Annotated in this window: 52 protein-coding genes (1 of these 52 only partly in view); 26 read left to right on the forward strand and 26 right to left on the reverse strand. The window is 62.6% G+C overall.

What is annotated here, in order from left to right:
- The 3 genes from IV500_RS21255 to IV500_RS22065 form a co-directional block, all read left to right on the forward strand.
- Positions 1-2,074 (forward strand): PKD domain-containing protein (locus IV500_RS21255; protein ID WP_230854388.1); only part of this gene is annotated, 2,074 nt, incomplete at its 5' end.
- A gap of 58 nt (positions 2,075-2,132) precedes the next feature.
- A complete protein-coding gene (locus IV500_RS02660) occupies positions 2,133-3,113 on the forward strand; it encodes a hypothetical protein (RefSeq protein WP_196395280.1) in 981 nt (326 codons plus the stop codon).
- 119 nt (positions 3,114-3,232) lie between these two features.
- On the forward strand, positions 3,233-5,776 hold the full coding sequence (locus tag IV500_RS22065) for a PKD domain-containing protein (RefSeq protein ID WP_196395281.1): 2,544 nt from the start codon (positions 3,233-3,235) through the stop codon (positions 5,774-5,776).
- A 68-nt stretch (positions 5,777-5,844) separates the two neighbouring features.
- Here the strand turns inward: IV500_RS22065 and IV500_RS02670 are convergent, their stop codons facing one another.
- Both IV500_RS02670 and IV500_RS02675 read right to left on the reverse strand, forming a co-directional pair.
- A complete protein-coding gene (locus IV500_RS02670) occupies positions 5,845-6,777 on the reverse strand; it encodes a glycosyltransferase family 2 protein (RefSeq protein ID WP_312875799.1) in 933 nt (310 codons plus the stop codon).
- Between the two features lie 79 nt (positions 6,778-6,856).
- On the reverse strand, positions 6,857-8,341 hold the full coding sequence (locus tag IV500_RS02675; RefSeq protein WP_196395282.1) for a lipopolysaccharide biosynthesis protein: 1,485 nt from the start codon (positions 8,339-8,341) through the stop codon (positions 6,857-6,859).
- 240 nt (positions 8,342-8,581) lie between these two features.
- On the opposite strand from IV500_RS02675, the gene IV500_RS21265 reads away from it, so the two are divergent.
- From IV500_RS21265 to IV500_RS02740, 13 genes are all read left to right on the forward strand, one after another.
- On the forward strand, positions 8,582-10,021 hold the full coding sequence (locus IV500_RS21265; RefSeq protein ID WP_196395283.1) for a tyrosine-protein kinase domain-containing protein: 1,440 nt from the start codon (positions 8,582-8,584) through the stop codon (positions 10,019-10,021).
- A 39-nt stretch (positions 10,022-10,060) separates the two neighbouring features.
- Positions 10,061-11,416: a hypothetical protein gene (locus IV500_RS02685; protein WP_196395284.1), complete on the forward strand. Its 1,356-nt coding sequence runs from the start codon at positions 10,061-10,063 to the stop codon at positions 11,414-11,416.
- 84 nt (positions 11,417-11,500) lie between these two features.
- On the forward strand, positions 11,501-12,946 hold the full coding sequence (locus IV500_RS02690; protein WP_196395285.1) for a glycerophosphodiester phosphodiesterase family protein: 1,446 nt from the start codon (positions 11,501-11,503) through the stop codon (positions 12,944-12,946).
- 392 nt (positions 12,947-13,338) lie between these two features.
- The gene (locus IV500_RS02695; protein ID WP_196395391.1) at positions 13,339-14,637 is read left to right on the forward strand and encodes a cysteine desulfurase; all 1,299 of its coding nucleotides are present in this window, start codon (positions 13,339-13,341) and stop codon (positions 14,635-14,637) included.
- On the forward strand, positions 14,634-15,101 hold the full coding sequence (sufU, locus tag IV500_RS02700) for a Fe-S cluster assembly sulfur transfer protein SufU (protein ID WP_196395286.1): 468 nt from the start codon (positions 14,634-14,636) through the stop codon (positions 15,099-15,101). The genes IV500_RS02695 and sufU overlap by 4 nt, the downstream gene beginning before the upstream one ends.
- A gap of 480 nt (positions 15,102-15,581) precedes the next feature.
- Positions 15,582-16,139, forward strand: a complete 558-nt coding sequence (locus IV500_RS02705) for an alternate-type signal peptide domain-containing protein (protein ID WP_196395287.1) — start codon at positions 15,582-15,584, stop codon at positions 16,137-16,139.
- Positions 16,140-16,239: 100 nt separating this feature from the next.
- On the forward strand, positions 16,240-16,827 hold the full coding sequence (locus IV500_RS02710) for a SipW-dependent-type signal peptide-containing protein (RefSeq protein WP_196395288.1): 588 nt from the start codon (positions 16,240-16,242) through the stop codon (positions 16,825-16,827).
- Between the two features lie 11 nt (positions 16,828-16,838).
- Positions 16,839-17,525 (forward strand): signal peptidase I, encoded by a 687-nt coding sequence (locus IV500_RS02715; RefSeq protein ID WP_196395289.1) that lies wholly within the window; start codon positions 16,839-16,841, stop codon positions 17,523-17,525.
- On the forward strand, positions 17,522-18,379 hold the full coding sequence (locus IV500_RS02720) for a hypothetical protein (protein ID WP_196395290.1): 858 nt from the start codon (positions 17,522-17,524) through the stop codon (positions 18,377-18,379). Before IV500_RS02715 ends, IV500_RS02720 begins: the two co-directional genes overlap by 4 nt.
- Positions 18,376-19,407, forward strand: coding sequence for a hypothetical protein (locus IV500_RS02725; protein WP_196395291.1), 1,032 nt, complete (start codon positions 18,376-18,378; stop codon positions 19,405-19,407). Before IV500_RS02720 ends, IV500_RS02725 begins: the two co-directional genes overlap by 4 nt.
- 149 nt (positions 19,408-19,556) lie before the next feature.
- Positions 19,557-20,108, forward strand: a complete 552-nt coding sequence (locus tag IV500_RS02730) for an alternate-type signal peptide domain-containing protein (protein WP_196395292.1) — start codon at positions 19,557-19,559, stop codon at positions 20,106-20,108.
- 51 nt (positions 20,109-20,159) lie between these two features.
- Complete coding sequence (locus IV500_RS02735) at positions 20,160-20,705, forward strand: alternate-type signal peptide domain-containing protein (RefSeq protein ID WP_196395293.1); 546 nt, start codon at positions 20,160-20,162, stop codon at positions 20,703-20,705.
- Positions 20,706-20,861: 156 nt separating this feature from the next.
- A complete protein-coding gene (locus tag IV500_RS02740; protein ID WP_196395294.1) occupies positions 20,862-21,809 on the forward strand; it encodes a response regulator transcription factor in 948 nt (315 codons plus the stop codon).
- A gap of 15 nt (positions 21,810-21,824) precedes the next feature.
- On the opposite strand, the gene IV500_RS02745 is transcribed toward IV500_RS02740, so the two are convergent.
- The gene (locus IV500_RS02745; RefSeq protein WP_312875800.1) at positions 21,825-23,534 is read right to left on the reverse strand and encodes a sensor histidine kinase; all 1,710 of its coding nucleotides are present in this window, start codon (positions 23,532-23,534) and stop codon (positions 21,825-21,827) included.
- A gap of 373 nt (positions 23,535-23,907) precedes the next feature.
- Here IV500_RS02745 and IV500_RS02750 point away from each other — a divergent pair, with 373 nt between their 5' ends.
- Both IV500_RS02750 and IV500_RS02755 read left to right on the forward strand, forming a co-directional pair.
- Positions 23,908-24,303 carry an Hpt domain-containing protein gene (locus tag IV500_RS02750; protein WP_196395295.1) on the forward strand — a complete coding sequence of 132 codons (396 nt, stop codon included), beginning with the start codon at positions 23,908-23,910 and terminating at the stop codon, positions 24,301-24,303.
- Positions 24,304-24,340: 37 nt separating this feature from the next.
- Positions 24,341-24,712 (forward strand): response regulator transcription factor, encoded by a 372-nt coding sequence (locus tag IV500_RS02755; protein ID WP_312875801.1) that lies wholly within the window; start codon positions 24,341-24,343, stop codon positions 24,710-24,712.
- 50 nt (positions 24,713-24,762) lie between these two features.
- Here the strand turns inward: IV500_RS02755 and IV500_RS02760 are convergent, their stop codons facing one another.
- Both IV500_RS02760 and nhaA read right to left on the reverse strand, forming a co-directional pair.
- Complete coding sequence (locus IV500_RS02760) at positions 24,763-26,463, reverse strand: sensor histidine kinase (protein WP_196395297.1); 1,701 nt, start codon at positions 26,461-26,463, stop codon at positions 24,763-24,765.
- Positions 26,464-26,664: 201 nt separating this feature from the next.
- Positions 26,665-27,996, reverse strand: coding sequence for a Na+/H+ antiporter NhaA (gene nhaA / locus IV500_RS02765; RefSeq protein ID WP_196395298.1), 1,332 nt, complete (start codon positions 27,994-27,996; stop codon positions 26,665-26,667).
- A 174-nt stretch (positions 27,997-28,170) separates the two neighbouring features.
- On the opposite strand from nhaA, the gene IV500_RS02770 reads away from it, so the two are divergent.
- The gene (locus IV500_RS02770) at positions 28,171-29,892 is read left to right on the forward strand and encodes a sensor histidine kinase (RefSeq protein ID WP_196395299.1); all 1,722 of its coding nucleotides are present in this window, start codon (positions 28,171-28,173) and stop codon (positions 29,890-29,892) included.
- Positions 29,893-29,932: 40 nt separating this feature from the next.
- On the opposite strand, the gene IV500_RS02775 is transcribed toward IV500_RS02770, so the two are convergent.
- Together IV500_RS02775 and IV500_RS02780 are read right to left on the reverse strand one after the other, a co-directional pair.
- On the reverse strand, positions 29,933-30,163 hold the full coding sequence (locus tag IV500_RS02775) for an SCO4848 family membrane protein (RefSeq protein ID WP_196395300.1): 231 nt from the start codon (positions 30,161-30,163) through the stop codon (positions 29,933-29,935).
- A 46-nt stretch (positions 30,164-30,209) separates the two neighbouring features.
- Positions 30,210-30,725 (reverse strand): DUF2505 domain-containing protein, encoded by a 516-nt coding sequence (locus IV500_RS02780; protein WP_196395301.1) that lies wholly within the window; start codon positions 30,723-30,725, stop codon positions 30,210-30,212.
- A gap of 292 nt (positions 30,726-31,017) precedes the next feature.
- Here IV500_RS02780 and mfd point away from each other — a divergent pair, with 292 nt between their 5' ends.
- The gene (gene mfd, locus IV500_RS02785; RefSeq protein ID WP_196395302.1) at positions 31,018-34,626 is read left to right on the forward strand and encodes a transcription-repair coupling factor; all 3,609 of its coding nucleotides are present in this window, start codon (positions 31,018-31,020) and stop codon (positions 34,624-34,626) included.
- Between the two features lie 178 nt (positions 34,627-34,804).
- Here the strand turns inward: mfd and IV500_RS02790 are convergent, their stop codons facing one another.
- The 3 genes from IV500_RS02790 to IV500_RS02800 form a co-directional block, all read right to left on the reverse strand.
- Positions 34,805-35,017: a hypothetical protein gene (locus IV500_RS02790; protein ID WP_196395303.1), complete on the reverse strand. Its 213-nt coding sequence runs from the start codon at positions 35,015-35,017 to the stop codon at positions 34,805-34,807.
- Between the two features lie 71 nt (positions 35,018-35,088).
- Entirely contained in the window at positions 35,089-35,835 is a 747-nt protein-coding gene (gene deoC, locus IV500_RS02795) for a deoxyribose-phosphate aldolase (protein ID WP_230854389.1), read from the reverse strand.
- Positions 35,836-35,932: 97 nt separating this feature from the next.
- Complete coding sequence (locus IV500_RS02800) at positions 35,933-37,009, reverse strand: YeiH family protein (protein WP_312875802.1); 1,077 nt, start codon at positions 37,007-37,009, stop codon at positions 35,933-35,935.
- 71 nt (positions 37,010-37,080) lie between these two features.
- Between IV500_RS02800 and IV500_RS02805 the strand changes: the two genes are divergently transcribed.
- Entirely contained in the window at positions 37,081-38,007 is a 927-nt protein-coding gene (locus IV500_RS02805; RefSeq protein ID WP_196395304.1) for a LysR family transcriptional regulator, read from the forward strand.
- A gap of 80 nt (positions 38,008-38,087) precedes the next feature.
- On the opposite strand, the gene IV500_RS02810 is transcribed toward IV500_RS02805, so the two are convergent.
- Positions 38,088-40,103: a phospho-sugar mutase gene (locus IV500_RS02810; RefSeq protein WP_196395305.1), complete on the reverse strand. Its 2,016-nt coding sequence runs from the start codon at positions 40,101-40,103 to the stop codon at positions 38,088-38,090.
- 172 nt (positions 40,104-40,275) lie between these two features.
- Positions 40,276-41,133: a purine-nucleoside phosphorylase gene (locus IV500_RS02815; protein WP_196395306.1), complete on the reverse strand. Its 858-nt coding sequence runs from the start codon at positions 41,131-41,133 to the stop codon at positions 40,276-40,278.
- A gap of 50 nt (positions 41,134-41,183) precedes the next feature.
- Between IV500_RS02815 and IV500_RS02820 the strand changes: the two genes are divergently transcribed.
- The gene (locus IV500_RS02820) at positions 41,184-42,644 is read left to right on the forward strand and encodes an NAD(P)H-quinone dehydrogenase (RefSeq protein WP_196395307.1); all 1,461 of its coding nucleotides are present in this window, start codon (positions 41,184-41,186) and stop codon (positions 42,642-42,644) included.
- A 134-nt stretch (positions 42,645-42,778) separates the two neighbouring features.
- Here IV500_RS02820 and IV500_RS02825 read toward each other — a convergent pair whose 3' ends face one another.
- The 4 genes from IV500_RS02825 to IV500_RS02840 are packed head-to-tail and all read right to left on the reverse strand — an operon-like array spanning position 42,779 to position 44,652.
- Complete coding sequence (locus tag IV500_RS02825) at positions 42,779-43,294, reverse strand: YciE/YciF ferroxidase family protein (RefSeq protein WP_230854418.1); 516 nt, start codon at positions 43,292-43,294, stop codon at positions 42,779-42,781.
- 1 nt (position 43,295) lies between these two features.
- Complete coding sequence (locus IV500_RS02830) at positions 43,296-43,493, reverse strand: DUF2795 domain-containing protein (RefSeq protein ID WP_196395309.1); 198 nt, start codon at positions 43,491-43,493, stop codon at positions 43,296-43,298.
- An 11-nt stretch (positions 43,494-43,504) separates the two neighbouring features.
- Entirely contained in the window at positions 43,505-44,440 is a 936-nt protein-coding gene (locus IV500_RS02835; protein WP_196395310.1) for a glycosyltransferase family 2 protein, read from the reverse strand.
- A gap of 14 nt (positions 44,441-44,454) precedes the next feature.
- Entirely contained in the window at positions 44,455-44,652 is a 198-nt protein-coding gene (locus IV500_RS02840; protein WP_196395311.1) for a hypothetical protein, read from the reverse strand.
- 140 nt (positions 44,653-44,792) lie between these two features.
- On the opposite strand from IV500_RS02840, the gene IV500_RS02845 reads away from it, so the two are divergent.
- Positions 44,793-45,002, forward strand: coding sequence for a hypothetical protein (locus IV500_RS02845; protein WP_196395312.1), 210 nt, complete (start codon positions 44,793-44,795; stop codon positions 45,000-45,002).
- A 157-nt stretch (positions 45,003-45,159) separates the two neighbouring features.
- Positions 45,160-46,569: an MFS transporter gene (locus IV500_RS02850; protein WP_196395313.1), complete on the forward strand. Its 1,410-nt coding sequence runs from the start codon at positions 45,160-45,162 to the stop codon at positions 46,567-46,569.
- Positions 46,570-46,663: 94 nt separating this feature from the next.
- Here the strand turns inward: IV500_RS02850 and IV500_RS02855 are convergent, their stop codons facing one another.
- The gene (locus IV500_RS02855; protein ID WP_312875803.1) at positions 46,664-48,472 is read right to left on the reverse strand and encodes an acetyl/propionyl/methylcrotonyl-CoA carboxylase subunit alpha; all 1,809 of its coding nucleotides are present in this window, start codon (positions 48,470-48,472) and stop codon (positions 46,664-46,666) included.
- Between the two features lie 272 nt (positions 48,473-48,744).
- Here IV500_RS02855 and IV500_RS22070 point away from each other — a divergent pair, with 272 nt between their 5' ends.
- A complete protein-coding gene (locus IV500_RS22070; RefSeq protein ID WP_312875804.1) occupies positions 48,745-49,527 on the forward strand; it encodes an amidohydrolase in 783 nt (260 codons plus the stop codon).
- 23 nt (positions 49,528-49,550) lie between these two features.
- Positions 49,551-49,988, forward strand: coding sequence for a zinc-binding metallopeptidase family protein (locus IV500_RS22075; protein ID WP_312875805.1), 438 nt, complete (start codon positions 49,551-49,553; stop codon positions 49,986-49,988).
- Positions 49,989-50,100: 112 nt separating this feature from the next.
- Here IV500_RS22075 and IV500_RS21270 read toward each other — a convergent pair whose 3' ends face one another.
- The 9 genes from IV500_RS21270 to IV500_RS02900 all read right to left on the reverse strand — a co-directional run.
- Positions 50,101-50,400, reverse strand: coding sequence for a CYTH domain-containing protein (locus tag IV500_RS21270; protein ID WP_230854390.1), 300 nt, complete (start codon positions 50,398-50,400; stop codon positions 50,101-50,103).
- Between the two features lie 107 nt (positions 50,401-50,507).
- Positions 50,508-50,771 carry a VTC domain-containing protein gene (locus IV500_RS21275; RefSeq protein WP_230854391.1) on the reverse strand — a complete coding sequence of 88 codons (264 nt, stop codon included), beginning with the start codon at positions 50,769-50,771 and terminating at the stop codon, positions 50,508-50,510.
- Between the two features lie 208 nt (positions 50,772-50,979).
- Positions 50,980-51,600, reverse strand: coding sequence for a DUF4956 domain-containing protein (locus IV500_RS02870; RefSeq protein WP_196395314.1), 621 nt, complete (start codon positions 51,598-51,600; stop codon positions 50,980-50,982).
- Positions 51,601-51,765: 165 nt separating this feature from the next.
- Positions 51,766-52,422 carry a Maf family protein gene (locus IV500_RS02875; protein ID WP_196395315.1) on the reverse strand — a complete coding sequence of 219 codons (657 nt, stop codon included), beginning with the start codon at positions 52,420-52,422 and terminating at the stop codon, positions 51,766-51,768.
- Positions 52,423-52,527: 105 nt separating this feature from the next.
- A complete protein-coding gene (locus IV500_RS02880) occupies positions 52,528-52,932 on the reverse strand; it encodes a DUF779 domain-containing protein (protein ID WP_196395316.1) in 405 nt (134 codons plus the stop codon).
- Between the two features lie 58 nt (positions 52,933-52,990).
- Positions 52,991-54,514, reverse strand: coding sequence for an acetaldehyde dehydrogenase ExaC (exaC, locus tag IV500_RS02885; RefSeq protein WP_196395317.1), 1,524 nt, complete (start codon positions 54,512-54,514; stop codon positions 52,991-52,993).
- A 138-nt stretch (positions 54,515-54,652) separates the two neighbouring features.
- Positions 54,653-55,993, reverse strand: coding sequence for a sigma-54-dependent transcriptional regulator family protein (locus tag IV500_RS02890; RefSeq protein ID WP_196395318.1), 1,341 nt, complete (start codon positions 55,991-55,993; stop codon positions 54,653-54,655).
- A gap of 8 nt (positions 55,994-56,001) precedes the next feature.
- On the reverse strand, positions 56,002-56,445 hold the full coding sequence (locus tag IV500_RS02895) for a VOC family protein (protein WP_196395319.1): 444 nt from the start codon (positions 56,443-56,445) through the stop codon (positions 56,002-56,004).
- Positions 56,446-56,619: 174 nt separating this feature from the next.
- Positions 56,620-57,671, reverse strand: the end of a protein-coding gene (locus IV500_RS02900; RefSeq protein WP_196395320.1) for an MMPL family transporter. Its footprint extends 1,636 nt past the window's final position; only the last 1,052 of its 2,688 coding nucleotides appear in the window; its start codon lies beyond the right edge, outside the window — the gene reads right to left on this strand; its stop codon occupies positions 56,620-56,622.

The raw sequence follows: 57,671 nt of genomic DNA on the forward strand, positions 1-57,671 counted from the left end.
TCCGCCGGTGGCGGCGTTCACTGCTTCGGTGGCCGGGTTGGGTGTCTCGGTTGATGGGTCGGGGTCTTCGGATTCGGATGGGACGCTGGCGTCGTATGCGTGGGACTTTGGCGACGGTGGGACGGGGACCGGTGCTACGGCTACGCATACGTATGCTCAGGCCGGGACTTTCCCGGTGAAGCTGACGGTGACGGACAATGCCGGCGCCACGAACACGGTCAGCCACGATGTGACTGCCGTGCAGCCGGCTGGGGACGGGGTCTTGGCAGCCGATACCTTCGGCCGGACCGTTACCTCGGGGTTCGGCACGGCAGACAAGGGAGGTGCCTGGACGGTCAATGGTTCTGCCTCCTTGTTCTCCGTCGCCAATGGTGCAGGATCAATGCGGATGAACACCGCCGGAGCTGGCCCCTCGGCCTTCCTCGGCGCGGTTTCGTCGGCGTCGGCGGATACCACGGTAAAGGTGTCCCTGGACAAGATTGCAACCGGCGGCGGCACCTTTATAACGCTGGTGGGCAGGCATGTCGGTACCGTGGGTGAATATCGGGCCAAAGCGTGGATTTCTGCCACCGGCGCGGTGACTTCATACCTCACTAGGGACATTGGCGGGACGACGACTACTTTGCAGTCAAAGTCCGTAGCTGGGTTGCGGTATGCCGCTGGCGAGCAGCTGCAAATTCGCTTGCAGGTTATCGGTACATCCCCGACTGTTCTCAATGCCAAGGTCTGGAAGGTCGGGACCACCGAGCCCTCTGACTGGACCGTGACGGCCAACGATGCGACGGATCAGCTGCAGGCGCCCGGTTATATCGGTGTGACCACCTATGCCTCCGGTTCGGCGACCAACGCCCCCATCGTCGCATCCTTCGATGATCTCATTATCAAGACACCCGGCACACCGGAGCCGCCGGGGAATGTTCCGCCGGTGGCGGCGTTCACTGCTTCGGTGGCCGGGTTGGGTGTCTCGGTTGATGGGTCGGGGTCTTCGGATTCGGATGGGACGCTGGCGTCGTATGCGTGGGACTTTGGCGACGGTGGGACGGGGTCCGGTGCTACGGCTACGCATACGTATGCTCAGGCCGGGACTTTCCCGGTGAAGCTGACGGTGACGGACAATGCCGGCGCCACGAACACGGTCAGCCATAACGTCGTGACAGTGGCCTCGCCGGGGAATGTTCCGCCGGTGGCGGCGTTCACTGCTTCGGTGGCCGGGTTGGGTGTCTCGGTTGATGGGTCGGGGTCTTCGGATTCGGATGGGACGCTGGCGTCGTATGCGTGGGACTTTGGCGACGGTGGGACGGGGTCCGGTGCTACGGCTACGCATACGTATGCTCAGGCCGGGACTTTCCCGGTGAAGCTGACGGTGACGGACAATGCCGGCGCCACGAACACGGTCAGCCACGATGTGACTGCCGTACAGCCGGCTGGGGACGGGGTCTTGGCAGCCGATACCTTCGGCCGGACCGTTACCTCGGGCTTCGGTACGGCCGAGCAGGGAGGCCTGTGGAGGCTCAACGGTTCTGCATCGCTGTTCTCCGTCGCCAACGGTGCGGGTTCCATGCGGATGAACACGGCCGGAACAGGGCCGGCGGCTTATCTAAATTCCGTTGCCTCGAGCAGCGCCGAAACCGGCGTCAAGTTCCAATGGGACAAGGTCGCCAACGGTGGCGGCACCTATACCTACGTTATCGGACGTAGCGTCGGTACCGCGGGGGAATACCGGGCTAAAGCGTGGATCACTTCAAACGGGTCGGTGTCCCTCGCCGCCACGAAGTTGGTGGCGGGAACGCTGACGACACTGTCTACAAAAACAATTCCGGGACTGACATATCTGGCTGGTGACCAGCTGCAAATCCGCCTTCAGGTGACCGGAACTTCCCCAACCACGCTCAAAGCCAAGCTCTGGAAGGTGGGCACCGTCGAGCCTTCCGATTGGACAGTGACCGCCACCGACTCTGAGCCGGGGTTACAGGCTGCTGGCAGCGTGGGCTTGACGACCTACCTTTCCGGATCGGCTACAAATGCACCGCTCGTAGCATCATTCGATGACCTTGCCGTAAGGACCATTCCGTGAAGCCGGGAATTCAGCCGCACGGAAACCAACCTTTCGGCCCACTCCAGGGAGGACGATTATGAATCCGGGGAAACATTCGGCGGTCCCGGGAACGTCCCGGACGCGGGTGCTGGCGCGGTGGGCCCGGAAGCGGGCGAAACGGCTCCGGAGCTGCGTGTCTTGGATCGATCTGAGCATCCGCAATGTTACAGCAACCAGTTCAGTCCTTGGACAGACGCCGGCCGTAGTGTCATTGACGACGTATGGCGAGCGGATCAACGCCGCCGCCATTGCCGTAGAGTCAATCGCGCGGGGCAAGAGCAAGCCACGGCGGATGATTCTCTGGCTTGATAACGAGGCCGTGTACGATGCCAGACCAATGGCGCTGCGACGGCTCGAGCGCAGGGGACTGGAAGTACGTCTAACGGAGAACCTCGGTCCGCATACGAAATACTTTCCCTACGTCGAGTCGGTGGAACATCATGAACTACCTCTAGTGACGGCCGATGACGACATCATCTACCCCCGGTACTGGCTGCGAAACCTTTATGAGGCATTCCAAGCCCATCCCTTGAACGTGAACTGCCATTGGGCCAGCACGCTCAAGACCGAAGGGATCCAGCTGGCCACTTATCGCACATGGCCAAATTGCATGAAGTCCGCTGCCGAGTTCGGGCATTTCGGGCTTGGTGTTTCCGGTGTGATCTACCCACCCGGACTTCTCGAAGAGCTAAAAACCAGGGGAAAGCGATTTCAGGTGATGAGCCCGACTGCTGACGACGTTTGGCTGCACTGGGTGGCACTGCGGTCAGGTTTTCCCGTGCGCCAGATCTCTCCCGTTCCCCGACACTTTCCACTGATACCTGGCACGCAGCGAAAAACGCTGATGCAGACAAACAACGTGGAAGGATCCGGCAATGACGCGTGGATCCGCGGGCTTTATACCGTGGACGACGTCGTTAGAGTTGCTTCGCGCAGTGACAGCCGGGGCCTAGTTGCCGTGGATGAGACGTCAAACCGGCTTTCTGACGGCCCCTCCCGGGTAGAACAAGGCATCTGAATTTCTGGACCGAAAGTAGGCTCGCCATGAATAGTCAGGTAGCAACTACCGCTGCGCGGAGTCGATCCGTCAACGGTTGGCTCAACCGGTTTTCTGTTCGGGCAAGATTGTTAACGGCGGTGGCAGCTGCAGCGATGATGGCGATGACGGGGGCGGTCGGGCTTCCGGCCGCAGTGGCCGATACCGTTCCCGTGAACCCGGGCGATCCGGCAACTCCCGTCACGGTTTCGGCTGATGCGCTGCCGACCGCACAGATCAATGGCGTTGCCTGGCAACAGACAATTGTCGGCGATGTTGTTTACGTTGCAGGTAAGTTCACGACTGCGCGCCCGGCCGGGGCGGCGGCGAACAGTCAAACAGTGACCCGCAACAATATTTTGGCGTACAACCTGCGTACCGGTGTACTGATCAACAGCTTTACGCCGAATCTCAATGGGCAGGCGTTGACTATCACGGCTGCCCCGGACGGCTCCCGGATATATGCCGGGGGTGACTTCACTAGTGTCAACGGAACATCGAGACTGAGGGCGGTTGCGCTTAATCCGGCAACCGGTGCCGTTGTGTCCAGTTTCAATCCGAGGATGGGCGGCTCTGTACGGGCCATCGTTGCCACCAATGACACCGTCTACCTCGGCGGGAATTTCTCTTCGGTTGGTTCGTCGTCGAGGTCCAGGCTAGCCGCAGTGCGTGCTTCGGACGGATCGTTGCTGGCTTGGAATCCAAATGCCAATGCAATGGTTAATGCGCTGGCCCTTGGACCCGACGCCAGCCAGGTGGTGGTGGGCGGGGCGTTTACTACGCTCAACGGAAGCAACCGACCCGGCTACGGGTTGGGACGAGTGGACGCCAGGACCGGGGCATCGCTGCCGTTCGCCGCAAACGATGTGGTCCGCGACGCCGGCAATCAGTCCGCCATACTGTCGCTTTCCTCGGACGGAACCACCGTCTACGGTACCGGCTACATTTACGGCACCGGCGGAAACCTGGAAGGCGGATTCGCTGCGAACTGGTCCACCGGAAATATCAAATGGGTGGAGGATTGCCACGGAGACAGCTATGGGATCTGGGCTTCGTCAACGGCAGTCTACTCGGCCGGTCATGCCCACTATTGCGGAAACCTCCGAGGGTTCCCCGAGGTGACACCGAGGGCATGGCACCGGGCTGTGTCCTTCAGTAAAGCTGTCACCGGCGTTCTGACCAAAGATACGCAGGGATACCCGAGCTTTACCGGAGTGGCGGCTCCTTCGCTGCTGAACTGGTTTCCGGATTTGGATACCGGCACGGTGACGGGCCAAAACCAGGGCCCTTGGGCGGTGGTCGGCACCGAGCAGTATGTTGCCATGGCTGGTGAATTCCGCAATGTTAACGGTCGAGCCCAGCAGGGACTGGTCCGGTTTGCCGTCAAGGAAATAGCGCCTAACGCGGAAGGTCCAAGGGTGTCCGGTGCAAACACCAATCCGGTCCTCTCCTACACCCGTCCAGGCGAAGTTCGTGTGCAATGGCAGACCAACTGGGACCGCGACAACGAAAACCTGACCTATCAGGTCATCCGCGACGCAAATACGGCGGCCCCGGCGTACACGGTGAGCAAGACGTCCACCTTCTGGGACCGTCCAAACCTGGAGTTCAGTGACAAGGGGTTGACGGCAGGAACACATGCCTACCGGATCTTTGCCAGCGATCCCACGGGCAATGTGGTCCGTTCGGATACGGTCAACGTCAACGTGCCGGTCGGTGGCGCCGGTCCGCCGTCGAACACTGCGCCGGTGGCATCGTTTACTTCTGTCGCGGACGGACTGACTCTCTCGGTAGACGGCTCGGCTTCCACCGACGCTGACGGTACCGTGGTCGGCTATACCTGGGACTTCGGTGACGGCGGGTCGGCAACGGGGGCGACGGCGGCGCACAGCTACGGCGCTGCAGGAACCTACGCGGTCCGGCTCAGTGTCGTTGACAACGGCGGGGCAGCCAACAGCGTCGTCCGGTCCGTGACGGTATCCGCGGATGGACCTCCTCCGGTGAACGGAATATTGGCCCAGGATACGTTTGGCAGGACTGTGGCGAACGGATTCGGAACAGCGGAGAAGGGCGGGGCTTGGTCCCTTAATGGCTCCGCGTCACTCTTCGCAGTGGCTGATGGCTCCGGTACCATAACGCCCAACCGCGGGGCCGGTCCATCGGCCTACCTTGACTCGGTAGCTGCCGTCGGAACGGATTCGCGGGTAAGCGTGTCGCTGGACAAGATCCCGGCCGGCTCCGGGGCGTACGTGTGGCTTGCCGGAAGAAGCGTCGGAGCGTCCGGGACCTATCTTGCGAAGGCTAATGTAACGTCCTCCGGAGCGGTGCGGCTTGACGTGTCGCGGAAGGTTGGCGGAACAGAGACTTCCTTGAACGGCCAGATTGTACCGGGGCTGCAATATGTTGCCGGAACACAATTGCGGATCCGTCTGCTCGTCAGCGGCACCGCACCGACAACCATCAGCGCCAAAATCTGGAAAGCCGACGGCGCCGAACCAGCCGGTTGGCAGGCCAGCGCCTCCGACTCCACGGCGTCGCTGCAGGCCGCGGGATCGGTAGGACTGCTGACTTACATTTCAAGTGGCGCCACCAACACGCCCATAGTCATGCGGTTCGACGATTATGTGGTCGAATCAATCCCTTAGACGACGGGTCCCTAAGATACCAGGCCTCTGAGATAGCAGCTCTTTGAAATAACAGTGGATTCGCGATCTCAGGGGCGATGGTACTCCCGGTAGGCATAACCAAAAGCACCAGACGTCATTCCGGCTCCCCGCGCCATGGTGCGCAGGCCCTTTGCCCGCCGTGCTACGGACATTCCAAGAATACCTGCAGTGCTCTTGGCGAGACCGCCAGCTATTCGGACACCGCCTGACGCCAGTAACCGGACCCGCTGCCGCCGGCGGGCAGGTTTTCCTGATGCCAGTTCGAGGCTGACGCGGCTCCAGCTGTTGCCGCTGCTGAACGCCCGGCGTAACACCCACTCCCGGGTGAGCCTGTCCTCGGGAACCTGATCCATCACAATTGCTTCATCGCACCAGACCATGGTGCCGCCACGTTCAACGATCTGGCGCGTGAACAGCGTGTCCTCGCCGCCAAGGAGGCCGAACCGGCGATCGAAATCCAGATTCATCGCCCTGATCTGCTCAAGGTCCAGGAGCAGATTATTGGTCGCCGCCACGGTGACTGGCGTGCCCGTGGGCATCCGGCGCCGGCGGAAGAATTCGCCGGCGGTAATCCATGGATCGGGGACACAGGCGTACTCCGAGATCACCGGACCTACCACCGCCGCTGCTGAGGTCCGCCTGTACAGCTTCAGCAGGTGCAGTAACCACTCGTCGGAGGGTACTTCGTCGTCGTCAATAAATACCAGCAAGTGGGCGTCTCCGGCTTCCGCCAGCGCGCGGCTGCGGGCCGCGGCAATCCCCGGAACCGGTTCGTGGACATACCGCACGCCTTCGGATGCCAAGCCATGGACCACGAGCTTCGCGCTCGCCTCAGGATCATTATCAATCACCAACACCGTTGCGGGGGCCGGAATGGAATGGCACTGACGCACCAGCAGCGGCAGGACCGAGGCAATACGGTCGGGCCGGCAGTACGTCAGCACCGCAATCACCAGGCTGTCGTTACCGGATTTCACCACGGAGGGCTTCCTTTCATGGGCGGAATCAGCTATTCAGGAAAAAGGGGGACCTGGTCCGTTGGTACGGTTTCCGGTCAGGTTAGCGGCGCAGGTCCACTAGAGTGCGCAGCCGGGACAGGAATACCCGAGTCCGCGACCGGTGCGCAATGAACAGCACGAGTACGGCTGTGAAGGCGAACGCGAGGAAACCCAGCAGGATTTCGACAATCCCGTCCACATCCAGGCGGGCGACGAGAAAGTAAGCGGCAGCGCCCCACAAGCTGGCATGGACAGGAGGCCACACCGTGGCCAGCTGAGTTGAAATCCGGGCGCCGCACAACTTCGACTGGATAACGAGGAGAAAAGGTATGAGCACGAAGCCGCCTGCTGCATAGCCCACGGCAACCCACAGCAGCCCAAACTGCAGCCCAATGACGATACCGGACACCTGAGCGATAGTCGCGAGGACCTCGTAGCGCAGGTTCAGGCCCGCCTTGCCCATGCCGCGCATCAGCGAGGGGGTGATGAAGAAAATAGTTTCCCGCGCGCCCGCAATGGCCAGCACGCTCAGCAGAGGAGCGGCCGCGAGCCATTCCTTGCCGAGCACTAAATTCACCAGTTGAGCTGAGGCGCAGGCTGTGAACACCATGACCGGAACCACAATCATGGATAAAACCTGCATGGATTTGAGGAGATTTGAGGACAGCAGGGCCAGGTCCTTGGACGTTCGTGAAAATACAGGGAACATGACCCGGTTGACCGTTTGTCCAAACAGCATGACAGGGAGGGCCAAGACGCGGTAGGCCATGCCATAGAGGGACAAGGAAGCGACGCCAAGAAAGCGGCCCACCAAAATGTTGTCAATGTTACGCGAAAAATAGGCAAGCGCGTTGACGCCGAAAATGCCCAGGCTGAATCCAAGCAGCGGGCGGACTTCGCGCAGACGGAGGTTCGGTATGGGCCCCTTAGCGGCGACAAGAAGGACCACTGCTGCAACGATATCTGTGGCTACCACCTGGTACAGAATTGAGTAGTAACTGGCGCCCATTAGCGCTGCGGAAATTCCGCAGGCGGTTCCGACCATGGCACCGGCCACATCAGAAACGGCTATGCCCAGAAAATGCAGTTCTCTGGAAAGCATCGCGCGCGGAGCGACGGCGGCTGCCTTCAGCGGTAGGGCCATGGCCAGGACCAGCAGGACTGCTGTCAGATCGGGGGCTTGGAAGAAGGCGGAGATTGCAGGTGCCAGCAACCACGTCAGTGCGCCAAGAAGCACTGCAGTCATGAGGTTTAGTGAAAAAATGGCACCCGGTGCCTTGGCGCTGAGTTGGGGCCGTTGGACTAGCGCAGCCGAGAGCCCCTGGTCCAATAGGAGCGTAACAAGCACGACGTAAATGCTGGCCAAGCTAATAATTCCGTAGCTCTCCGGACCCAGGATGCGCGCCAGGGCCAGCGCCCCAACAACCTGCAGTCCCTGTCGGCCAATTACAGCCAGCAGGCTCCACCTGACGCCGTGGATAGCTTTCCGCTGCTGGATGGCCAGATGGCCCGGATCCCCGGCTAATGCCTGATGTTCCGACTGCATGGCCCCCGCGCATTTCTACATTAGACGATATGAAGAGGACGTAGACACGGCCAGCTCTTCTAGCTTGACCTTATACTAAACACCAGCGTCAATAGCGCTGTCGTGGCTTACGTGGTGTCTACTAGGACTTATCCAATTGCGCACATGCAACCTAATGATCGGAATTTTGTCGAAGACCATCGGCCCGGGTAAAAGTGCCAGCGACAGGAACAGTCTCTTTGATAAAGGCAGGTCTCAGCAGTGAAGTACAGGAATTTTCTGCGTTCCGTCCGGAATGGCTGGTGGATCGTGCTGGTCTCCGTCCTCGTAGGCGTAGTCGTGGCCAGCGTAGTGAATGTCGCAACCGTACCCGTATACCAAAGCACCGTTAAGTTTTACGTCATCGCCGGGACCGCAACAGGGCAGTCTGCTCTGCAGGCCGATGCGCTCGCACGGCAGCGAATTGTAGGTTACGCCAGCCTTCTGACAAGTGAGCGGGTGGTGGAACAGGTCACCAAAGCCAGTGGAGTGACTGAAACGGTTCCTGAGGTCGCCGACATGATCAGCGCCTTTGGTGATGCCAATACTCTGATCCTGACGGTCAACGTCCGAAGTGAGAAGGAGAATGACGCATATGCAATTGCCTCGGCACTGGCGACCAATTTCAACCGAATGGTCAATGATCTCGAAGCGACGGGCAACGTTTTTGGGGCAGGGTCCATCCTTAACGTCGTGGGCGGGCCGACCCGGGACAATAATCCGGTGTCGCCTAAAGAAAAGCTGAATACCGGCTTGGGTTTGTTGCTGGGGCTCGCCGTCGGCGTCGGCATCCTCATTGCACGGAGCAGGGCTGACAAGTCTTTGCGGGTAACGGACGATGTCGAAGCAGAGACTGGAGTGAAAGTGCTGGCTACGATTCCGGCAGAAAAGCCAACCGGAAGCCGCTTGGACGTCTTCGGGCAGTGGGGCGGTCCACTGCTGCTGGAGGCAGCCCGTAACTTGCGGACCAACCTGCATTTCATGCCCGGCGCTGATGCCCTGCGCGTCATCGCTGTCACGTCGGCGGCTGCAGGAGAGGGGAAGTCCACTGTGGCTGTGAACTTGGCACGCTCTTGCGCTGAGGCAGGATATCGAAGTCTTCTGGTGGAAGCCGACCTGCAACATCCGCGTTTGGCCGCAGACTTAGGGCTGACGAATGATGAAGGTCTGGCCGGCCTCCTACAGCAGAGTGCTGAGCTTGCGACGGCCATTAGACCCACCTCCCAGCACGGCCTGTTCGTGCTGCCCGCCGGGCGCGCGGGAGGATCAGCTTCGGAGCTGCTGAGCAACACCGCGATGGAAGCCGTGATGATTCAGCTCCGCGAGGCCTACGACGTCGTGATTCTGGACACTGCGCCCTTGATGCCTTTTGCCGACGCACGGATAGTGTCCGCGCTATCGGACGGTGTCGTGGTCGTGACGCGCTTTGCCCAATCCAGCCCGGCTGGTGTCCGCGACGGTCTAAACTGCCTGGCGCTGGTGCACGCCAAGGTGCTCGGAATAGTTTTCAATGCCCTTCCCGTTCAGCGGTTGCCGCACCGGGGCCGCCGGCGATCGAGCCACACCGGTGTCAGTCGAGCTGCGGTTTCCGCATCTGCAGCAGAGGATGGCGCCGGAAGCAACCAAGCAGCGGCTCCACAGAACGCGCGAGTGGAAAGCTGATGACGCGGGCATACCTCGCGCTTCATTGGGCGCCGTAACATGCTGTTGTTCGTGTGGATTGGCGTTTGTGCTCTCGGCGCGGTGCTTCTCCGCAGGCACCTGACCATCAGCATCGCCTGTGTCCTTGCGCTGTGGTTCCTGATTCCCACAGTGGGCAGTTACCTACTGACCGGACAAAAGCTGGGGCCTCTGGCGTTTCACTGTGCAACGTGGCTTATTCTGGCCATCGCTATCACGCAGCTGGTATGGGCCCCGGAGGCATTAGGAAAATCGGTGTTCCGCCACCGTTTTTTATTCCTGCTTCTGGCGCTGGTTCTCAGCGTTGCTTTTCTCACCACGCGGACCGTTCAATCCGGTGGTGGAATGGTTCTCTTCGTGGACCAGATGGTGGCACCGGCACTGCTCTTTTTGCTTATTCTCGCCGCCGGTACCATCGACGCGAAGCTGGTGCCGCGGCTGCGGAATGCGCTGATGTTACTCTTTTGCATTGTTGTGATCGTGGCGGTTTTCCAATGGTCAACCGGCAGCGTGCTTTTCTATGAAGCCGGCTTTAAGACGCAGTTCTGGTTCAACCCTGAGACAAAACGTTGGATGGGCACTTTCGATCAGCCCTTGGCGCTTTCCCTCGTCGCGTGCGCTTTAACGCCAATGGTGGCGGGGATCCGCCGACTGTACATTGCTATACCGCTGCTGGCACTGTTGGTGACCGCAGTACTCATCAGCCAGTCCAGGGTCGGCACCGGCGTCGTAATTGCCTCCATCCTGTACGCCGTGTTGTTTTCCCGCCATAAGGGCAGCGTAAAGGTGGCGGTTGTTGCTGCGATGGGCATAGGTACATATTTTTTGCTGATGACGCCCTTAGTGGCCGGAGTTTTGGCACGAGTCGCTGATGATACGGGGTCTGCTGAGGCGAGAAACCAGGCATACGGGGTATTTTTCCGGGATTGGTCGAAGTATCTCTTCACCGGTGAAGGGCTCACGGCCAGTTATGGAGTGGCTGATTTCGCCGGTCTGCAGACGAGCTTTGAAAGTTCGATCATCATGTACGCAGTGGATATTGGCATCGTTTTTGCCGTCTTATACTTCGGAGCGTTGCTGGTGGTGGTGCTCCAAAGCGCGGGACGGCATTCCGTTCCCGGGCTGACACTGGCAGGGCTGCTGGTCGTACTCATACCGCAGACATACAGTGGAGTCGCCACCCGGTCGGTGGCGGGAATTGTTATTTGGACCATCGTCGCGATGGCGGCCGCCGCGGCGCAGACTGCTGCCGACGCCGGATCGGCTCAAAGACCCACCGCAGCAGCCGGTCCGGGCCGTACAGCCGTCCTGGTCCCTGCTGCCCGCAGGTCCGTACCCCCAAATCGCCAAAAGTCTTCCAACTGGACGGGTCGCTGATAAGGGTGCATGTTTTTTTATGGCTACCTTGCATGTGGAAAACACAGGCCCTCCCTTTCTCATTGAACGTAAGGAATGGCACCAGTGAATAATGTGAATGTCGCTTCGCTTACGCGTCGGCAGGTTCTTCTTCTGGCCTCGGGCAGCATTCTGCTCACCGGTTGTTCGCCCGGGGCTGCGCGCAAGGCGGCGCCTGTGAAACACACCGTTACGGATCTGCTCGCCGACGCCCCGTTTTACATCGCCCACCGTGGTTCCATGGACAATTGGCCTGAACATACGGCGGAAGCGTATTCGCAGTCACTGGCGTATGGAAGCAAAGCCATAGAAATTTCGGTTAGTGCAACGTCTGACGGGCAGCTGGTATGCCACCATGATCTCAATACGCTCAGGATGACCGGGAAGTCCCTGACCATTGCCGATGCACCCTATTCGGCGCTGGCGGATCTGCAAAATGATGCTCGACTTTGGTTAGGGCCCAACAGCCTTCTGCTGCCGATTCCATTACTGAAAGATGTTCTGGACGCAGGCGCCAAGGATCATGTGGTGTTCATAGAGGACAAGCAAGGAACCAACACCGCGGCTCTGCTGGATCTGATGGATACCTATCCCGATGCGACTGACCATTTCGTCTGGAAGCAGTCTGCGATGGCAGAGCACCATCTGGAGGCTGCGGCGCGGGGCTACACCACCTGGGGCTATTTTACCGAAGACGACTTTAAATCCGTTGAGGGCAGCGCACTCAACGGGATTGCCAGTGACTTTGACCTGCTGGGCATCTACCATACGGCGACCGATCAGATCATTAAGAAGCTGGTAAATACGGGCAAGCCTGTGATCTGCTGGGAAGTTCATACTCGATGGATGCGGGACAGGTTGAAGACCTTGGGGGTGAGAGGAATAATGTGCGCCAACATCCCCTATGTCACCACCGAGACCGCACGCAGTAAAACGGATGGGTTCGCTACCGGCATACGCGGCTTTGGCGACTTACCTTGGGCATTGGCCTGGACGCACCAACCAACGATACTTCCCCAAATGTCCTCGATATCCCTCGACCATGGGGACAAGAGCAGTTACTGCATGGGGTCCATGTGCCCCATTACAGCTGATAACTATAGCCTTGAATTCGAGATGCGCTGGCCGGAAAGTGGACCACGGAACTTGGACCACGCCGGTGTCGCCTTTGGCCAGCGTGACGATTCTCCGTATCGCATTCAGGAACCGGGCGCGGTGGGCGGTTACCACGTGGTGCTCCGCTCTGATGGCGGGCTCGAACTCTTTGGACGGCAGTCAGGCTCTGAATATGGCTATTCGTTGGGGGCGGCAGCGACCGAGCCTCCGGTGAACGGCGTTTGGATGCGCTTCCGTATTGAGATTACGCCTACTACCATCCGCTGCAGCCGGTTGGACGGCAAGGGTGCAACTATTTCCGCTAATAGTGATGTCTATCGCGGCGGCTACTTCTCACTGAACAGGAACTATTATGACTTCCCGCCGGTGGAGTTCCGGGGAATTACAGTGGTGTAGCCGAGCGGGAGCCTTCAGTCCGGAGGCCGCGCCCGGTATCTCCGGGAGCCGAGGGAAAAAGGCTACGCAACGCTTCTTCTTAACGAATGCAATGTCGATCGAACCAGTCACCTCGAGACCCTCAGTGTGGGCAGCGATGGCCCGAGTGCCGACTCCAGCGGACGGTGCAAGCCGTTGTGGAAACGTTTACAACCAGCTCCCAAAGGCGTCTCTGCTTATGCTTAAGATAACTAAACCCACCACTGCGCCAAGGCGTGGGATAATTAGGAATCGTCAACGTGACCTAATACCAAGGAGATACCGACGTGACTCTGGTTTCCGCCCGCACGCAACGCCATGACCCTGGGCAGCACGGCAGGCCGCAGGGCGTTGAGCCGCTTGACCGCGCTTCAGTGCCCGTCGCGCTCACCGACACCGAGGTGCGCCGGATCCGCAACGACTTCCCGATCCTGGAAAAAGAAGTCAATGGTAAGCCGCTGGTGTACCTCGACTCCGGTGCCACATCGCAGAATCCCGTCAGTGTGCTGGAGGCTGAGCAGGAGTTCTATGAGCAACGCAATGCCGCGGTGCACCGGGGCGCGCATCAGCTGGCGGTGGATGCGACGGATGCCTTCGAGGACGCCCGCGCCACGGTGGCGGGGTTTGTCGGCGCAACGGACAGCGAACTTGTCTGGACGGCCAACGCGACAGCTGGGCTGAATCTGCTGGCGTATTCGTTCTCCAACGCGAGCGTAGGCCATGCGGGGGCAGCGGCGGAGCGGTTCATGCTGGCGCCGGGCGATGAGGTGCTGGTGACGGAAATGGAGCACCACGCGAATCTCATTCCGTGGCAGGAGCTGTGCCGCCGCACCGGTGCCACGCTGAAATTCATTCCGATTGACGACGACGGTGCGCTCCGGCTGGAGGAAGCGGACCGTCTGATCACCGGCAGGACCAAGGTACTGGCGTTCACCCACGTGTCCAATGTGCTGGGCAGCATTAACCCGGTGCAGGAGCTGACGGCGATGGCGCATCGGGTGGGCGCGCTGGTGGTGCTGGATGCGTGCCAGAGCGCGCCGCATCTGCCGCTGGATTTGAAGGCGCTGGACGTGGATTTTGCCGTCTTTTCCGGGCATAAGATGCTCGGGCCTACCGGGATCGGGGCCCTGTACGGGCGCGCCGGACTGCTGGACGCGATGCCGCCGTTTTTGACCGGCGGCTCCATGATCACCACGGTCAGCATGTCCGAAGCGCAGTATCTGCCGGCGCCGCAGCGGTTTGAGGCGGGAACGCAGGCGGTGTCGCAGGCGGTGGCGTTCGCCGCGGCGGTGAACTATCTGGGGGAGACAGGCATGGAGCGGATCCATCGATGGGAGATGGAGCTTGGCCAGCGCCTGGTTGTTGGGCTGCAGGCAATCGACGGCGTCAGGGTGCTCGGCCCGGTGGCGGGCCGGGACCGCACCGGGCTGGCAGCATTTGACGTTGCCGGTGTGCACGCGCACGACGTCGGTCAGTTCCTTGACGCGCGCGGCATCGCGGTGCGCGTCGGTCACCATTGCGCGCAGCCGCTGCACCGCCGACTTGGTCTGTCCGCGAGCACCCGCGCGAGCACTTACCTGTACAACACCACGGACGAAATCGACCAGCTGCTCGACGCGGTGTCCAACGTCCGCGGCTACTTCGGCGTCGACGCCTCGGGGGAACGCAGATGAGCGACCTGGACGTGTTGTATCAGCAGATCATTTTGGATCATGCCAAAGTGCGGACCGGGGGAGACCTGCCCGAAAGCGAGACGGCCGCCGCTCCGGTATTCCCGGGCATTGGGCAGTCCCATCAGCTGAATCCGGTGTGCGGGGATGAAATCACGCTGCGGGTGACTGTCGAGGACGGCAAGGTCGCTTCGGTGCGGTGGAATGGTGCCGGTTGCGCGATCTCGATGGCGTCGGCGTCGGTACTCAGCGAACTGGCCGAAGGGGTCGTGCCGGAGGAGCTGCTGGGGCTGATCGGTAACTTCCGCGAGGTGATGCGCTCCCGCGGCAAGCTTGCCGGCGAGGAGGAAATACTCGGCGATGCCGCGGCCTTCTCCGGTGTTTCCCGCTACCCTGCCCGGGTTAAATGCGCGATGCTCGCCTGGGTGGCAGCGGAAGAGGCTCTGCGTCAAGCAGTAGCGGCGTAATCTACGACTTAATCTCCATCCCAACGACACGTCAGGGGTCGATGGTCATCGCCCGCCCGGCTTCCGTTCCGGACCCTGTAGGCACCAAGGTTCCAACGCACCAACGCAGCAACGCACCAACGCCGTGCTCGCTCCTGCGGGCTGGTGGGGCCGGCGGGCCCTAAAGTGCATGGCACTACGGCCCTGGTCACGTTCGGTCGGCTGACCGAAATACCGCCCGGTTCCGGCCGCTCGACCTGCGTCGCTTCGGCCGCGGCACTGGGCCCTACTGCTGCTCCCATAGAGAGTACGGCATTTTGTGCTGTTCTTGAGGTTTTCCTGTCATGATCTTGAGGCTTCGCCGGTCTTGCGGGAAGGTTGTGGTTTTCTTCCGTGGATCTTCCGGATTTTCGGGCCTTGTTCTTCAGGCTGCCGCTGGATAGTTGTACTTATCAGCGGGAAGGCCTGCTGAGCAGGACTTTCAAACCAAGGGGTTTCACCATGAACAAGATGGCCAAAGGCGCAATCGCAAGCGGTGTCGGCGTAGTTCTGCTGGTCGGCGGTGGCGGAACGCTCGCTACCTGGAACCAGGCACAAACTGCGTCGATGGGTTCGATTGTTTCCGGTGACCTGAACCTTGAAGTGAACAGTGCAACCAACATCGGCAAATGGACGAACGCCGCGGGCACTGTTGTTGACGTCAAGGCTTACAAGGTGGTTCCCGGGGAGACCCTGACGTACACGCAGGACCTGAAGGTGACGCTGACCGGAGATCAAATGGCCGCCAAGCTTGCCGTGACCGGTACCGGCGTCAACACCACGTTTCTGGACAAGAATGTGGTGGTAGCGCCTACCACCATCAAGGATGGCGTGAAAGCCATTGCTGCAGATGACGTTCTGACGCCTTCAGTCAACGGGCACGTCGTGACCGCCTCCACTACCTTCACGTTCAAGACCAGCACGGATGCCCGCGACGGGGCCGGCGCGAAGTCGTACGAGTTCGGCGGCGTGGGCTATAAGCTGGTGCAGCAGGCACCGCCTGCCCCCAACAGCCTCTAGCGGGGCCGCCCAACAGGCCCGCTGAGCGGATCTGTTGAATTGAAACCCCGGTGGTGTGCGGACATGATGCCGGCACACCGCCACCCCTTCCGGAGAGATTATGCGTACCCCACGAGCACTGAAGGCAGCCGGCTTGGTCCTTGCCGCCGTCGTGCTGGGTCTGCTGACGGTGCAGGGAACTTACGCTCTATGGAACGCAGCGGTTAACTCCAATGCAGGCACGGTGCAGGCAGCGGATTTCCGCGTCAGCCTAACCGATGGCCCCACGAACACTTCAATGGATATGACGCTGGCCGACGGTACGGCAGCGACTATTGCTTTGAGCACGACGCCCATCGGTGTGGTTGTCCCGGGGCAGTCGGTCTACACGGGGGTGCAGCTGGGCAATGCCACCAATGCCGGTGGAGACTTTACGATCAAAGCCGGTGCGGGCGAACCGGTTATAACTGACACCTCGGGAAGCGGCGTTGCTTCCCTTTTGAGTGTGAAGGCTGTTGGCGCCGACGCTTTGGCGCAGTGCACAAGTGCAGCGCTGTACGCCGGCGCGCAGACCACTGCCTCGGTGAGCATTGCGAAAAACGCGAGTAAGGTTCTTTGCTTCCAGGTTACGCTGGCCGGCAATGCTCCCGGGAGCCTGCAGGGTAAAAGCGCCGGCATTTCCCTGCCGCTCGCCGTCGAACAGCTTTGAGAAGGAACGATATGTCCAAGACCAAGCGAACCGATGCAGCTGTTCATAAAGATAGTGCCGGTCTTAAAGACAATGCCGGTCTTAAGGACAATGCCGGTCTGAGAGCCGGTTCTGTCCTGGACGGTCGTCCCGGCCGTCGTCGCGGAGAAGCAGTCCGGAGCCCGGCCGGGAAAGCGGTACGGTTCGCTGGCCGCTCCATTGCTCTGGTCGTCCTCGTCGCGGCAGCCCTTGCGGCGTTGGTGCTGATCCTTATTCCGCTGGTCACCGGTTCCCAGACCTACACGGTGCTGACCAATTCCATGGCCCCGAAGTATGCTCCCGGCACGTTCATGGTGGTCAAACCGAAGCCCTTCGCGGACTTGCGGGTCGGGGACATCATCACGTACCAAATCGAATCAGGTAAGCCTGCGGTGATCAGCCACCGGATAGTGTCCGTCAGTTCCACGCAAAGCGGCGAGCGGGTCTTCACCACCAAGGGTGACAATAATTCCCTGGAGGACGAGGCTCCGGTCCATGAGGTTCAGGTGCGCGGGAAGCTGCTTTACGCTGTGCCCTATGTAGGGTTCGTGGCTAATGCGGCCGGCCAGGTCAACCGCGGCGCACTGGTGCCGATAGCCGGCGTAGCGCTGATTGCCTTCGGTGTCTTCACCACCATCCGCGGGGCGCTTTTAAAGAAAAAGACCCGGGCGACAGCATGAGCCAGGAGCAACTGAGGACGACGACGTTTGTCCAGCGTCGTCGTCGCCGCCCCGTCCTGCATGTACACGGTGCTGCATCGGTGCTCGCTCTGGCTGCGGTGACCATGTCCTTGGTGGTGCTGTCCCCGGCACCGGCCCGGGCAGTGGAGAACAACCTGCTGCTGAGCATTGACGGCAGGCACTTTGCCGGCCGGACGACCGGACCGATCTTTTCCGGACTTAGTGGATACGTCCCCGGTACGTCAACTACAGCAGGCATCTGGGTCCGCAATAACAGCGCGGACGCCGCCACACTCTCCATTGCCGCAGTGAGCGGGCCTGGAAATACCGATCTGGCAAGGAATCTGGGCCTGCAGGTGCAGTCCGGCTCATTGAAATCGGCTGACATGGCTCTCGCTGCTGCCGGCGGGTGTACTCAGGTCATGTCCGGTTGGAGCCTACAGCCGGGGCAGACCATTCACCTGGAAATGGTGTTGGCTCTGCCGCTGGCGGCATCGAATGAGACGCGCTCGCAAAACGCTGATTTTGACGTGGTATTTCTGCTGCAGGACATCACCCCCAGCATGCGGGCGTTGAATGCCTGCGCTGGTGCCGGGACCACCGTTCGCGGCCTGGGCACGGCAGACCGCGGGGGAACTGGTGCGCCGGCAGCGGCCGCAGTCATGAATACCGCAGATGCGCCGCAGGAAGTTGCGCCGAGTAGGGAAATAACCGGAACGACGTTTGAATCCGCCAGCGCGCACAGCAACGTAATGGTCAACAACCCGTTCTGGGCCGTTTTTGTGGCGTTGGGGACGCCGGCTTTATATCTGGTTAGTGCTGCACGCCGACATAGACGGAGAAGGAACGCATGAGCGCCCACATCCCACCCACGAATCTGTCGGGTCGGCCGCGCACGGCGCGCGGTGCAATGGCGAAGGTGCGGGCCCTACCGGGATTTACTGCCGCTGCGGTGGCGTTCGCCCTGGTGGTCTTCATGGGAACGGGAGCAGCCGTTGCAGTAGCGAAGTGGCAGCAGAGCGCGACTGCGACGATTGCCGTCACAGTTGGCGCCGTTGCCGCAGCCCCCACGCCGACCCCGACCGCCACGCCGACGTCGACCGCCACGCCGATTCCGACCGCCACGCCGACCCCGCCACCCACCACCATCCCGCCATCGACAGCCGGCGGGCGTGTGGTTATTGATCCGGTGCTGGCCACCCGGCCGGTAACTATTGTGCCCGATACCGTGAGCTGTGCATCCGTCCGTCCTCAGTCCGAGCTGACCGGCGCCAAGACCGCGGACATCAGATTCTCCTGGCCGGCGTCCGCCAACGCCACCACCTATCGTGTCAGCGTCGCCTTAGATGAGACCGGATACTCCTACGCCAAGACAACGAACGTAAGTTCGAATCAGGCCATTTTTACGCTGGACCGCACGCCGGCTTCCTTCGGAAAATACAGCGTAAGAATCCAGCCGATGAATGGGAGTACTGCGGGGGATGCAACCTACCGAACATATCAATACGCCCCGGAGCAATCCGGAAATTGTTATTACCTGGACCCAGTAGGGCGGTCACCGCTGCCGGCTCTGACCATCGGACCTTACTCGGTAGCCCAGGGGACTACGGAATCGGCCGTGACGTTCACCTGGACCAAGGCCACCGGGGCAACCAGCTATATTGTGACTCTGACATCCAAAAGCTCGACCTACGGCACCGAGGTGGTAGTTGAGGCTCTAAGCGCGACGCTTACCTTCCCCTGGACAAATTCCGATGACAAGGCCGCCTATTTTCGCGATTACACCCTGCGGATCCAGCCGATGCAGGGGACTCTGGCGGGGGATCCGCTCTACCGGACGTTCCAGTACCACCGGTGGGGTCAGGGAATGTATTCAACTTGAGGCCGTCGTGAGGAGATCTTGCGGAAAGGTTGAGGAGTTCTTCCGGATTTTACGCGCCGGTTCTTGAGGTCCCTGCCGGATGGTTGTCTTTATCAGCGGGAAGGCCTGCTGTTGGGGATCAGGAACCAAGGGGCTTCACAGTGAACAAGATGGTCAAAGGTGCAATCGCAACCGGTGTCGGCGTAGTTCTTCTGGTTGGCGGTGGCGGGACGCTCGCTACCTGGAACCAGGCACAAAGCGCGTCCATGGGTTCGATTGTTTCCGGTGACCTGAACCTTGAGGTCAACAGTGCAACCAACGGCGGCAAATGGACGAACGCCAACAGCACGGTTGTCGACATCAATACTTACAGGGTGGTCCCCGGGGACACGCTGACCTACACGCAGGACCTGTTGGTCACGCTGACCGGCGACCTGATGAAAGCCAAACTCAGCGTCACGAACGCGGGTGTCAACGCAGGCTTTACCGCAGCCAGTGTGGACGTGTCGCCAACGGCGCTCAAAGACGCGACCGCAGCCAAGCCGATTACCTCCGGCGATGTCCTCACCGCGTCGGTCAACGGACACGTGGTGACGGCTTCCACTACCTTCACGTTCAAAGCGTCCACCACGGGTCGCGACAGCGCCAACCAGAGATACAACTTCGGTCCGATTGGCTACAAGCTGGAGCAGCAGGCGCCGGCATCCGCGAATGCACAGTAAGGCTTTTTTCACCCCCAAAGTCGTGAGCATTAAAGAAACGAAGGAATTGTGATGAACAAATTAGTCAAGGGTGCGATTGCGACCGGCGTCGGTGTAATTTTGCTGGTTGGTGGTGGCGGAACGCTGGCTACCTGGAATCAGACGCAGAGCGCCTCCATGGGCTCCGTTGTCTCGGGCGATTTGAACCTGGAGGTCAACACGGCCACCGACAAGGGCCATTGGACTAATTCCTCCGGTAGCACCATCAACGTTGCCACTTACAAGGTGGTGCCCGGGGACACGCTGACCTACACGCAGGACCTGTTGGTGACCTTGACCGGCGATCAGATGAGGGCGCGGCTTAGCCTCACCGTCGGCGGAACAAACAACGGCTTCAACCTAAATAATGTGGATATCTACCCGACCACATTGATGAAGGGCGGCAGGGACGTGAACGGTGCGGTTCTGCTGCCGGCTGATTCCGGAATCGTGACGGCATCGACCAAAATGACGTTCAAGACCAGCACTGGCCTGCGGAATAGCACCAACGCCAACGGAACCCTCGACGTGGGCTACAAACTGGTCCAGGACGCCCCGACGACAGCGAATAGCCTCTAACGCTGCCAGGTTCGGATCTCTGCATGGACCGCAGCGGCAGACACCGATGAAACCCGGAACACCTACGAGCCGTTATACTACGATGCAGTGCACGTATGCATAGCTCTCTCCGGTCTCAAAAGAATTACCGGGCTTAACAGAATCGTGGGGTAGGGGATGAACGGTCCTCGGGTAGCCGTTATTATCGAGGACGATCAGGACATTCGTGAGCTGATTGAAGTAGTCCTGAATCAGTCCGGATTTGAGGTCCATTCGGTAGATCGCGGTGCTGCAGGCGTGAAAGCCGTGCGGGAATACTCGCCGACGATCGTCACTCTCGATTTGGGTCTGCCCGATATTGATGGCTTTGAGGTGGCGCGTCAGATCCGGCTGTTCAGCGACAGCTATATCATCATGCTGACGGCCCGCGCCGAGGAGCTGGACACGTTAATGGGACTGGAATCCGGGGCAGACGATTATCTGACCAAACCCTTCCGCCCGCGTGAACTGCGCGCCCGCGTCAGCGCCATGCTCCGCCGGCCGCGGCGCGGGCACGAACCGACGTCTGCTGCCGGCACGCGGACAGCTGAGGCGCCGTCAGGCGGCGCTGTTGCTGCCGGCGCCTTGCTCGACGGCGCCGTCGCTGCCGGTGCCTTGCCCGACGGTGCTGTGCCTTACAGTGCCGTCACGTCAGCGTCGTCGGCCATTCCAGGTCCCGCCATTCCAAGTCCCGCCATTCCAGGTCCCGCCATGACGGCACCCGGCACGCGCGCAGACTCACCCGGCATCGCCGATAGTGATCCGGGCAACCTCCTGCACAACGGCCTGCTGCTCAATGGGGCCACCCGATCCGCCGAAGTGGACGGAGCCGAACTGGAGCTGACCCGTACCGAATTCGATCTTTTGCACGCGCTAATGGAAAGCGGCAGGATGGTGCGCACGAAGGCTGACCTGGTGCGCCGGCTCCGTGATGATGACTACGATACCGGTGGCTATATCAGCGATGCGGATGAACGCACCATAGAAGTGCACATGGGCAATCTTCGCCGCAAGCTGGGTGACGATCCCAAGGCGCCGCGATGGGTGAAAACTGTCCGGGGTGTCGGTTACCGGCTGGCGCCCTAGGTTAGAACACCGGATTTACCGCGGCACCTGGATTGCTTCACCAGTTGCCGATGGTGTGTTCTGTTCGGTCAATGCATGCAGCGGAATAGTGAACCCGATTGTGGTGCCGACGCCTGGCTCGCTCCGCAGGTGCATGGTGCCGTTGTGGTTTTCGACGATTGTCTTGGTGATCAGTAACCCCAGGCCGACGCCGGGAATTGCCCGGCTTAGCGCAGGTCCGGCACGGAAGAATCTGTCGAAGGCTGCGGATTGCTCCTCTTTGTCCATACCAATGCCCTGGTCCGCAACGTCGCAGATCACCGAATCGTTTGTGGTACTCGTCCGGACGGTGACTGTGCCCCCGTTGGGCGAGTACTTAATCGCGTTGGAGATGAGATTATCCAGTACTTGGCCGATGCGGCCAACATCAAGCGTGGCGTAGAGCGGTTCCCTCCCGTGGTTGAGAAGGATTACGCCGTTCTCGGCGGCGGGCGGCCCGGCCGAATCGAGGCTGTCCTCGATGATCTCCGCCAGATTTGTCAGCCGCGGTTTAATCGCCATGGTCCGCGATGCAGTGGAGAGCAGATCGGTGACGAGGGTCAGGAGCCGGTCCGCATTTCGTTCGGCCACCCTGAGGTACTGGAAGACTTCTTTGGGAAGAACGGTGGGATCATCCAGCGCCAGGCCCAAATAGCCCAGGATAGAGGTCAGCGGAGTGCGCAGTTCGTGGGAGATATTGGAAACGAAGTCGTCCTTGACCGTGAGCGCTGTCACAAGCTCCGTCACGTCATAGAATGCCACCACTGACCCTGCCGCAGCGCCGTCGGCCCCCGGAATGGGTCGGGCGGAGGCGGAAAGTGCGCGGGCTTCGTTGCCCTGTCCGGCCCAAACGAGGACCTGAGAGAAGATCTCTCCTTGGATGGCACGTGCCACCGGGCGTTCGGCCGGTGTCAGCTTGGTGCAGCGATCGGCTGCGAAAATGAGTAGGTCTGCCTCCGCCGGGTCTGCATTATCCTTCGGAGCCGCGAGCCGATGGAACAGCCGTTGCTTGCGGTTCATCAGTATGTCGTGCCCGGCCGCGTCCACGGCTACCAGACCCACGCCGATGGTGTTGACAATGGCATCGAGCAGACGCTCCCGATCGTGACTGGCAGCCAACGCCTCCCGCAGCGCCAAGTCCTTTTCCTCCAGCTGTTCACGTTGTGCGTCCATCCGGGCGATCATCACCGCGACGGTAATGGCGAAGGCCAGCATCATCATCGGCAGAATCAGTGGACGGCCCAGCTGCTCCGTGGTGGGGGGACCAGGAGCAAGAAAAAGCGGAACCCAGACCATCAGCAGCGTCGCCAAAGTGCCACTGATAATGGAGATCCTGCGGGCAACGCCGGAGGCTGCGAGCCAAAAGACCGGAAACAATGCCAGCAGGCCTACTCCCGACAGGGAATTCGTACTGCCTTCCCGGCAAAATCCCACCGCAACAAAGTCCAGGTAGGCAATGACGAGGAAACTGGGGCGGGGCAGGCGACCCCAGGGAATGAGCACGCAGGCAAGCAGCAGCACGCCCTGGCACCACAGACCAATCTGGAAGAGCGGATCTTCCAGCGCATCGGGGCGGAACACCGCCGCAATACCGACAATTACTGCCGTGCTGATGGTCAGCGGGACCTGCGTGAGCACTACGCGGATCCGCAGGCTTTGCTGGTTGAAGTAGCGGGTAATCAGTGCATTTGTTGCGCCTCTACTCACGGACTTCACTCACAATGGGTCCTTTTCCACACTGATCCGACATACACTCGACCCTTTCGGCACAGCATTTGGAAAAGTCAGCACACCACACCATCGGCGCAGCTCAATCATAAAGCACAATGCCGCCCGCAGCCCGCGTCCTGGAGGGCTTCACCCGTGACGCCGTTCGCCTATCACAAGTGCGGGAAACTGCTGCGGCAATCTTGCGGATTTCCTTACCGTCCTCATGGCATGCACTTGAGGTTGGGCAAGCAATATGGTTCTATCGGCCGCCATAATACGGCTGTTCCCCCTGCAACCCGGACTGGAGAGGTCACCGTGACGGCAAAACGATGGCACCTCTCTCCACGATGCCAAGCGATGGAGGTCACAAATGCTTGAAGGGGCCGACGCTCGTGCAGTTCAACCCGTCGTCAAATGGTCCAGCATGGCGAGTCTGAGCGAAGAGACGCAGAACGACGACGCAGTGCAGCGTTTCATGTCAACGTTTCTGGCGATGCTGCCGGGCCGCGTCAGCCGGATCCTCCATGCCCTGCGTGCACAGGATTCCGCAGTGGCCATGGACGCGGTTTTGAGTCTTAAGATTACATCAGCGATGATCGGTGCGCTTCGCATGGAGCAGCTCTGTCATTGCATCGAAACAGCATTGACCCGCGGAGATTACGCGGCGGCCGAAGGTGCCGGTGCGGGTATTGTGGTGCACTCTACTGTGTTGGCTCTCGCCTTGGATGCTCCATGGCCCAGCGACCTCAGTAGCAGACCAAGTTAGATTTCCCACTTCACAAAGCAGCCACAGAAGGAGCCCGGTGAACGCACGTCCAGTTGCCGTCGTGATCGAGGATGAAGCGGATATCCGCGAGCTAATCTCGCTCATCCTGACCCAGGCGGGTTATGAAGTTCACTGTGCCGCAACCGGGAACGAGGGCGTCGCCGCAGTGCGTACCTACCAGCCGTCGGTGATTACGGCTGACGTCGGTCTGCCGGATATCGACGGGTTAGAGGTTACGTGGCAGATACGGCAGTTCAGCAACGCGTTCATCGTCCTCCTGACGGCGCGCTCGGAAGCCATCGATATGCTGCGGGGGCAGGAATCGGGGGCCGATGACTACCTGACCAAGCCGTTTCGGCCACAGGAGCTGCTGGACAGGATTGCCGTCGCCAAGCACCGGAAGCCCTAACCCGTCCGAACGCTGCAGGGCGGCGCTTCGAAAGCTGCCGGCACGGGAAGCTAGCTGGACGTTCCCAGTGGCAGCCGCAGGACCGCGGTCGTCCCGTGCCCCGGTGAGCTGAGCAGCCGGATGGAACCGCCGTGCCGTTCCACAATGGACTTAACCACATTCAGACCCAGGCCGAAGCCCTTGGTATTGGAATTACGTGCGGTCTCCGAACGGAAGAACTGGGTAAAGACATGGTCCTGGTCTTCTTCTGCGATTCCGACCCCCTGATCCTGAATCTCAACGACGGCCTGACCGGCGACGGCGTCCTTGTGGCACCGCACGGTAACGGTGGTTTCGGGCTCGCTGTACTTGACGGCATTGGAGAAGAGATTGTCCAACACCTGGCCGATTCTGTCGGGATCAGCCAGCGCCACGAGCGGGCCACTGACTTCGTTGATGATGCTGATGGAGCGGGTGTTGGCGGCCGGCGCAATGGATTCCACGGCACTGTGCACTACGGCGGTCAGGTCCATCTGCACCGGTGTCATGCTCAGTGTGGACTCGGCGGCGGACATCAGATCCTGCACGCGCGTGCGTAACCTTTCGGCATTGCGCTCAATAATGTCCAGCTCGGGGCCAGGGTTGACGGCGGAATCCTCCAACCGCTCGCGCAGCAGATCCGTATAACCGAGGATGGACGTCAGCGGTGTCCGCAGCTCATGGGAGACCGACGCCACAAACCCGTTCTGAGCCGCGGTGGCCTCCATCAGCGCGCTGATATTGGCGAAGGCTATAACAAACCCGGTGGTCCGTCCCTCAGCGTCCAGAACCGGGCGGGATGTGGCGTAGTAGGCGAGCCGGCGCCCATGCTCCTCGGTCCAGAACAGGTAATTACTGTATATTTCGCCGCGGTTTGCCCTGGCGACGGGCCGGCGCTCGGGGGGAATGGGTGTGCGTCTGTCGGATTCATACATGATCTTTGTGCCCTCGCCCATCGCCTCCCATTCGATCCGTGGGGCACCTCGAAGCTGCGCCCTTTTTGCCGCCATATGTTCTTCGGCGAGGCCCGGGTTATTGGTCAGCAGTGTGTTGCCGTCGGCATCTACTGCAACGACGCCGACCTCCACGGCGTCGAGGATGGACTGCAGCAGCTGCTTCTGCTCGCCGGCACGTGCCAATGCTGCTTTGAGCCGGAAAGTAGCCGCGCGCAGCCCGCGGGTCTGGGCTTCAAGCCGACCGGTGATCACGCTGACGGTCAGGCCGACGGCAGCCACCACCAGCGGCAGCAGGGCCAGTCTGGCCCATTGCTGCGAGGTGAACGGCGTTCCGGCCAGAAGCAGGGGAACGACGACGATGGCGGCGGTTCCGGCGGTGCTGACGGCGACGCCGCGGTACTTATCCGATGTGGCCAGCCAGATGGCCGGGAAAACCGTCATCAGTCCGAGGACGTCCAGCACCGATTGAGAACCCACCCGTGCCAGACCGATGGCCAGTAGGCCAAGTATCGGCAGCGCCAGCGGCGCTTTGCGGGGGAGCCTATGCCAAGGCACCAGCACGGAGGAGACCATGCTGCCCAGAAGCACCAGGTAACCGGCGGCAAATGATGCCTCGGCAAGGAGCTGTGGATAGGCCGCGCTGAAGACAGCACCGGTGACAAACATGGTGATCGCCAGCGGCAGGAGACGGATCAGCGAGGAATAGCGCCCGCCGCTGCCCACGAGCAGCGTCGCCAGCGGCACCTCCGTTGCTGACGGACGGACCATGGAGCTCATGCGGAAACCTTTGAGAGAGGGAGCGAGTGGGGGACAGTGGGGGAGAGCGAGGGGAGTCAGCGAGAGACAGTGAGCGAGAGACAGTGAGAGAGAGGGAGAAGAGTGAAATCGGCCGGCGTCAGCTGTGGCTGCCCATGCCCGGGCGAGTCTGTGGGTGGGGCGCGGGTGGCTGCGATCGACCCCGTCAGCTGCAGTCGTACCTCACACTTTACCGAATACGTCGGGGATACCGTCGCCATCCCGATCTGTCGTCTCCAGCTCCGCGACGTGGCGATAATGCCGATTCCGGGCGCGCAGCACAATGGCCGCGAGCAGGGCGGAGATCAGCGATCCCGCGAGAATCGCGACCTTCGCGTGGTCGTTATGCGCGGAATCCACGCCGAAGCTCAGCTCGCTGATCAGCAGTGAAACTGTGAAACCCATCCCGGCCAGGAGTGCAAGACCTGCGACGTCGATCCAAGCCAGACCGTCGTCGAGCTCGGCTTTGCTGGTTTTGGTGACCAGCCAGGTCGCACCGAACACGCCCAACGCTTTGCCGGCGACCAGCGCGACCACAATGCCCACCGCTACCGAATCGGTCAGCGCGGACTTGAGCCCGCTTGCACCGCCAATGGCGACGCCTGCGGAGAAGAAAGCGAAAAGTGGCACGGCCACGCCGGCGGACAGGGGGCGGATATGGTGCTCGAGATGCTCCGCAAGCCCCGGGCCGGCCTCCGGGCCGCCGTTTTTGCGCGAACGCAGCACCGGAACGGCGAAGCCAAGCAGGACGCCGGCTACGGTGGCATGGATCCCGGAGGCGTGGATCAGGATCCAGACCGCCAGCGCCAGCGGCAGCAGCAGGTACCAGCTGCGGATCCGCTTCTGCACAAGAAAGGTGAAGGCAGCGAGCGGGATCAGCGCGAATGCCAGCATCGACAGGTGCAGCTCACCGGGATAAAACACCGCGATAATGGCAATGGCAATGAGGTCATCCACTACTGCCAGGGTCAGTAAGAAGGTCCGCAGGGCCGCGGGAAGATGCGTGCTGATCACCGCCAGTACGGCCAGGGCGAACGCGATGTCAGTGGCGGTGGGGATGGCCCAGCCGCGCAATGCTTCGGGGCCCGCCGCGAGATTCACCACGGTGTAAAGCACCGCGGGAAGGGCTACGCCGCCAAATGCCGCTGCTACCGGCACGGCCGCCCGGCTCGGATTGCGCAGGTCTCCGGCCACAAATTCCCGTTTGAGTTCCAGCCCGGCGACGAAGAAGAAAATTGCCAGCAGACCGTCGGCCGCCCAATGCCCCAGCGGCAGCATGAGGTGCAGAAAGTCCACTCCGACGGTGGTGTCGCGAAGGGCGAAATAGCTCTCCGACGCGGGCGAATTAGCCCAGATCAGGGCGGCGACGGTGGCGATCAGCAGGAGGGCGCCGCCGACGGTCTCTTTGCGCAAAATGGCGGCCACGCGCAGATGCTCGGGGTAGCTGGAACGGCTGAAGATGCGGGCTACCGGCCGGCTTCGGCGTGAATCTGACGGGGAGGTTGGTGTTGGCATCGGGAATCTCACAATCGGTGGGAGGGTGCGGCAAATCCATTGCCGACCAGACTTCCCGGCGCACCGGTCCCTAGTCTACCGGAGCATGGTGCAGTAGTGCCGTCCCTGCGGGGTAGTGTAGCCCTAATAAAGGTCTTGTCGACTGTAAGGGGGGCGGTGATGATAGACACTGCGATGATAAACACTGCGGTGATAGACACTGCGGCAACAGAGCAGGCTGTGCCTGCTTTTCAGCGGCGGACGGCTGCGCTGACGGCCCTGGTGATCCACCCCGACGCGCAAATCCGGCGGAGCGTGACGGCGGAACTTGAGGCGGCAGGACTTGCCGTGGTGTCGCGGTCGAGCGGGTTGATGGCGCCGGTTGAAATGACGCCGGACATCATTTTATTGGACGTGGACGGGCCTACGTCGTCCGCCATCGACACTTTGCGCCTGCTGAACGGGGACCAATACGCAGCAGGCACTCCGGTTGTTGGACTGACGTCCATTTCCGGAATGCCGGACATGTCCACGGGTTTTGCCGCCGGTATAGCGGACTATGCCATTGCCCCCTTCTTCGGGCCGGCATTCGTGCACCGGATCACCACCGTGCTCGCCAGGTTCGGCCAGCTGCGGATTGCCCGGCAGGGGGCTGAACGGCTGCGCGAGCAGGCCCGGGCCATTTTGGTGGCGGTCCGCAGCACCAATGATCCCGCCGCCATGGCCGCCCACATGGTCGCTGGCCTGGGCGAGACCTTTGGGGCCGATCGCGTCTGGCTGCACGTCTTTGAAGACTCGAGGGTCCCCCATCTCACCGCCGAATGGAACCGCCCGGGCTTGTCCGCCGTGGAGCTGCCATGGGAAGAGGCCGGCGGACCGACGCAGCATCTGGCCGACCGGCTCTGGTCCTCGACCAAGGCGCTGGCTGTCGATGACCATGCGGACCGCCAGGAGTTGCCCGATGGTGCCGAGCTGGCCGAGGGTGTGTGCGCGCCGGAAGTCCTGGCGTCCCTGGCGGTACCGCTCGGTGAAGGAAAAGCCGCCTTCGGTATCGTTTGGCTGCTGATGACCGACGGCCCGCGGATGTGGACCACGGCGGAGGTCACGCTGGTCCAGCAGGTCTGCGGAAACCTCGAGCATGCTCTGGTGCAGGGGCATCTGATCACCGGGCAGCAGAGCGTCATGGAGCGCCTGCTGGAACTGGACAAAGCGAAAAGTGACTTTGTGGCCACCGTGAACCACGAGCTGCGCACCCCACTGACCTCCATCACCGGATACCTGGATATGGTCCGCGATGGTGCCGGTGGTCCCGTTCCGCCGGCTGCACTGGCAATGCTGGATATCGTGGACCGCAATGCCAACCGGCTGCGGCAATTGATTGAGGACATGCTCACCATTTCCAGGATGGATTCCGTTGCCGACGAGGTGACGTCGACCGAGGTTAACGTCGGTACGCTGCTCACCGCCGTCGTCGCAGCCCTACAGCCGATCGCAGCGGCGAAGCGGGTGAGCCTTGAATGCGACTATTCCGAGGGTTCCCTGCTGGTCGGCGGCGACGCAGCGGCGTTGGAGCAGGTCTTTACCAATGTCGTCTCCAACGCCGTGAAGTTTACGCCCGCGCTCGGCCGGGTCGTCGTCGTCGGACGGCAAACAGCGGCCGCGGATGGGAGCGCGGCAGTCACCATTGACGTCTCCGACACCGGAATTGGCATCCCGGAATCGGACCTGCCCAAGCTGTTCGGGCGTTTTTTCCGGGCCACAAATGCCTCGGCTGCGGCCATACCCGGGACCGGACTTGGCCTGGCAATTGCCCGGGGCATAGTGGTCCGCCACGGTGGCGATGTCAGCGTTAAATCCAAGGTGGGCAGCGGTACCACGATGTCTGTCACGCTGCCCGCCGCCACCCCAACTGGGTAGCAGCTACGGCACGCAAAACGCGTTTTGGCTGCAGTTGCTGCTACCCAGTTGGGCTGACCAGGGTACGAATGCCGATCACTGCCGTAGCCAGCCCGAGCACCATGGAGGTGGAGACGAGCATCAGGTGAGTTGTGAGGAACCGGGTGGCTCTGCCGTCCTGGTCGCGGGACCGGGGATCTTTGAGGATCCGACGCATGAATTGCGGCCAGACCAGCAGCGACCAGAGGCCGGCAATGATCAGCACGATGGACAGGCCAAGGGGGAGCTGCACGAGAGGTTCTCCAGGTTTTTGTCGATTAGGCGGTCGTTGTACGGCCTCAGGCCGGGTCCGCTGCACGGTGCTCATCGAGCCACTTTTGCGCATGCGTGGCCTGCAGGTTCAAGGCCTTACCAATCATCGGTTCGGCGGCTTCAACTATTTTTGTGCCGAGGAAAGGGACGGCCGAAGTGACGGTTCCCTCCACCTCCACCAGGCTGCCGGAGTTCTGCTGGAGAATGCGTTCGACGGCGGTCACGGTCAGGGGTGCGCCGGTTACGGAGAGTGTAACGGCGATCTCGCGGGAGCCATCCGCCGCAGGAGCGGACCAGTCTTCAAGCTGGCTGACAGTGATCGAGGAACCGACAAATTTCCTGGCCAGCTCCGGGAGCTTGTCCGTGGGCAACGTGCGGACCGTTTTGGTGCTGAAGGCTGTCTCCAGTGCGCCGGTGCGCTCGAACGAGGTCAGTTTTCCGCCGATGGATTCGGTGCTGCTGCGGATAAAGTCTTCATCCGTGAAGACCGCCGTAACCCGCTGGGCGGGATGGGAAAGAGTTGTGGTTGCGCGCAGCGCCATGGTTCCTCCGATAAGTTGTTGAGCGGGCGTCCGGCAGATCCTAGGATACAGTGAGCGCCGCTGCACGCCCGACGACGGCTCCCGACGACGGCTATTGACGACGGCTATCGACGACGGCCTTCGTGGTCGGGCTCCCGGGTTGGACGCCGGGCTTGACGCTGGGGTCCCCTCGGGGCTGGGGCCTTCGGCGCGTAAGATTGAGTTGTCCCCGGGGTTCATTATGAACTTCGGGTTATTGTGCTGGCTTTTTGTTATCAGCGCGCCTTTTTTGTTCTGCTGAGGAGAAACATCCATGAGCCTAAATGGCCTGCGAACTGCCCTGCTGGACGATCCTGCTTTTGCGCGCGTCCGCGGTTATGCGGCCACCCCGCATGCCGAGCGCAGCCAGGATCTTCAGTTCGGGGCTCCGTCGGGGCTGCGGGCCGCGCTACTGGCCGAGGTGGCCGAGGGCCTGGCGGGCGTTTGTGGTCCGGACGGGCGCGGTGGCGTCGTGCTGGCAGTGACGGCAACGGGACGCGAAACGGAAGACGTTGCGGCGGCCCTGCGCGCGTTTCTGCCCGCTGACGCGGTGGCGGAATTTCCCAGTTGGGAAACTTTGCCGCACGAACGCCTTTCGCCGCGTTCAGACACGGTGGGCCGTCGACTGGCGGTGCTGCGCCGGCTCAGCCACCCGGAGCCGGGCGAAAAGCTGCGCGTCGTGGTGGCGCCGGTCAGGGCTGTGGTGCAGCCGTTGGTGGCGGGACTGGGGGATCTGGTGCCGGTTACTGTCAAAGTCGGCGATGAGGTCTCCTTCAGCGATCTGATTACCCGCCTGGCAGGGGCGGCCTATGCACGGGTGGACATGGTGACGCGCCGCGGTGAGTTCGCCGTACGCGGCGGGATCCTGGACGTTTTCCCACCCACCGAGGACCACCCGATCCGGGTGGAATTCTTTGGCGATGAGGTGGAACAGATGCGCTGGTTCGCGGTCGCGGACCAGCGCTCGCTGGGGACGATCGGCGTGGTGCACCCGACGACGTTGTATGCGCCGCCATGCCGGGAAATTCTGATCACGCCCTCGGTGATGTCACGGGCCGCGATGCTTAAAGACAAGATGCCTGCTGCTGCGGCCATGCTGGAAAAAATTGCCGGCGGTATTGCCGTGGAGGGAATGGAATCTCTCGCTCCCGCCCTGGTGGCTGGGATGGTCCCGCTGAGTTCATTGTTCCCACCCGGTTCCGTGGCCGTAGTGGTGGAACCGGAAAAAGTCCGTGCCCGTGCCCACGATCTGGAGTCAACCAACGAGGAGTTTCTGGAAGCTGCCTGGTCCACGGCCTCCGAAGGCGGAGTCGCCCCGCTGGATCTGGCCTCGCAGGAGGGCTTGGATCTGACAGCGGCGAGTTTCAAATCCCTGGCCGTTACCCGGGCCAGTGCGCTCGCCGCCGGCGTGAGCTGGTGGTCCATCACCTCCTTCAGCACCGATGAGGACCTGCTCCCGGACATCGACGTGCTGAACCTGCCCGCCCGCGAACCGCGCGGATATCAGGGGGACGTGGCGGAGATGATGGAGTTCATCGGCTCAAGGGTCAGTGATCAGTGGCGTCTGGTCGTGGCGACGGGCGGCCCCGGGCCGGCGCAGCGGTTGGCCGAGCTGTTCCATGACGCCAACATTCCTGCAGCGCGGGTGGAGAGTCTGGACCGGCCGCCGCAGCCGGGCATCATCGAGATCACTACCGCCGCCGTCGGCCGCGGTTTTGTCTTTGACGGGCTCAAGCTGGGGCTGCTGACGGAGGCGGACCTGCTCGGGAAAAACTCGGTCAGCTCGACCCGCGATATGCGCAGGCTGCCGTCCAGACGCCGCAATGCCGTGGATCCGCTGCAGCTGCGTGCGGGTGATTTTGTGGTTCATGAACAACACGGCGTGGGTAAATTCGTCGAGCTGATGCAGCGGAAGGTTTCCACCAGCGCAAGCGGGGGAGCTGGGCTGCGCGAGTACCTGGTGCTCGAATATGCGCCCGCCAAGCGCGGTGGGCCCGGGGACAGGCTCTTCGTTCCGACCGATCAGCTGGACCAGATCACTGCTTATGTGGGCGGCGATGCACCGGCGCTGAGCAAAATGGGCGGCTCGGACTGGGCCAGCACCAAGAACAAGGCGCGTAAGGCGGTCAAGGAAATTGCCGGCGAGCTGATCCGGCTGTATTCGGCCCGGATGGCGACCCGCGGGCATGCCTTCGGTCCGGATACGCCGTGGCAGCGCGAGCTGGAGGAGGCGTTTCCCTATGTGGAAACCCCGGACCAGCTGACCACGATCAATGAGGTCAAAGCGGATATGGAAAAGGAAGTCCCGATGGACCGACTGGTGTCCGGCGATGTGGGCTACGGGAAGACCGAGATCGCGGTCCGGGCGGCGTTCAAGGCGGTGCAGGATGGCAAGCAGGTGGCGATGCTGGTGCCGACCACGTTGCTGGCGCAGCAGCACCTGGAGACTTTCGGCGAGCGGTTCTCCGGTTTCCCGGTGCGGATTAAGCCGCTGTCGCGTTTCCAGACGGCGAAGGAAAGCAAGGAAACCGTTGAAGGTCTGCGCAGCGGAGCCGTGGACGTGGTGATTGGCACGCATCGGTTGCTCTCCAAAGAGGTGCAGTTCAAAGACCTGGGCCTGGTCATTGTGGATGAGGAACAGCGCTTCGGGGTGGAACACAAGGAGGAGCTCAAGAAGATGCGCACCAACGTGGACGTATTGGCGATGAGCGCGACGCCGATTCCCCGCACACTGGAGATGTCGCTGACCGGGATCAGGGAAACATCTACGCTGGCCACGCCCCCGGAGGAGCGGCATCCGGTGCTGACCTATGTGGGGGCGTATACGGACAAGCAGGCCTCGGCGGCGATCCGGCGTGAGCTGATGCGCGAGGGGCAGGTGTTCTTTGTGCATAACCGGGTTTCCTCTATTGAACGCACGGCCGCGCATCTGAAGGAGCTGGTGCCGGAAGCACGCGTGGCTGTGGCGCACGGGCAGATGAGTGAGTCCCGGCTGGAACAGATCATTGTGGACTTCTGGGAGAAGCGCTTTGATGTGCTGGTCTGCACCACGATCATTGAGACCGGTCTGGACATTTCCAATGCCAATACGCTCATCGTGGACCGGGCGGATAACTTCGGCCTCTCCCAGCTGCACCAGCTCCGCGGCCGGGTGGGCCGCGGACGCGAGCGTGCCTACGCGTATTTCCTCTACCCGTTCGACAAACCGCTGGGTGAGGTGGCGCTGGAGCGGCTCAAGGCCGTCGCCGCGCACAATGAACTGGGTGCCGGTATGGCGCTGGCGCTCAAGGACCTGGAAATCCGCGGTGCGGGCAATCTGCTGGGTGGGGAGCAGTCCGGGCATATTCAGGGTGTGGGCTTTGACCTATACATCCGCCTCGTGGGCGAAGCGGTGGCGGACTACCGAGGCGAGTCTGAGGAACGTCCGGCGGAAATGAAGATTGAACTGCCCGTCAATGCACACCTGCCGCACGATTATGTTCCGGGGGAGCGGCTTCGACTGGAGGCCTACCGAAAATTGGCGGCGGCGGCCACGGAGGACGCGATCAAGGAAGTACTGGCGGAGCTCACCGACCGGTATGGGGAGCCGCCGGCAGCGGCACTGAACCTGATCGCCGTCGCCCGTTTCCGCGTCGCTGCGCGTGCCGCGGGGCTGACGGACGTCGCGCTGCAGGGTAATTTTATTAAGTTTGCGCCTGCTCGGCTGCCCGAGTCGAAGCTGATGCGGCTGCAGCGGATGTACCCGGGGGCCATGGTCAAGAATGCGCTCGATTCCGTGTTGATCCCGAAGCCGAAGACGGCGCGGATCGGTGGCCGCGACCTCGCAGACGCCGAGGTCCTGGCCTGGGCACAGGGTGTACTGGACGCAATTTTCACCGAATAACTAACGGTCCAGCCTCGCTGACGCACGCCTGACACCGAAGGGAACGGGTTTAGCCGGATTGCCGGCCCAGCGCTTCTACAACAGCTGACCGGGTGAACATCCTTTTCACGGACGCGGCAGGGAGGGGCTGTCGGTATGGGCCCGCTGCAGACAGGTCCCCATCAAAGGGGTAAATCGGCTATTTGGCACCCGAGTCGGATTTGTTCAGCCAGGTCAGGGGGATGACCAGTCCCACGAAGCACAGCCCCAGTGCGATTGCCATCGGCCACGCGTTGGACAGTGACAGGAATGACATGGCGAAGATGCCGCCGACGAAGATCACGAAGAAAATGGCGAAGAGAATAATGCTCTGCACGAGGTTATTCTCACGCTCTTGCGCACGGTTGGACATGTTTCCTCCTGGCCCCCGAGGGGGTGTGATGTGGGGCGCCGGCTGCACGCCTAACGGTTCTGCCTGAAAGCTTAGTACGATCCCGCGCGATGGCTGTCATCGGTCACCGGATCCGCTGCCGTGCCGTCGGTTTCCTCGCGGATAATCGCGATTCCGGCGCTGGCTCCGATTCGGGTTGCCCCGGCGTCGATCATGGCACGGGCATCGGCCAGCGTGCGGATTCCGCCGGAGGCCTTAACTCCCAGACCAGGTCCGACGGCGGCACGCATCAGCGACACGTCCTGCACCGTTGCTCCGCCGCCGTTGAACCCCGTTGACGTCTTGACAAAGTCCGCCCCGGCTTCGACGGCGGCCTCGCAGGCCAGCCGCTTTTCGTCGTCAGTGAGAAGGAACGTTTCGATAATCACCTTCAGGATGGAATCACCGATGTGCACCTCTTCGGCGACGGCGGAAATGTCCTCCACTAAAGCGCCCCGGTCCAACGCACGCGCCGCGGCGATGTTAATCACCATGTCGATTTCGTCCGCGCCATCAAGGACGGCGCCCCGGGCCTCATACGTCTTGACATCCGTAGGGGTGGCACCAAGCGGGAAACCAATCACCGAACAGGTCAGCACCCCGCTGCCCTTGAGCGCGTTATGCACGGTTTTGACCCAGATCGGATTGACGCAGACTGATTTAAAGTTGTGGGCCACAGCTTCGGCACAGATCCTGAGCACATCCGCCTCGCTGGCATCGGGCTTGAGGAGTGTGTGGTCAATGTACCGTGCCAGTTCCGGGCGGGGGGTGCTGGCCGAGGTGCCGGGCAGAGAGGTCAAGAGGAGCCTTTCCAAAAGTCAGACATGGGGAATCAGTTAGCTCAATGTTCCCACAACGCACCGGCACACCCGGTGCCAGCCGACGGGCGGGCCGCCGTCAACCGACCAGCAGGATGCCGATCAGGGACGTACCCGCCACCAGCACAGTGGAGGCCGCGGCGAGCGCGAAGGGTTTGAGGCCAACGGTTCTGAGTGATTTCAGGTGCACGCCGGTCCCCAGGGCGAACATGGCGGCGGCGAGCAGCGCTGTTTGGCCCACCTGCGCCACGTCTAGGACTGCACCGGGGATTATTCCAGTGGAGCGGATGAGCATCAGCACAATGAAGCCAAGCACGAACAGCGGCATGACGGGAGGCCTGCGTAATGTGCTGTCCGTGCCGCTCATGGACCGGCGCCGGCGGATGCTGATGACGGCCATGACGGGAGCAAGCATGAGAATCCGCGCCAGTTTTACGATGACCGCTACGCCAAGGGCAGCCCCGCCAAGAGCACCGCCCGCCGCCACTACTTGGGCGATCTCATGGATGGAGCCACCTGCCCACATCCCGCCCTGCTGCCCGGACAGTCCCAGCAGCCCCGCGGCGAACGGTATGAAGGGGATCATCAGCGTGCCGAAAATCACCACCAGGGCAATAGCGGTGATGACCTCCTGCTCATCCTCGGTCTCGATCACGCCGTCCACCGCTGCGACGGCAGCCGCGCCGCAGATCGAGAATCCGCAGGCAATGAGCAGGCGTTGGGTGGGGGTAATTCCCATCCATTTTCCCAACAGGAGTGTGCCGAGGATACCGATGCCGACAATGCCGACCACCACCAGAATCATTCCCGCTCCGAGCCCCAGGATGTCCCCGAGCAGGAGCTGCAGACCTAAGAGGACGACGCCGGCGCGCAGCAGGGTTTTAGCGGCGACCTTGAATCCCGGGTCCAAGACAGCCGGAAGCCGGATGAGGTTGCGCAGCACGGCGCCCAGAACGATCGCGATCAGCAACACACTCACCGTGGGAATCAGCCGTCCAATGGCCAGCGCGGCCAGCACGGCGATGGCGCATACGCTTAGCCCGGGCGCCACGGCGTGGAGCCGGCGGTAACTTGCTTTTGTTGCTCCTGGTGCCGGAGTTGTTATGGCCGTTGCCTCCGGCGGGTTCGTTGTTTTTGTCGTCTCAGTTGTATCCACGTAGTCGATGCTGCCAGCAGCCCGGCTGAGCCGGTAGACGCCAATAAGGCATGGCGCTATATCATATTGATATGAGCATGGAATGGCCCGATCTTGCTGTTTTGGAACTGCTGGTGGCGGTTTCCGAACAGGGCAGTCTGAGTTCTGCGGCCCGCGCCGTCAAGATGGCGCAACCAAATGCGAGCAGGTCTCTGACGCGGCTGGAGCGATCGCTCGGCGTGATTCTGCTGGATAGGCGACCGGGTGGTTCCCGGCTTACGGTCGAGGGCGCCGTTGTGGTTGACTGGGCGCGTCCGGCCCTGGAGCGGGCCCGCGAACTAATGTCCGCCGCGCAGTCGCTGCAGTCGCAGCGTGAATCCAACCTGATGGTTGCAGCGAGCATGACAGTGGCCGAGTACCTGATGCCGCGCTGGCTGGCGGATCTGAAACGGGCTGATCCGGAACTGAGAGTCACCTTGTCGGTGCATAATTCCAAGCGGGTATTCGACTTGGTGGCCGATGGCTCGGCCGACGTTGGCTTCGTGGAAACGCCACGGCTGCCCGCCGGACTGCACCGGCTGAAGGTTGGCGCGGATCGACTGGCGGTGGTGGTGCCGCCGGAGCACCCGTGGGCGGCCGCGGGGAAAATACTGACACCCCAGGAGCTGGCCTCCACTGCGCTGGTGGTACGCGAGAGGGGTTCAGGGACCCGCAGCACCTTGGACCGGGCGCTGAAGGACTACCAACCCGCTCCGCCGACCTTGGAACTGAGCAGCAACGCCGCCGTTCGGGTGAGTGTCACAGCCGGTGCCGGCCCAGCCGTTCTCAGTATCTTCGCCGTCCGCCCCTGGCTGGAAAGCGGGGCTCTGGTGGAAGTACCGGTGCCCCAATTGCCGCTGGAGCGCCGCATGCACGCCGTATGGAAAGGGCCTCGCGTCCTGAGCGGGCCGGCGGGGGACCTGGTCACCGCAGCAGGGCGCGGGGAACGCAGTGCACGGAAGCCAGCGCAGGTGGAATGACGCCCGGCGCATGCCTCACTGTGCGCCGGGCGTCATTTCCGCAGCTCAGAGCTCAGAGCGCAGAGATCAGAGCTTAGAGATCAGAGACCCAGGGCCGCGCGGACGTCGGCGAGCGTAGCGTCGAGGGCGGCACGGGCACGTAGCCGGGCGTCCGGAAGGTCCGCCGCAACGCTGACGGGAACAATAACTTCCAGATAGCACTTCAGCTTGGGCTCGGTTCCGCTGGGCCGGATAATCACGCGGCTGCCGTCCACGGTGCGGAACAGCAGACCGTCCGTGGGCGGCAGGGTAGCGGAGCCTTCAGCCAGATCCGTAAAAGTTTCGACGCTGGATCCGCCAAGGCTTGTCGGCGGGTGCTGACGAAGGGATGCCATCATGGTGGTGAGCTGCGTCAGATCCGCAACGCGAAGACTGAGCTGGTCACCGGCGTGCAGGCCGTGGGCCAGGGCAAAGTCATCGAGAGTGTCGAAAATACTCCTGCCGCGGGCTTTCGCCTCGGCTGCGAGCTCAGCGATGAGCAGTGCCGCGGAGATGCCGTCTTTATCCCGAACGATTTCCGGCGCAATGCAGTAGCCCAAGGCCTCTTCGTAGCCGTAGCTCAGCCCCGGTACGCGGGAAATCCATTTGAATCCGGTTAGTGTTTGCGTGTGCTCGAGGCCGTGCGAGGCTGCAATACGCGCGAGCAGCCGGGAGGAGACAATGGAGTTGGCGAAGACAGCGGGGTGGTCGGCGGTACCGGTTTGGCCCGCGGCACCGGGCGCGACGGCGGCACCGGGCCTGCCGCCGTCGTCCACCGCAACAGTGCCCAAAGACTTAGGCGTGCCGGCAGTCCTACCAGCAAGCCGCCGCGCCAAATGACTGCCGAGCAGCGCTCCCACCTCATCGCCGCGCAACATCCGCCAAGTGCCGGCGGAGGGGTCCAGCGCAGCTACGGCGGCCCGGTCCGCATCGGGGTCATTGGCCAAGACGATGTCCGCCCCCTCATCCCGTGCCAGCGCCACGGCCAGATCCAAGGCGCCGGGTTCCTCCGGATTGGGGAATGCGACCGTGGGGAAGTCCGGATCGGGCCCTTCCTGCTGCTGTACTACGGCAATATTCTCGAAGCCGGCTCCGCGCAGCACTCCGACGGCGGTTTCCCCACCCACGCCGTGCATCGGAGTGTAGACGATCTTCACATCGCGGGAGGGGAAGGCAAGCGGATCCGCTAGGGAGCGAACAGCGTCCTGGTACCCAACGGTGAAATCTGCCCCGACCATGGTCCAGCCTGCAGTGGCCAGTTCTATGCTGGCCGGCTCACCGACGGCGGCAATTTCTGCAGCGATCATAGCGTCGAAGGGAGCGACAATCTGTGCGCCCTGCCCGGCGTCCGTCACGGTCCGGCCGCCGAGGTACACCTTGTAGCCATTGTCCAGCGCCGGATTGTGGCTGGCCGTCACCATGACGCCGGCGTCGCAATTGAGCTTCCGGACGGCGTAGGCGAGCACTGGGGTCGGCAGTGCAGCAGGCAGCAGAAAGGTCTCGATTCCGGCGGCGGTGAGGATGGCGGCACTCTCGGCGGCGAAAACCTGCGAATTGTGCCGTGCATCGAAGCCGACGACGGCGCGTGGCCGGTAATTGGGCTCCCGTTCAGCACGGGTTGCAGGCTGGTCGGAAGGCTCTCCCACGGGCATGTCCCTGGGGCTGTTGGCGCTCGCCTTCAGCAGGAATGCGGCGAGCCCGGCGGCGGCCCGGCGGACGACGACGCGGTTCATCCGGTTCGGCCCCGGGCCCATGGCAGCGCGCAGGCCCGCCGTACCGAACTGGAGGCTGCCGCTGAAGCTGTCTGTGAGTTCCCGCTGGGCAGCGTCCTGAGTCATCCCCGCACCAGCCGCACCGTCGATCGCAGCGCCGGCCGGACCGTTGCCGTCGGCGGCTTCCCTTCCGCCGTCGGTACTGACGCGCCCGCTCCCGCCGGCCACAGCGCCCTTGACGCCGGTACCCCCGGCCAGGGTTATCAGCGCTCTTAGCTGGGCGGCGGTCACCGGGTCCGGGTCCTGATCGGCCCAGACTCGGGCGCAGTGCAGCAGCGGCTGGAGTTCGGTGTCCGGAAGCGTCATAGGTCCAACATATCGCGGCCCAGGACACGGCCCGTCCCACGCAGTAGCGATGCTGCGAAAGCTGCGCAGACATCGGTGCCAACGTTGCGCAGGATGCACTCCTGCGCAACGTTGAAACCCTCTGATGCGGCGAACGGTCCGCCCGCGAACGATCCGCGCCACGAAGCTGCGTCTACAGCCGGGCGATGATGTCCGCCAGCAGCCGGGAGATCCGCGGCCCGGCCGCCTGGCCCGCAGCGAGGACCTCCGCGTGGCTCAGCGGATCGGGGCTGATTCCGGCGGCCAGGTTGGTGACCAGTGAAATTCCGAAGACCTCCATACCTGCATGTCGTGCGGCGATCGCCTCGAGAGCGGTGGACATTCCCACCAGATCGGCGCCAATCCGCTTGGCGTACTGCACCTCGGCAGGCGTCTCATAATGCGGACCGGTGAATTGCGCATACACGCCTTCGTCCAGCCCGGGATCGACCTCATGGGCCACGGCCCGCAGCCGGGCGGAATAAAGATCGGTCAGATCCACGAATGTGGCACCCTCCAAGGGGGAGGCCGCCGTGAGGTTGATGTGGTCGCGGATCAGCACCGGAGTGCCCGGTGTCCATGCCTCATTCAGGCCACCGCAGCCGTTGGTCAGCACCAACGTCCCCGCCCCGCATGCAGCGGCGGTCCGCACGCCGTGCACGACGGCGCGTACGCCCTTTCCTTCATAGAAATGAGTTCGGGCTCCGAGCACCAATGCGCGTTTCCCCGCAGTGGTCAGCACCGACCGGACGGTTCCGACATGGCCTTGGACGGCCGGCGCCGAGAAGCCCGGAATATCCGTGGCATTGAGCGTGGCCGTAGTTTCGCCAATCAGCTCCGCGGCTTCGCCCCAACCGGAGCCGAGCACCAAGGCGATATCGTGGCTTTCCACGCCGGTGTGTTCTGCGATGTAGGCGGCGGCCGCTGCCGCCAATGCGATCGGGTCGGTCAGTGTGGAAGCGGTGGAAACGGCAGCGTTTTCACCGCTGGGTGAAGAATCAGATGTGTGCATTGGAATAACTTACCGAACTTGGTGCCGATGGAGGCGATAAGCGAGAATGGATGACTGTGACCAGCCATAATCTCTTCTCCACTCAGTCCGCTCCGAGCATCGCGATCCTGGGCGGCGGTCCGGGCGGGTACGAGGCAGCGATTGTTGCCGCCTCCTTGGGCGCTCAGGTGACTATAGTGGAGCGGGCCGGACTTGGCGGCGCTGCGGTGCTGACCGACGTCGTCCCGTCAAAAACACTCATTGCGACGGCGGATGCGATGACGCGTATGACGGACGCCGCGGCACTTGGCGTCCGCTTTGACGTGGGCGACGGCGACGGCGACGGCGACGGCGACGGCGTTCCGCTGATGAGCGCAGACCTCAAGGCGGTCAATGAGCGCGTAATGCGTCTGGCGGGCAAACAATCCGCCGATATTCATGCCGGTCTGGAACGGGTGGGCGTGCGGATTATTCTGGGCACGGGGCGCCTGTTGAACAATAATACGATCGAAGCGACCGTTGGCGAGGGAGCCGGCGCGAGTACCGAAACGGTCACGGCGGACGCGATATTGGTCTCCGTCGGCGCTCATCCTCGGGAGCTGCCGACGGCGAAACCCGACGGCGAACGAATCCTGAACTGGACCCAGCTGTACAACCTTCAGGAGGTGCCGCCGGAACTGATCGTCGTGGGATCCGGGGTGACGGGCGCCGAATTCGCCTCGGCCTACAACGGGCTGGGATCCAAGGTGACGCTGATTTCCAGCCGCGACCAGGTCCTCCCGGGAGAAGATTCGGACGCCGCTCAGGTGCTGGAGGATGTCTTCGCACGCCGCGGCATGACGGTGCTTTCGCGCTCCCGGGCCGCCGCCGTCGACCGCACCGAGGACGGCGTCGTCGTGACGCTCAGCGACGGACGCGAGGTGACCGGCAGCCACTGTCTGGTGTGCGTGGGCTCCATCCCGAATACCGCGGGGATCGGGCTTGAGGAGGCCGGCGTCGCGCTCACCGAGAGCGGCCACATTAAGGTCGACGGCGTCTCCCGGACAACGGCGTCAAACGTCTACGCGGCGGGCGACTGCACCGGCGTTTTCGCCCTGGCATCGGTCGCGGCCATGCAGGGACGGATCGCCGTGGCGCATCTGCTGGGCGATGGGGTGCGGCCGCTGAAGCTGCTGCAGGTTTCCTCCAATATCTTCACCTCGCCGGAAATTGCCTCCGTGGGCGTGTCCGAGGCGGATCTGGCATCCGGGAAGTATCAGGGGGATGTGATCACGCTGTCGCTGCGCACGAATGCCCGGGCGAAGATACGTAATTTCAAGGACGGCTTTGTGAAAATCATTGCGCGCAAGGGATCCGGGACGGTCATCGGCGGGGTGGTGGTGGCCCACGGAGCGTCCGAACTGATCTTTCCGATCGCGCTGGCGGTCACGCAAAAGCTGCACGTGGACGATGTTGCCAGCACGTTCACGGTTTACCCCTCGCTCAGCGGGTCCATTTCCGAGGCCGCGCGGCGCCTGCACGTGCACATGTAGGGATTGCGCACCTTACCGTCCGGGGGATGCCGTGCAGATGGACGGGTGCCGTGGAAATTTCGATGGCATCCGTCCATTTGACCGGCAAAACAGGATCCGGCGCCGGAGGATAAACGAGGATCCCGACGCGGGGGTTAGCCGTTATCTCCATCCGGAGCGTGGAGCGGCCCCTCGGCAGCGACCGCGCGGGAGGCAGCGCGCAACTTTTCCGCAGCCGCTTTCTCCTGTCCAAGGTTCTGCTCAAAGATCGAGACCAGCTCCACATTGCCCGCGGCCTGGGCCGCGGCTATCAGCGTTTCGTAAACCGCAATCTCGTAGTGCTCCGTTTCCAAGGCGCCGGCCAGGATCACTTGGTCCGCCAGTTGTGGAATGGTCTTGCGCAACGTGGTCTTTGCTTCCTTGGCTAGCCCCGCCGTGGTGGGCGAGGGGGAGTCATCAACATCTTCTCCGAGGATGACGAAGGCGCGTTCCAGATTGGCCAGTTGCTGACGGGTTTCTTCGGTATGTTCCTCCAGCAAGGCTTTTAGTTCCACCCGCTGGGCCCTGCTGGTCAGATCCTCCAGCATCTGCAGCGAGTCCCGCTCCATGCTCAGTGCCGAGCCGAGTTTAAAAATGAACAATTCACGGGAGGTGGTGAGCTTCTCGAACATCCTAGGCACCCCCCGAGACTGCTTTGCTGACCTCGTCCGGACCGTTGTACTCACGGTCCGGCATATTGCGCAGTGCCTCAAGCACCGGCTCATCGGCGCCCGAATCTTCAGCCTTACTGACCAGCTGGGCCCGGCTTGCCGGGTAGTCGATACCGCCGAGGAACTTCTGGATCGCAATGGGATTGGGTGAATCGGACATGGTGCTGCCTTTCAGCTGATTTCCACTGATGGGGTGCCCGCGGTTTGCGGGACGTCGGGTGCGGTAGGTCCGGGGGGCGCGGGCGGATCGTCGGGCGGGAAGACGACGTCGAACGCTTCAACCCGCCGGTTGGGGACGGTGGTGGGAGATTCCAGATGCACGGCCCCGGAGGGCAGCAGTGCCGCGCCGCCGCAGACATTCATGACTTTCCATTGTGCGGCCACGTCTTCGCCGGAATGATCCGGCGGTAGCCGCGGCCAGAAGTTGAAGCCACCGCAGGCCAGCAGCGCTCGGCGATCGAAAAGTACGCATCCGCCGACCCACGCGATCCGGTAGGCAAGCCATTCGTCCGGCCCCAGCTTCAGCGAAGCCGCTAAATGCGCCGGATTCGCTGCATTGTGCAAAGGCCAGCGTTGGAAGGCCGGCTCCGTGCGTCGAATGTGTTCCGGCTGGACGGGTCCATCCCAGGGTTCAAAAGTGGCCTGCTCTTCGGGGCGGATGTCAGCCAGGTGGCTCAGGCCCTGAACCGCCATTCCGATGAAACCGCAGCCCAACGATCGCAGAGCATCATCCATTCGGCTCATGGAGCCCGGTTCCAGCCACACATCATTGTCCAGAAACAGCACACGCGGTGCCGTGGTCAGGCCCAGCAGGTATTGCCGGTGTTCGGCCATGCCACGGCGCGGGAGGTGGCGGTAGGTGCGGACGCTGCGCCCCTGCACCTGCAGAACGCGGATCATGGCCGCTACCGCAGGATGCTCCCAGTCCGCGGTGCTATCGCTTTGATCGCTTATGCACACGCCAAACCGGGGACCGTCCTGAGCAGCTAGTCCGGCCAGCACGACAGCCAATTCGGCTGGCCTGCCGCGGGTGGGGATCAGCACAGCTATATCCGGATCTGCAGGTTCCGGTTCGGCTGCCCACTGCGCGGCGGTCCGCCTGCTCATACCGGGTTCCACGCTTATGCGTCGTCCTGGGGCTCTGCGGCCAGGCCAATTGCTTCCTGTACCTCAGGACCGTCGGTGCTGTCCGGGAACGGCTCGGTTTCCCGACCGTCTTCGACGTGGTCCGAATGGCCATCCCGCGTCAGGTTCCGGGCTCCGTGCTTCATTTCGTCGTCGAGCCGTGCGCTGTGTTTATCGCTGCCACGTTCGGTCATGATGCATTCCTCCTCTACCGGCTCCACCGAGCTGAAATGCAAGGCGAAAGCGGTCCTTCAACGCTAACACTAAGTATGCTTGTAAGAGCGTTGTTGGCTGGAAATTTGCGGCGCCAGGGCAAGTCGGAAGGGGATATGAAATGGACCGGAACGAGGCAGGAAAAGATGCGGACCGCGCCCACGGCGAGGCGCCGGCGGAGGGAGCGGACCCGGATGCGCAGGACGGCAGTACCGCGGAAGGGGACGTCCGTCAGCATTCGCAGCAGGCGGCGGAGGGGGACGACGACAACGACAACGGGTCCGACGGCGGCAAAGGACAAGAACCAGCAGCAGATAAGCCGGAGGGCTGACGTCTTAGCGGAGCGGGGGCAGCAGCGAGGATCAAAACAGTCCACATAATGAGACGGCTTATCCACTGAGCGGACATGTGGTTCTAGTATTAGCTTCTGATCCTCGCTCAACGCCGGGCTGCCAACTGGCGCGACCGGCCGCATGAAAGTCGGTTCCATGAGCAGCACCAAGACGGTTTCCGAACCCGTCATTCCCAAGGCAAACACCCGCGGACGGGTTATCCTCGCCAGCCTGGTCGGCACAACCATCGAATTCTACGACTTCTACGTCTATGCCACAGCTGCTGTACTCGTCTTCCCGAAACTGTTCTTCCCGAATGCGGACAGCACCACGCAGCTGCTGAGTTCCTTCGCCATCTTCGGAGTGGCCTTCGTGGCACGCCCTGTCGGATCCGTCTTGTTCGGCCATTTCGGTGACAAGTTCGGCCGAAAGGGCACCTTGGTGGCGTCCCTCCTTACGATGGGGATTGCGACCTTCCTCATCGGCTGCCTCCCGACAGCGATCGTCCCCGGCTGGACGTTCCTGGCACCGGCGATGCTGGTGCTGCTGCGCTTCGCGCAGGGCCTGGCCCTGGGCGGGGAGTGGAGCGGTGCGGCCCTATTGGCCACCGAAAACGCCCCGGCCGGCAAACGCGCCATCTGGGGTACGTTCCCGCAGATGGGCGCGCCGATCGGCTTCATTATTGCCAACGGACTCTTCCTGATCCTGAACCTGACGCTGACCACTGCGCAGTTTGCGGCGTGGGGCTGGCGTATTCCATTCCTGCTCAGCGCCATTATGGTGATCATCGGGCTGTACGTCCGGCTCAAACTGGTGGAAACCCCCGCGTTCCAAAAAGTGCTGGATGAAGGTGAAGTGTCCAAGTTGCCGGTCGGTCGGGTCTTCCGCACCAGCTGGCAGCCGCTGATCCTGGGGACGTTCATCATGTTGGCCACCTATGTGCTGTTCTACCTGATGACTACGTTCACGCTGACGTACGGTACGGCTGCCGCGACGCTGGATGCGGCGAAGGCAGCGGCACTCAAAGCGGGGAAACCGATGTCGCAATCGGCCATCGACGCTTGGGTGCCGGGGCTTGGTTACAGCCGCAACGACTTCCTGCTGATGCTCATTGTGGGAGTGGTATTTTTCGGTATCTTCACGCTGGTGGCCGGACCGCTGGCGGAAAAGTACGGGCGGCGGAAATCGCTGATAGTGATTACGTCGGCTATTTTCGTCTTTGGCTTCACGTTTGTGCCGCTGTTCAGCGCGGGCTTCATTGGCACCCAGGGACTGTTGATCATTGGTTTCATCCTGATGGGACTGACCTTCGGCCCGATGGGTGCGCTGCTGCCGGAACTGTTCCCCACTAACGTCCGCTACACGGGTTCGGCGGTCAGCTACAACCTCTCCAGCGTCCTGGGCGCAGCCGTGGCGCCGTTCATCGCCGTGGCTCTCTGGCAGGGAGCACACGGCAGCACCTTCCTGGTGGGCGTTTACCTCAGCGCGATGGCGGTCCTGACGTTGATCGCGTTGTTCCTGATGAAGGAAACCAAGGATCTGGACTACAACGCGAACGTCAGCTAGCCCCGCCGGCTAGCCCCGCCTAAAAGCCGACGTGTGCGCTTAGTGGAGCTGAAAGTCCGTTTCAGCCCCGCTAAGCGCACCTATCGATGTTAGGTCAGTCCTCGATCGTGGCCAGGACGGCGCCGGCGGCGACCGTGTCGCCCGGGAGAGCGGCGAGACCGGTGACAGTACCGGAGCGGTGCGCGGTAAGCGGCTGTTCCATCTTCATGGCCTCCAGCACCACCATCAGGTCCCCTTCGGCCACAATATCGCCGTCCGCTACGGCCACCTTGACGATGGTTCCCTGCATCGGGGAGGTCAACGAATTACCGTTGGCTGACGCCGGGGTTGAGCTGCGCCGCGCGGACTTCTTCTTTGACTTGCCGTTGGCCGCCGAGGACCCTGCTCCCGAGGACCGGGTGCTGCCAACCAGGGAAGCAGGGAGCACCACCTCCAGCCGTTTGCCGCCCACCTCGACGACGACGCGCTGCCGGTCGTCGTCGTCGCCGGTTCCCGAACCTGTTCCGCCCGGGACAAACGCCGGGATGGTGTTGTTGAATTCGGTTTCGATCCATCTGGTGTGCACGGAGAACGGAAGGCCGTCCGACGGCGCAAAGGCCGGGTCGGCGACGACGGCCCGGTGGAACGGCAGGGCAGTGGGCATGCCGGTAATTTCCATCTCGGCCAGAGCACGTGCGGCGCGCTGCAGCGCCTGCTCACGGGTGGCTCCCGTGACGATTAACTTAGCCAGCAGCGAATCGAAGTTCCCGCCGATCACCTCGCCCGCCTCAATGCCGGCATCAACTCGCACACCGGGGCCGCTGGGCAGCTTCAGCGTTTCGACTGTGCCCGGTGCCGGCATGAAATTCCGGCCCGGGTCCTCGCCGTTGATCCGGAATTCGAAGGCATGGCCGCGGATTGGCGGATCCACGTAGCCCAGTTCCTCGCCGCGGGCCAGTCGGAACTGCTCCCGGACCAGGTCCAGGCCGGACACTTCCTCGGATACCGGATGCTCCACCTGCAGGCGTGTGTTGACTTCCAGAAAGGAAATGGTTCCGTCCATGCCGACCAGGAACTCACAGGTTCCGGCGCCCTGATAATGGGCTTCCTTCAGGATTGCCTTGGACGCTTCGTACAGCCGCGCGTTCTGCCCGGCGCTCAGGAACGGCGCGGGCGCCTCTTCGACCAGCTTTTGGTTGCGGCGCTGCAGTGAGCAGTCGCGGGTGGAAATCACGACGACGTTGCCGGCGGCGTCTGCTAGGCACTGCGTTTCGACGTGGCGGGGGGAGTCCAGGTAACGCTCCACAAAGCACTCACCGCGGCCGAACGCAGCAACGGCCTCGCGGACGGCCGATTCGTAGGCCTCAGGAATTTCGCCGCGGTCACGGACAACCTTTATGCCGCGTCCGCCGCCGCCGTAGGCCGCCTTAATGACCAGCGGCAGACCGAACTCGGCCGCGAAATCCAGTACCTCCTGGGCTGAGCCGACCGGGTCCTTCGTGCCGGGGGCCAGCGGGGCGCCGACCTTCTCAGCGATGTGTCTGGCCCGTACCTTGTCACCGAGGGAAGCAATCGCTTCCGGAGACGGCCCGATCCAGATTAGTCCCGCGTCGATAACGCGGCGGGCAAAATCGGCGTTTTCGGACAGAAAACCATAGCCGGGGTGGATCGCATCGGCGCCGGAGGATGCGGCGGCGTCAAGAATCTTCTCCATGACCAGATAAGATTCCGCGGCGGTGCTGCCGCCCAGGGCGTAGGCCTCGTCAGCCAGCCGGACATGCAGCGCGTTGCGGTCCGGCTCCGCATAGACCGCAACCGACGCGACCCCTTCATCGCGGGCAGCGCGGATGATGCGGACGGCAATCTCCCCGCGGTTGGCAATAAGCACCTTGGTGATGACCTCGGCTGGTGGTGAAATTCTCACACGGGACTCCTTCTATTCCTTTCGGAGCCTAGCGCGGATTTGAGGTTTTAACTCACGCACCATGCCGTTTCTGTGCCGCTGTGCTGAATTTTTTGTAGAGACCCTACAAAAAACCCAATGTGTTCGGATTTGGGTCGTCGTGATCCGAGGTTCCTGCCCCCAACATTGCGAAAGGACACCGTCGGCTGGAATCATGGCCATTATGCCGCCAGCGGACCTGCTGCTTTCCAGCGCCGGCCCGTCCATCACCGGATTTGGAGTTTCTGATCGTCATGACAACCGCAACGCAGGCACTAATGCCGCTGGCAGAGGTATATCAGGATCTGCACCGGAACCCCGAACTTTCGTTCCAGGAGACCCGGACTGCCGGCATCATCGCTGAGCGACTGCGGCACCTTGGCTATGAGACAACCACCGGGGTGGGCGGTACCGGAGTTGTCGGGCTGCTGCGCAATGGCGACGGGCCCACCGCCCTGCTCCGGGCGGATATGGATGCGCTCCCGGTCCTGGAGAAAACCGGGCTTGCCTACGCCAGCACCGTGACAGGGAAGGCCCCGGGCGGAAATGATGTTCCCGTCATGCACGCCTGCGGCCATGACGTGCACGTGACGTGCCTGCTCGGGGCGGCGGGCGTCCTGGCGGCCGAACGCGCGAGCTGGGCCGGAACGCTCATGCTGGTCTTCCAGCCGGCCGAAGAGCTCGCCGGCGGCGCGCAGGCCATGATCGACGACGGCCTGTTCGGACGTTTCGGCGCCCCGGACGTAGTGCTGGGCCAACACGTGGCACCCTTCCCGGCAGGGATGTTGGCGGCACAACCGGGCGTCGCCTTTGCCGCCGCGGATTCTCTGACTATCCGGCTGATCGGCCGCGGTGCCCACGGATCCCGACCCGAGACATCCGTGGACCCGATCGTGCTGGCCGCAGCCACAGTGCTCCGCCTGCAGACCATCGTCTCCCGCGAGGTGGCAGGCAGCGAGGCAGCAGTCCTGACCATCGGAGCCATCCGTGCCGGAACGGCCGGGAACATCATCCCCAAGAGGCCGAACTTAAACTGAGCATCCGCTCGTTCAGCACATCTGTGCGGGAACGGGTCCTGGCGGCAGTGGAACGGATTGTCCGCGGCGAGGCCATCGCGGCGGGAGCTACCACGGATCCGATAATCACCGCCGACGCCGGCTTTCCGGCAGTAGTGAATGATCCGGCGGCGCTGGAACGCACGGTGGCGGCGTTCAACGAAACGTTCGGTGCAGGCCGGGTCGTGGTGCCGGGCCCGGTCACCGGTAGCGAAGACGTGGGCCTGCTCGCCACGGCAGCGGGTGCCCCGCTGGCCTTTTGGCTGCTCGGCGGCGCGGATCCGGCACTGTTCAGCACCGGAGATGCCACAGATCCCGCTTTACGCGCTATTCCTTCTAACCACTCACCGCTTTTCGCGCCGGTCATTGAACCGACGCTCAGCGTGGGAGTGGCGGCATTGGCGGCAGCCGCGAGAGCGTGGCTGCCGCCTCTGCGAGACTGACCAGCTGCAATTGAGCGGGACCGGCTCTGCTGTTGACACATCGGCGACGTGAAGGCGGTGTAGCCGGCTCAGACACTTGCGGAAGAGGCCAGCACAGCGCCGCCCATGCGCGCTAGTGGCGGCCCTGGCCCGTCTGCTCCGGTAGTACCCGGGACCAGCCGAAGTTGGCGCGCAGCACGCGGTTCCATCGGTTCGCCGGCAGCTCCGGGTGCAGCAGAGCAATACCCAGACAGTACTTACTCATACTGACCGGGCGTATTCCCATGGAGGCAAGCGCCTGGTCTGCAGCACCGAAGCCATCCATTGTTTTCGTTTCCACCACCACCAGATCGGGAAGCTTCATCGGCTGGTCCAGACTGCCGAAAACAAGGTCTACGTCGCAGGTCAGCCGCTCCTGGGTTATTGGGTTCACCAGGGTGCCGCGGGTGTAGTTGGTGGCCAGCGACGGTTGCAGGCGGGGCAGGGCCAGCCCGTAGTCGGCGTTAAGCTGCGCGGCCAGAAATTCCTCTGCCGCCGCCGTCAGCCTGGAGCTGTCCTGAAGCTGTCCTGAAGCTGGTAGGGCATCCGGTGTTTGACCGTTTGGCCGCGCTGACCCTTGAATTTCACTTCAAACATGCACAGTCCGCTGTCCACATATGTCCGGGTGCGCACCTTGTATCGCCGCCGTCGTCCTTGGCGGTGTGCGCGGAATTGCTCCAGCTCCGGTGTGTCAAAATATACCGATTCGTACTCGAACACCCGCCGGGGACCGATCTCCAGGGCCCGGAAATCCTTACCGAGCAAAGCTGCCAGCCGGGTGAGCTCGTCGGGGAAAGCAGGAATTTGCGGTCCACCCTGGTCTGCAGAGCCGCCTCGCTCATCACCTCTGCCAGAAGGATCGGCTCGCGTTCGGCCGCCACCGCAGCCAGGCTACCTAATGATTCGGAGCGGAGGTCCTGCCCTGTGCCGGCGGCCTGCGCCAGCGGGGCGGTCCGGGGACTGAGACCTGCGCTCATCGTTTGATCCTCTCCCGCTCGAACAGAAGCCGGGTCGACCGCGGACCAGCGGCGGGGCCGACGGCGCAGAAGGGCGCGCACCTGAAGCGGACATCGACCACAGTGAGGTCACGAACGGTGTCCAGCTCAAGCACCACGGTTCGCAGAATCCTGGCATTCAGCAACACTCCCAGCGCCGCGTGCAGCTGCTGCTCCACCGGGTATGCGGCGTCCAAAGTCACCGTCTGGCGCCGCGTGCCTGCAGCGAACCGTGGATGGTCGGCGAAAAACATGACGATGACCAGAGCCGCAGATACCGCGGGTGAGAACCAGAAAGGATCCGGATGCAGCCCGTTAATCAGTCCGATCGCCAGGGACATGAAGTAGTACGCCACTTCCTCCTGGGTGAGCGTGTCAGAGCGGAGCCGGATGATGGACAGAATACCGAACAGTCCCAGGCCCAATCCCAGGCCGGCATCGTTGCCGGACAGCAGCATCGTCACCGCCATGATGCCGACGTTCAGGGACACATAGGCTAATACCAGATCGCGGCGAAAGTGTCGGCGGAAGTAGACAGCAAAGACCAAAATACTGATGGCCGCAATGTCTGCAGCGGCCGCGAGCCATAGATTGAGCATTGAATCACTCTGCTACCTCAGCGCCGGGTGCGAAGCGGATGGGCCAGAGATAAGTGGACTATAAACTACTCCGGGCCGATAAGCCCATGCGTATTAGTAGGTGCTCGGCGGGTACCGCACCTGTGGCCAACGTGTGGCTTTGCGCCAGGAGTGGTCTGCGGCGGCTTACGTCCAGAATTCGGTGATACCGACGCCGGTGCTGGCGAGCAGTTCCCGCAGGGTGGAAATGGAAAGTCCCACGACCGTGTGGGGGTCTCCATTGATGCCGGTGATGAAAGACCCGCCCAGAGAATCAAGGGTGAATGCCCCGGCCACCTGCAGAGGTTCGCCGGTGGCGATATAAGCGTCGATCTCGGCTTCGGTCATGGCGGCGAAGCGCACTTCAGCGGAGGCTACTGTCCCAATCGTGGCAGCCGAGCCGGCGGAGGCACCCGCGCCGGGGACGCCGTCGTCGGCTGTTTCCCTGTTGTCCACAAGCCAGTGCCCGGTGTGCAGCACCCCTGTTCCACCGCTCATCCTTCGCAGCCGATCGCGCGCGACGGCGGCTTCGTAGGGTTTGCCGTAAGCCTTGCCGTCGAATTCGAAAACCGAATCGCAGCCGAGCACCAGCGCGCCGTCCGCCTCGTCCAGGGCCGCGACGGACTCGGCCTTCGCCCGGGCCAGCAACAAGGCCGTGTCATGAGAATCGGTAATCCCGTAGCGGGCGGTGACCGCGTCCTCGTCGACATCGGAGACCAGCACGCGGTGGGCAATGCCGGCGTTGGAGAGCAATTGGGTGCGGGCAGGGGAAGCGGAGGCCAAAATGAGGCGTAGATCGGTCATGCACTCAAGCCTAAACTGGACCGGGAGCAGCAAAGAATGACCGAGGTGAGTGTCATGGTTCGGAATCCGAATTCCGCAGGCCCGAAAATCCCGCGCTGATTTACCTCAGGGCGAGTCGATCAGGCGGGACCTGATCAGGAAGCGGACACCCTCGGGTGCCTCGACCGAGAATCCGCTGCCGCGGCCGGGCACCACGTCCACGGTCAAATGCGTGTGGCTCCAGTTCTTGAACTGCTCCCCGGACATCCAGAACTCCAGGGGTTTGCTGACCGGGGGCTCCGCCAGCTCAAAGCGGCCCAGCAGCACGTCCTGGTCCCCGGTCAGGAATTCGCCGGCCGGGAAGCACATCGGCGAGGAACCATCGCAGCAACCGCCCGACTGATGGAACATCAGCGGCCCGTGCCGCTGCCATAAAAGCAGCAGAAGGTCCACGGCGGCGGCCGTCAGCGCCACGCGGGATTCAGTCTCCGCGGGGAGCGTAATACTGGCGTCGAGCAGCGCAGCGGCCATCGTCGTCGTCCTTCCTATTTTTGAACTGCAGCGAATCGTTTGCGGCGGGAAGAATGGCCTAGAAGAAGCCGAGCTTGTTTTCCGAGTAGCTCACCAGCAGGTTCTTGGTCTGCTGGTAGTGATCGAGCATCATGGCGTGGTTTTCGCGTCCGATGCCGGAGGACTTATAGCCGCCGAAGGCCGCGCCCGCGGGGTAGGCGTGGTAGTTGTTCACCCAGACCCGTCCGGCCTGGATTTCCCGGCCGGCGCGGTACGCTACGTTGCCGTTGCGGGACCAGACGCCGGCACCGAGTCCGTAGAGCGTGTCATTGGCGATGTGCATGGCGTCGGCGTAGTCGTCGAACCGCGCCACCGAGACCACCGGGCCGAAGATCTCCTCCTGGAAGATCCGCATGTTGTTGGTGCCCTCGAAGATTGTCGGCTGGATGTAATAACCCCCGGCCAGATCGCCATCGAGCTCCGCGCGCGCTCCGCCGGTGAGCAGCTTAGCGCCCTCCTGCCTGCCGATGTCCAGATACGAGAGGATCTTCTCCAGCTGGTCGTTGGAAGCCTGGGCGCCGAGCTGCGTGTTCGTATCAAGCGGGTTGCCCTGGATGATTTTCTCCGTCCGGGCAATTGCATCCGCCATGAACGAATCATAGATGGACCCCTGGACCAAGGCACGGGAAGGGCAGGTGCAGACCTCGCCCTGATTGAAGGCGAAGAGGGTGAAGCCTTCCAGCGCCTTATCGTAGAAGGCATCATTGGCCGCGGCGACATCGGCGAAGAAGATGTTCGGGCTCTTGCCGCCCAGCTCCAGTGTGACCGGAATCAGATTCTGGCTGGCGTACTGGCTGATCAGCCGGCCCGTTGTGGTCTCGCCGGTGAAGGCGATCTTGCGGACCCGCGGGCTGGATGCCAGCGGTTTCCCGGCCTCCACGCCGAAGCCGTTGACCACGTTCAGGACGCCGGCGGGCAGCAGATCGCCGATCAGTTCCATCAGCACCAGAATCGACGTCGGCGTCTGTTCCGCTGGTTTAAGCACGACGGCGTTGCCGGCCGCCAGCGCGGGGGCCAGCTTCCAGACGGCCATCAGAATAGGGAAGTTCCAAGGGATGATCTGCCCGACCACGCCGAGTGGCTCGTGATAATGGTAGGCCGTCGTGTCGTCGTCGAGCTGGGAAAGCCGGCCTTCCTGTGCGCGCACGGCGCTGGCAAAGTAGCGGAAATGATCCGCGGCCAGCGGGATGTCTGCGGCAAGGCATTCGCGGATCGGTTTACCGTTGTCCCAGGTCTCCGCGACCGCGAGGAGTTCCAGGTTCTCGTCAATCCGATCTGCGATTTTGTTCAGCACCGCGGCACGTTCGGCCACCGGCGTTTTTCCCCATGACGGGGCGATCTTGTGGGCGGCATCAAGGGCCAGCTCGATGTCTTCGGCGGTGCCGCGGGCCACCTCGCAGAAGGCCTTGCCGGTGACGGGGGAGATGTTCTCGAAATACTGGCCCTTCACCGGGGCCACCCATTCGCCGCCGATCCAATTCTCATACCTGTCCTTGAACGTGACCTTTGCATCGGGCTGTCCGGGCTGGGCGTAAACGGTCATGGTGTGCTCCTTATTTGCGCGGTCGTATCTGCGCAGTCAAGCGGACGTCGTCGTCCTTGCTGCACAGCGTAGGCCAGGACAGGTTGCAGTGCAGTTGCAATACTGGTGCACGGCAGCTTTCGGGGCAGCGTGTGGTCCTCAGCCGGCTTCGGCGCGCAGCCGTTCCAAATGGGCGACGACGGCGGCCCGCCTGGGGGAGCGGGCTGGAAGGAGGCGCAGCGCAGTGTGCCACGCCTCGCCGTCGTCCCTGGCTTCCGGTAGCTGAAGGTACTGCAGGATTACGTCCGGGCCCGCGTCGGTGAGGATTGCATCGCGCAGCAGGCCACTGACTGAGCGGCGCAGATCGACAATAGCTGGTGCCTCGGAGCGCGGCATGACCTCCCCCCGGTAGATGCTCAGGGCCAGACGGTGAGCCCCCCGGTCCAAGTGGGTCAGCACCTGCTGGGCATCCACGGCCACCTCGGTGGGCAGCAGGTAGGGGCGTGACTTCGGCACCAGGGCCTCGCAATGCCCCCGCAGCAACCGCCGCAGCCGGACCAGCTCAGCACGTACTGTGGGCACCGAAGCACGCTCCGGATAGACCATGGCGGCGAGTTCCTCGGCGGACAGACCACGCGGGTGCAGGGCCAGTAGGGTGAGGATTTCCGTATGGCGTTCACTCAGCGTAACGGTGCGGCCGGCCACATGCAGCAGCCCGTGGTCGCGGCCAAGGATCTGCAGACTAATCCGGTGTGGCGCTGCGGCCACAGGTGCAATTACGGTGCCCCGGTGCGTGGCGGCCCGTGGGGCGCTCATGCGCTGTTCCAGCCGCAGGACCTGCAGCTGCGCCCGCGCAGCTGCCACCGTCGCGTTCATTAGTGCAAGCGTGTGCCCGGCGACGGCCTCGGTGCCGCCAGTGATGTCCAGAATCCCCAGGACGGAGCCGGTGTCCGGGTCATGCACGGGGACGGCGGTGCAGCTCCATGAATGCACTCCCGGATTGAAGTGCTCGGCCCCGGCGATCTGGATACTCCGCTTCGTTGCCACGCTGGTGCCGGGAGCGCTGGTCCCTACCGCAGCCTCGGACCAGTCGGCCCCCGCGATGAAGTTGATCCGGGAAGCCTTGACTTGGGCTGCGGCGTCCCCCTGCACCCAGAGCAACCTGCCGTGCTGATCGCCGACGGCAACCAGAAGACCGGTATCACGGCTTGGCTGGACCAGGAGCTGGGCAATGACGGGAAGGACAGCGTGCAGCGGGTGGCTTCGTCGGTAGTCATCGAGCTCATCGTCCTCCCACAGCAGCGCTGGCCGGATGGAAGCGGGATGAGCGACGTGATGTAAAGACCGCTCCCATGACTCGCGTACTTCCGGCCGCAGCCCCCCGGCCGGAAGAGAGCCGGCCTGAGGGGAGCCGGGCGCGGCTTGGCAAAGATTTTCATGCGCGGTGAACGCTCCGTCTTGGATGGCAGCCGGGCTGAACGGGCGGCGATGTGGTTCCATTTACGGTTTCAGGGGCCCGTCGGCGGTGTTCGTGGTTCGCCGCGGTAGGTTCCAAAAGTCCAGTGGTTTCCTTCGGTGTCGCTGGCCGAGAATTCCATGCTGCCGTATTCCGTTTGCACCGGCTCCGTCACCGTCAGGCCGCCGCGGTCCAGGAGCCGCCGGTGCAGGGACGGGATATCCGAGCACACCACGTAGGCGGCAAAGGTACCCGGTTCCAGGGTGAACGGGCCCTGCGGTTTATGGCTGCCCGCCATGATGCCCCCGCCCTCGGGCCAATCCAATTGCGCATGCGCCACCGCTTCACCGTCCATATAAACGGCCGTCTTAAGGAACCCGAAGCAATCCACCAGGTAGTCAATGAGGGCTACGGCATCGCGGGCCTGAAGGGCCGGCCATACATTCGGGGCAGGGACGGCCGCCGACAGATTTCCGCCCACTTGGGTTTCAGACATGTCCCTAGTATCCGCCGCAGCCGCCCTGTTGGCTAGGGCTGCATGCGGCGCCGGTTAGGTATTCACTTCGCAACCGGTGGTGGTGCTTCAGTTATAGGTGGGACAGCTGACGCCGCTTTTGAGGGCCAACGCCGGGTCACCTGCCGCGAAGTGCACAACAGATGGTCAAGCGAGTCAGGAACGCCTGCCCATGCCCACCAAATCGGAGGATGGATTGCCTGTAGTCCCGCCTGTAGTCCCGCCCGGAACCGCCGCCGCTTCGGAGGCCGCGGTGTTGGTGCCCAGCGGGGATTTCTCCAGGTTGGCGCCCTCAACATCCACATCCGGCAGGATTTTGTCCAACCAGCGCGGGATCCACCAGGCACTCCTGCCGAGCAGGTACATGGCCGCCGGAATGATGGTCATCCGGACCACAAAGGCGTCCAGCAGTACCCCGAAGGCCATCGCGAAGCCCAGCGGCCGGACCATGGTCAGGTGGCTGAAGATGAAACCGGCGAAGACACTGGTCATGATGATGGCCGCAGCCACCACCACGCGGGCGGCGTGGCTGAAACCGGTCCGCACTGCCGCTTTGGCGCTCTGGCCGTGGACGTAGGCCTCGCGCATACCGGAAACAATGAACACCTGGTAGTCCATGGCCAGGCCGAAGAGCACGCCGATCAAAATGATCGGCAGGAAGCTCAGCACGGCCCCCGGATTGGGTACGTCGAAGATGGCACTGAGCCAGCCCCACTGGTACACGGCCACCACGCCTCCGAACGCCGCGGCGAGGGAGAGCAGGAAGCCTGCGGTGGCAAGAATCGGTACCAGGATGGAGCGGAAGACCAGGAGCAAGAGCACCAGCGAGAGGCCGACGACGACGACCAGATACAGCGGCAGGGCGGCACCGAGCTTGTTGGAGACGTCTACGTTGGCAGCCGTCTGCCCGGTCAGCCCGAGCGTAACGCCCGTATCCTTGGTGATCTGGGCGCCCTTGGCCCGCAGATCGGCGATGACCTGGACTGTGCTGGCGCTGGCGGGCCCCTCCGTGGGAACGACCTGGAACACCGCGGTCCGGCGGTTCTCGCTCAGGGCAGCAGGCACCGCCGCGACGACATTCGGGACTGTCCGCAGCTCATCGGCCACCTTCAGCTCCAGCGCCTGGGCATCGTTGGCGCTTAAGCCCGCCGGCAGGGAGCCGACGGCGATGATGGGACCGTTGATGCCCTCGCCAAAGTTCTTCCCGG

It is taken from the genome of Arthrobacter terrae (assembly GCF_015708085.1).
Taxonomy (GTDB): Bacteria; Actinomycetota; Actinomycetes; order Actinomycetales; family Micrococcaceae; genus Arthrobacter_M; species Arthrobacter_M terrae.

What these genes read in the sequence shown, in the direction of transcription:
- IV500_RS02740 (WP_196395294.1), top strand. Translation starts at nt 20,862, where the DNA reads ATGAACGGTCCTCGGGTAGCCGTTATTATCGAGGACGATCAGGACATT.
- IV500_RS02810 (WP_196395305.1), bottom strand. Translation starts at nt 40,103, where the DNA reads ATGACGCTTCCGGACACCGAACTCCAGCCGCTGCTGCACTGCGCCCGA.
- IV500_RS02660 (WP_196395280.1), top strand. Translation starts at nt 2,133, where the DNA reads ATGAATCCGGGGAAACATTCGGCGGTCCCGGGAACGTCCCGGACGCGG.
- IV500_RS02730 (WP_196395292.1), top strand. Translation starts at nt 19,557, where the DNA reads ATGGTCAAAGGTGCAATCGCAACCGGTGTCGGCGTAGTTCTTCTGGTT.
- IV500_RS02685 (WP_196395284.1), top strand. Translation starts at nt 10,061, where the DNA reads ATGCTGTTGTTCGTGTGGATTGGCGTTTGTGCTCTCGGCGCGGTGCTT.
- exaC (WP_196395317.1), bottom strand. Translation starts at nt 54,514, where the DNA reads ATGACCGTTTACGCCCAGCCCGGACAGCCCGATGCAAAGGTCACGTTC.
- IV500_RS02675 (WP_196395282.1), bottom strand. Translation starts at nt 8,341, where the DNA reads ATGCAGTCGGAACATCAGGCATTAGCCGGGGATCCGGGCCATCTGGCC.
- IV500_RS02830 (WP_196395309.1), bottom strand. Translation starts at nt 43,493, where the DNA reads ATGTCCGATTCACCCAATCCCATTGCGATCCAGAAGTTCCTCGGCGGT.
- IV500_RS02845 (WP_196395312.1), top strand. Translation starts at nt 44,793, where the DNA reads ATGGACCGGAACGAGGCAGGAAAAGATGCGGACCGCGCCCACGGCGAG.
- IV500_RS02895 (WP_196395319.1), bottom strand. Translation starts at nt 56,445, where the DNA reads ATGTCTGAAACCCAAGTGGGCGGAAATCTGTCGGCGGCCGTCCCTGCC.
- IV500_RS02850 (WP_196395313.1), top strand. Translation starts at nt 45,160, where the DNA reads ATGAGCAGCACCAAGACGGTTTCCGAACCCGTCATTCCCAAGGCAAAC.
- IV500_RS02825 (WP_230854418.1), bottom strand. Translation starts at nt 43,294, where the DNA reads ATGTTCGAGAAGCTCACCACCTCCCGTGAATTGTTCATTTTTAAACTC.
- IV500_RS02710 (WP_196395288.1), top strand. Translation starts at nt 16,240, where the DNA reads ATGCGTACCCCACGAGCACTGAAGGCAGCCGGCTTGGTCCTTGCCGCC.
- IV500_RS02735 (WP_196395293.1), top strand. Translation starts at nt 20,160, where the DNA reads ATGAACAAATTAGTCAAGGGTGCGATTGCGACCGGCGTCGGTGTAATT.
- IV500_RS02790 (WP_196395303.1), bottom strand. Translation starts at nt 35,017, where the DNA reads ATGTCCAACCGTGCGCAAGAGCGTGAGAATAACCTCGTGCAGAGCATT.
- IV500_RS02720 (WP_196395290.1), top strand. Translation starts at nt 17,522, where the DNA reads ATGAGCCAGGAGCAACTGAGGACGACGACGTTTGTCCAGCGTCGTCGT.
- IV500_RS02820 (WP_196395307.1), top strand. Translation starts at nt 41,184, where the DNA reads ATGACTGTGACCAGCCATAATCTCTTCTCCACTCAGTCCGCTCCGAGC.
- IV500_RS02880 (WP_196395316.1), bottom strand. Translation starts at nt 52,932, where the DNA reads ATGGCCGCTGCGCTGCTCGACGCCAGTATTACGCTCCCCGCGGAGACT.
- nhaA (WP_196395298.1), bottom strand. Translation starts at nt 27,996, where the DNA reads ATGCCAACACCAACCTCCCCGTCAGATTCACGCCGAAGCCGGCCGGTA.
- IV500_RS02835 (WP_196395310.1), bottom strand. Translation starts at nt 44,440, where the DNA reads ATGAGCAGGCGGACCGCCGCGCAGTGGGCAGCCGAACCGGAACCTGCA.
- mfd (WP_196395302.1), top strand. Translation starts at nt 31,018, where the DNA reads ATGAGCCTAAATGGCCTGCGAACTGCCCTGCTGGACGATCCTGCTTTT.
- sufU (WP_196395286.1), top strand. Translation starts at nt 14,634, where the DNA reads ATGAGCGACCTGGACGTGTTGTATCAGCAGATCATTTTGGATCATGCC.
- IV500_RS02805 (WP_196395304.1), top strand. Translation starts at nt 37,081, where the DNA reads ATGAGCATGGAATGGCCCGATCTTGCTGTTTTGGAACTGCTGGTGGCG.
- IV500_RS02780 (WP_196395301.1), bottom strand. Translation starts at nt 30,725, where the DNA reads ATGGCGCTGCGCGCAACCACAACTCTTTCCCATCCCGCCCAGCGGGTT.
- IV500_RS02770 (WP_196395299.1), top strand. Translation starts at nt 28,171, where the DNA reads ATGATAAACACTGCGGTGATAGACACTGCGGCAACAGAGCAGGCTGTG.
- IV500_RS02870 (WP_196395314.1), bottom strand. Translation starts at nt 51,600, where the DNA reads ATGCTCAATCTATGGCTCGCGGCCGCTGCAGACATTGCGGCCATCAGT.
- IV500_RS22070 (WP_312875804.1), top strand. Translation starts at nt 48,745, where the DNA reads ATGACAACCGCAACGCAGGCACTAATGCCGCTGGCAGAGGTATATCAG.
- IV500_RS02750 (WP_196395295.1), top strand. Translation starts at nt 23,908, where the DNA reads ATGCTTGAAGGGGCCGACGCTCGTGCAGTTCAACCCGTCGTCAAATGG.
- IV500_RS02715 (WP_196395289.1), top strand. Translation starts at nt 16,839, where the DNA reads ATGTCCAAGACCAAGCGAACCGATGCAGCTGTTCATAAAGATAGTGCC.
- IV500_RS02705 (WP_196395287.1), top strand. Translation starts at nt 15,582, where the DNA reads ATGAACAAGATGGCCAAAGGCGCAATCGCAAGCGGTGTCGGCGTAGTT.
- IV500_RS02890 (WP_196395318.1), bottom strand. Translation starts at nt 55,993, where the DNA reads ATGGAACCACATCGCCGCCCGTTCAGCCCGGCTGCCATCCAAGACGGA.
- IV500_RS02815 (WP_196395306.1), bottom strand. Translation starts at nt 41,133, where the DNA reads ATGCACACATCTGATTCTTCACCCAGCGGTGAAAACGCTGCCGTTTCC.
- IV500_RS02760 (WP_196395297.1), bottom strand. Translation starts at nt 26,463, where the DNA reads ATGAGCTCCATGGTCCGTCCGTCAGCAACGGAGGTGCCGCTGGCGACG.
- IV500_RS02840 (WP_196395311.1), bottom strand. Translation starts at nt 44,652, where the DNA reads ATGACCGAACGTGGCAGCGATAAACACAGCGCACGGCTCGACGACGAA.
- IV500_RS02875 (WP_196395315.1), bottom strand. Translation starts at nt 52,422, where the DNA reads ATGACCGATCTACGCCTCATTTTGGCCTCCGCTTCCCCTGCCCGCACC.
- IV500_RS02725 (WP_196395291.1), top strand. Translation starts at nt 18,376, where the DNA reads ATGAGCGCCCACATCCCACCCACGAATCTGTCGGGTCGGCCGCGCACG.